The organism is Kitasatospora sp. NPDC036934 (genome assembly GCF_055608425.1).
In genome coordinates this window covers 56,745-111,948 of record NZ_JBVJQR010000012.1, presented here as the reverse complement: position 1 = coordinate 111,948, position 55,204 = coordinate 56,745, and the positions used below count along the sequence as shown (strand labels likewise).

Genomic DNA, 55,204 nt, shown 5'->3' with positions numbered 1-55,204 from the left:
GCATGCAGAGCGTCGCGAAGATCTCGTCGCTGCGCCGTTCGTGCTCCAGCACGTGCTGGAGGGTGGTGAGCAGGGCCTCGCCGGTGAGGCCGGCGAAGACCAGGGTGCGCCACGCTATCCGGAGGGCGACCCCGAGCGCGGCCTCGTCCGGGCCGTGGCCGCAGACGTCGCCGATCACGACGTGGACGGTGCCGTCGTCGGTGCGCACGGCGTCGTAGAAGTCGCCGCCGAGCAGGGCGCGGCGGCGGCCCGGCCGGTAGCGCCGGGTGAAGGAGAGGCCGGCGCCGTCCAGCAGCGGGGTGGGGAGCAGGTGGCGCTGTAGCCGGGCGTTCTCCTGGCCGCGCAACTCGGCCTCGACCAGGCGGCGTTGGGATTCGTCGGCGCGCTTGCGTTCGACGGCGTAGCGCAGGGCGCGGGCCAGCAGCGGGCCGTCCGTCTCGTGCTTGAGCAGGAAGTCCTGGGCGCCCGCGGCGACGGCGGCGGCGCCGAGTTCGGCCCCGGCGGCGTCGGTGAGCACCACCACCGGCAGGTGCGGGGCGCGGCGGAGCAGTTCGTGCAGGCCTTCCAGACCGTCCGAGGCCCCGCCGGCCCGGGCGGCGGGGGAGGCGAGGTCGAGCAGCACGCAGCCGAACTCGCCGCCGCGGTTGCGTCCGCGCCGGGCGGCGGGGGAGGACTGGGCGAGTAGTTGGGTGGCCTGTGCGAGGCCGCGGGCCCAGTGGATCTCGATCGAGGTGCCGCTGTCGGCGACCGCTGCCTTGATCAGTTGGGCGTCCGAGGCGTCGTCCTCGATGACCAGTAGCCGCAGTGGCGCGGCGCTGCCGTCGACGGGACCGTCCGGGGCCGCCGGGGTGGGCGCCGTCCCGGCGGGGCGGGAGGGGTGGCGGGTGCCGTGCGCGGTCCGGAGCGGCTGCGAGCGGGGGTGGGGTATCGGGGGAGTGGCCGTGGCCGGACCGGTGGTCGCCTGGCGGGTACGGGCATGGCCGACGGGGGCGCCGTCGTGGGCGCCCGGCAGGTCCGCGGCACCAGGTGCCCGCCCGTCTCCCGTTGCGGGCATCGGTAGTTCCTCCCTTTCCCCGACTGCGTAACGGTCGGCGTCCGTTCGCAGTGCCCGCCTGGCACCGCGCCTCGGGGAACTTCTCGCGACCATAACGTGATCTCCGGGGATTTCTCTGGCCGACCGGCGCCGTTGTGGCTATTGCCACGCCGGTAGCGGCGTGATGATCGGATTCGGACAATGGCTCGGATCCCGGTCCGGCGGCTGTCGGGCGGGCCCGGGGAAGGGGGCAGGTGATGGTGACGCGGATCACCCTGGTCGAGGGTGACATCACGGAACAGCGGGTGGACGCGGTGGTGAACGCCGCCAACTCGTCCCTGCTGGGCGGTGGCGGGGTGGACGGCGCGATCCACCGCAAGGGCGGGCCGCAGATCCTGGAGGAGTGCCGCCGGCTGCGGGCGTCGCACTGGGGCAAGGGGCTGCCCACCGGGCGGGCGGTGGCGACCACGGCGGGCCGGCTGCCGGCCCGCTGGGTGGTGCACACCGTCGGGCCGGTGTACCTGGCGGAGGAGTACGAGGAGCGGGCTGGGCTGCTGGCCTCCTGCTATCGCGAGTCGCTGTGCACGGCGGCCGGGTTGGGCGCGCGCACGGTGGCCTTCCCGGCGGTGTCGGCCGGGATCTTCGGCTGGCCGCCGGCGGACGCGGCCCGGATCGCGCTGGGCGCCGTCGCCGAGGTGCTGGGCGGCGGTGACGCGCTGGCGGGTGCGGAGCTGGCGGAGGTGCGGTTCGTGCTGTTCGGGGCGGAGATGTACGGGGTGTTCGAACGGGCCCGGGAGGAGCTGCTCGGGCCGGAGGGTTGATGCCCGGCCGTGGGGCCGGGCAGGGTGAGCGCCGGGCGGCGTGTGGTGTCGCCGCCCGGTGGGTCCATCGTGGCGTGACGAGGCGTCAACGCGCCAGAGATATTCGATAACTCGTTCGAGTGAAAGTCGAAGGGAAGGCCCGCGCCGCCCGTCCGACCGGACGACGTGCGGTCCTACGGGACCGCGACCCAGCCCGGGAGGTTCGGGATCACGGCCTCGGCGACCCGCTGCACGACCGCGTCCTCGACCTGCTTGCCGTCCGGGCGGAAGGCCGTGACCTCGATGGCCCGGCCGCCCGGGTCCTTGGGGTCCTCGGCGATGACGAGCTTCCGCGAGGTCGGGCTGTCCTGGTTGCTCCTCCGGTTCGGGTCGAACAGCGTGATCGTCTGACCCTTGCTGGTCGCCGCAGGGTGGCCGAGGACGGTGACCGGGGTGGCGCCGGGCCACGTCCCGTCACGCATCGACCAGGCCGAGACGGGGCTCTCCGCGAGGCTGACGACGGTGTCCTGGAGGCGCACCTCCGCCCTGGCCTGCTTCCCCTCCTCCCTGAAGAGGCCCGGTCCGGCGGTCGAGACCCGGTCGTCCGGAGTGCCGAGCAGCGTCGGCAGGTCAGGGCGGTTGAGCGCGGCGCAGAACGCCGCGTAGTCCTTCGGGTCGTCCGTTCCGGCGGGCGAGCACGTGGCGTTCACCCGATCGGGCGTGAAGGCGCCCAGTGCCACCATCCCGGCCATGGCGCCACAGGCCAACACGATCGTGGCCCCCACCGCGATGATCGCCTTGTTGTTCCGCCCGCCCGTCGTCATCCCTGGACCCCCACGCACACAGCCGGTCCTCGACCATTCGAGCACCCCCCGAGCGGAGATGATCTTACGGTGCTCCGCCGCTCCGGCCAGGGCCGATGTCCCGGTCGACCCGGTCCGCTACGGCGGTGCGGCGGCGCGTCCGCTCACCCGGGCCGCAGCCGCTCGACGGCCCGGCCCTGGGCCGCCCCGCCACGGCCCTGGGCCGCCCGCCACGGCCCTGGGCCAGCCGCTACGGCCCGGCCCTGAGTCGCCCGCTACGGCGCGAGCGCCGTCCAGGGCAGGGTGACCTCGCCCTGCCACCACCGCCCGCGCGCGTCCACCAGCGGCCAGCTGCCCGCCAGCGCGGTGCAGGCCGCCACCCAGCGCTGTCGCGCCCCGAACGCCCCGTACGGCGCGGCCGCCGCCCAGGCCCGGTCGAAGTCGGTCAGGAAGGCGTGCACCGGACGCCCCGGCACGTTGTGGTGGATCAGTGCCTTCGGTAGCCGTTCGGCCAGGTCGGAGGGCTGGACCAGGCCGCCCAGCCGGGCCGCGAAGGTCACCGTCCGGGGCCCCTCCGGCCCCAGCGCGACCCAGACGTGCCGCCGCCCGATCTCGTCGCAGGTGCCCTCGACCAGCAGCCCGTCCGGCGCGAGCCGGGCGCACAGCCGCTCCCACACCCCGGCCACCGCCGACTCGTCGTACTGCCGCAGCACGTTGGCCGCCCGGATCAGCTGGGCCGGCCCGCCGCCGTCCAGCGGCACCTCGAAGCCGCCGCGCCGGAAGGTGAGCAGCGGCGGCTCGGCGTAGGGCAGCGCGGCCGTGACCCGCTCCGGCTCGATCTCGATCCCGACCACCCGGACGTCGGGCCGCACCGTGCGCAGCCGTCCGGCCAGTTCCACCGCCGTCCACGGCGCCGCGCCGTAGCCGAGGTCGACCGCCACCGGCGGCCGCTCGGCGGCACGCAGCGTCCGGCCCATGGTGTGGGCGATCCAGCGGTCCATCCGGCGCAGCCGGTTGGTGTTGGTGGTGCCCCGGGTGACCGTCCCGACCGGCCGTCCGGTCCGTCCGCGGGCGGGCGCGGCGGTCGCGGGGTCGAAGGAGGCAGCCATGCCCAGAAGGGTAGTCGGCGCCCGCAGGGCCGGTCGGCCACCGCGCTGACCTGCGCGGATGCCGCCCCGGCCGACCAGTCGCCGGGACCGGGAATGCCGGACGACCGCGAGGTGGTTGGCACACTGGTGGTGATGTGTGCCCGGGACGGGGCAGCGCACACCGGACATGCGGTGGCCCGTTCGCGCGGACCGCCGAGACGGGCCGCACACGAGGAGGCTTCAGCCAGGTGATCCAGCACCCCGTCCGTTCGGTACGCCGTGCCCAGTCCGCCGCGCCCGCGCGCGGCCGGCTGCAGTCGCTGGTCCCGGGCCGTCGGCGCCCGCGCCGGATAGCCATGCTCAGCGTGCACACCTCGCCGCTGCACCAGCCCGGTACCGGGGACGCCGGCGGGATGAACGTCTACATCGTCGAGCTGGCGAAGCGCCTGGCCGAGCTCAACATCGAGGTCGAGGTGTTCACCCGGGCGATCTGCTCGGACGACGCGCCGACCGTCGAGCTGGCCCCGGGCGTGCTGGTCCGGCACGTCACCGCCGGGCCGTACGAGGGTCTGATCAAGGAGGACCTGCCGGCCCAGCTGTGCGCCTTCACCCACGGGGTGCTGCGGACGGAGGCGGGTCACCGCCCCGGCCACTACGACCTGGTGCACTCGCACTACTGGCTCTCCGGGCAGGTCGGCTGGCTGGCCGCGCAGCGCTGGGGGGTGCCGCTGGTGCACACCATGCACACCATGGCGAAGGTCAAGAACGCCGCGCTGGCCGAGGGCGACACGCCCGAGCCCGCGGCCCGGGTGATCGGCGAGACCCAGGTGGTCGAGGCGGCCGACCGGCTGATCGCCAACACCACCGAGGAGGCCGCCGAGCTGGCGCTGCACTACTCCGCCCGGCCGGACCAGCTGGCCGTCGTCCACCCCGGGGTCAACCTGGACGTCTTCCGCCCCGGCGGCCCGCGGGCCGGGGCCGACGCCCGGGCCCGGCTGGGCCTGCCGCAGGACGCCGCAGTGCTGCTGTTCGCCGGACGGATCCAGCCGCTGAAGGCGCCGGACGTGCTGCTGCGGGCGGTCGCCGCGCTGCTGGGGCGCCGTCCGGAGCTGCGCGAGCGGCTGGTTGTGCCGGTGGTCGGCGGGCCGTCGGGCACCGGGCTGGCCCGCCCGGAGAGCCTGCACAAGCTGGCCGCCCAGCTGGGCATCGGCGATGTGGTGCGCTTCCACCCCCCGGTCGGCCAGGCCCGGCTGGCGGACTGGTACCGCGCGGCGACGGCCCTGGTGATGCCCTCGTACAGCGAGTCCTTCGGCCTGGTCGCGCTGGAGGCCCAGGCCTGCGGCACCCCGGTGGTGGCGGCCGCGGTCGGTGGCCTGCCGGTCGCCGTGCGGGACGGCGAGTCCGGCACCCTGGTGCACGGCCACGACCCGATGGCGTGGGCGCACGCGCTGGAGCCGTACGTCACCGACCCGGCGCTGGTGGCCCGGCGCGGCGCGGCGGCGGCCCGGCACGCGGCGGCCTTCGGCTGGGACACCGCCGCGGCGACCACCGCCGAGGTGTACGCCGGCAGCCTGGCCCGCCCGGCCGGCCGGCTGGCGGTGGCCCGCCGCCGGGCCTGAGCGGCCCCGGCGGGTCCTCCCGGGCTGCCGGAGAGAGGTACCGCCGAGTAACGTCACCCCCATGGCAATCCGCACCAAGGACGAGGCCCTGACCCTCCTGCGCACCGCCCTGGACGACGCCGGGGTGGCCTGGGAGCCGGCCGCCGCCGACCCGTACACCCTGGTGGCGACCCTCCCGGGCACCCGCAAGCTGAGCACCGCCTGCGCGTTGCGGGTCGGCGACCACACCTTGTCGGTGAACGCCTTCGTGATCCGACGCCCGGACGAGAACCACGAGGCCGTCTACCGCTGGCTGCTGGAGCGCAACACCCGCCTCTACGGCGTCGCCTATGCGATGGACGCGCTCGGCGACGTCTATCTGGCCGGTCGGCTGCCGCTGGAGGTGCTCACCCCGGACGCCGTCGACCGGCTGCTCGGCACGGTGCTGGAGAACGCCGACGAGCCCTTCAACACCCTGCTGGAGCTGGGCTTCGCCTCGGCGATCCGGCGCGAGTGGGAGTGGCGCACCAAGCGCGGGGAGTCCACCCGCAACCTGGCCGCCTTCGCCCACCTGGCCGCCCCGACCGCCGACTGACCGGTCTCCGGCTGACCGACTCCCGCCCGCCGACCGGACTCACTCCGACTCACTCCGACCGCCCCCGGCCGGGCCGCTCAGGCGCCCGCCGGAGCCTTCTCGGCCGCCGTGTCGGGCGCCGTCTCGGTCGTGGTCTCGGCCTCCGCCACCGCGACGGCCGCCACGCCTCCGGTCCCGGTCGCCCTGGCCGGGGCTCCGGACCGCTTCCCCAGCACCGCGTATCCGACCGCGGCGACCGTGCCGCACACCCCGCACGCGCCCCACAGCACCCCGCCACCGGCGTCGTCCAGCACCACACCGCCGACGGCCGGGCCGAGGAACAGGGCGAGCGACCAGGCGAGCGAGTAGACGCCCTGGTAGCGGCCGCGCGCGTGGGTCGGGGACAGCTCGGCGACCAGACCCATCAGCGTCGGCGTGTAGCCGATCTCCCCGATCGTCCAGACCGCCACGGTGACGGCGTAGAACCACGCCGACGTCCCGGCCAGGGCCGTCATCCCGAAGCCCCAGCCGATCAGCAGCGAGGCCGCCGCCAGCATCGCCGTTCGACTGCGGCCTTCGACCCACCGGGTGAGCGGGATCTGCAGCAGCACGATCAGCAGCCCGTTCAGGCCGATGACCATGCCGTACTGGGAGGAGGTGATCCCCCGCTCGCCCATGGCCACCGGGAGCGTGGTGGAGGACTGCTGCATCACCAGGGCGAGCAGCAGGGTGAGCCCGACCACCGCCATGAAGCGGCTGTCGCGGATCACCGTGCCGAGGCCGACCGCCGGTTCGTCCGCCTGCGCCGCCGGGGTGTCGGGCTTGGTCTCCGGGATCCTGACGAAGATCACCACCGCGCAGAGCAGCGTGGAGACCGCGTCCAACAGGAACAGCGTGAGGTAGCCGTAGGTGGCGATCAGGCCGGCGACGGCCGAGGAGAGGCCGAAGCCCAGGTTGATCGCCCAGAAGTTCAGCGAGTAGGCACGGACCCGGTCGGCGGCCGGGACGATGTCCGCGATGATCGCCGAGATGGCCGGCCGGGTGGCGTTGTTGCAGAAGCCGACCAGGAAGGCCACCACGGCGATCGCCACCTGGCCGTCCGTGAAGCCGAGCACGGCGGTGCACAGGGCGGTGCCGAGCTGGGCGGCGACCAGGGTCGGCCGACGGCCGATCCGGTCGGCCAGGATGCCGGCGACGATCGACGAGATCGCCGCGCCTAGCCCGAACAGGGAGGCGACCAGGCCCGCGTAGGAAGCCGAGTACCCCCGGTCGCTGGTGAGGTAGAGCGACAGGAAGGTGACCACGAACGCGCCGAGCCGGTTGACCAGCGTCGAGACCCAGAGCCACCAGAACGCCCGCGGCAACCCGCCCGCCGTCTCGCGGAGCATTCTTCGGAACCGGGTGTCCGCGGCTGGGGCGACGAGCATGTGGGGGCTCCCGAGGGCAGGCGTCCGCTGAGCGGCGCGGGCAGGCCCGGTCAGCCGACGGGTGTAAGTGGCAGATAGCCGCGGCACAGATTACACAGCCGTCCAAGGTCCCCACCAGGGGTTTTCGGGCCCTCCACTAAGCTGGGGGCCATGGCTGACACGACGTACCGACTCATCCTGCTCCGTCACGGCGAGAGCCAGTGGAACCAGAAGAACCTGTTCACCGGTTGGGTCGACGTCGACCTCAACGAGAAGGGCGAGAAGGAGGCCGCCCGCGGTGGCGAGCTCCTGGCCGCCGAGGGCCTGTTCCCCGACGTGGTGCACACCTCGCTGCTGCGCCGCGCCATCCGGACCTCGCAGATCGCCCTGGACAAGGCCGACCGGCACTGGATCCCGGTCAGCCGCAGCTGGCGCCTGAACGAGCGCCACTACGGTGCGCTGCAGGGCAAGGACAAGGCCCAGACCCTGGCCGAGTTCGGCGAGGAGCAGTTCCAGCTGTGGCGCCGCTCCTACGACACCCCGCCGCCGGTGCTGGCCGACGACGCCGAGTACTCGCAGGCCGGTGACGCCCGCTACGCCGACATCCCGAGCGAGCTGCGTCCGCGCACCGAGTGCCTGAAGGACGTCGTCGAGCGGATGCTCCCGTACTGGTACGACGCCATCGTCCCGGACCTCGCCGCCGGCAAGACCGTCCTGGTCACCGCCCACGGCAACAGCCTGCGCGCGCTGGTCAAGCACCTCGACGGCATCTCCGACGCCGACATCGCGGGCCTGAACATCCCGACCGGCATCCCGCTGGTCTACGAGCTGGACGCCGACTTCAAGCCGGTCGCCAAGGGCGGCCGCTACCTCGACGCGGACGCCGCCGCGGCCGCCATCGAGGCGGTCAAGAACCAGGGCAAGAAGTAAGCCACTTGCCGAGAAGGCCCCGCTCCCGGCTTCGCCGGGGGCGGGGCCTTCGTCGCCCAACCGGCTTGTGCCGGGCGGCAGTTGGGGTCGGATCCAAATGGTTCAGACCATTGACGGGCGCCCGCGCCGGCTCCTACCGTGGGGGCACCGGGCTGGCGCAGGCATGCCAAGGGTTCCTCCATGTCCCGGCCGCCGCACCCCCAACGCGCGCGCGTCTGCGCCCCGGTGCACTCTCCATCCACCCCCACGGAGGAGCACCATGCGCACACGTCATCTGGTCGGGGCGGCCGTCGCCGCGCTGGCGATCCCGCTCGCCCTGGCCTTCCCGGCCCAGTCCCACGGCTACATCACCGGCCCGCCCAGCCGGGCCGCGCTCTGCGACGCGGACGCGAGCGCCGTCCCGTGGGACTGCGGCGACATCCAGTGGGAGCCGCAGAGCGTCGAGGGCCCGAAGGGCTTCCCGGCGGCCGGGCCCTCGGACGGCACCATCTGCGCCGGCGGCAACTCCCGCTTCGCCGAACTGGACGACCCGCACGGCGGCGCCTGGCCGACCACACCGGTGACGGCAGGCCAACAGCTCACCTTCACCTGGAAGTTCACCGCCCGGCACGCGACCACCGACTTCGAGTACTACCTCACCAAGCCCGGCTACGACGCCTCCCAGCCGATCACCCGGGACAGCCTCGACCTGACGCCCTTCCTGACCGTCCCGTACGGCGGGCAGCAGGTGCCGAGCACCCTCAGCCACACCGCGACCGTCCCCGGCGGGCGCACCGGGCACCAGGTGGTCGTGGCGGTCTGGACCATCGCCGACACGGGCAACGCCTTCTACTCCTGCACCGACGTCCTGTTCTGACGATCCGGGCGGCCAGGAGACGAGGCGTCCCGGGGTGCACGGGCGTGCACCCCGGGACGCCTCCGGGGTCCTTCGCGGCGGGCTGCCTCAGTGGCCGCCGCAGCAGCCGCCGTCGGCGCCGCCGCACTGGCAGGGCGCTCCGGACTGGCAGCCGCAGCCGCAGCCCGGGCCGCAGCCACAGCCCGCCGCGAGGACGGGCAACAGCTTCGGGGCGGGCGGCTCGACGGTGGTGTGGGCGGGTGCCGGTCGGGTCGGGTTGGCCTTCATCGAGCTCTTCCCTCCTAGTGACGGGCACACTCCGGTGCCCCACCGTCGAGTGAAGCCGCCGTTCGGAGGGAGCGTCAACAGGCGCGCAGTGGTGGGGCGCCCGGAAAACCGTGCACCCGCACCACCCTCGCCATAGGTTTACTCACCCCCGGGGTGAGCGGGACTCACTCCGCCTCGGTGGCGGCCTCGGCGGCGGCCACGAACTCGGCCACGTGCTCGCCGGTGACCAGGTAGACGACGCGCTTGGCGATCGACACCGCGTGGTCCGCGAAGCGCTCGTAGTAGCGACCGACCAGGGTGATGTCGACGGCGGTCTCGATGCCGTGGTGCCAGCGCTCGTCGATCAGGTGCGACAGCAGCTCGCGGTGCAGGGCGTCGATCCGGTCGTCGTCCTGCTCCATCTCCAGGGCCTTGTCGACGTCCTTGGTCGCGATCACCAGGCCCGCCTTGGCCACCAGGCGCTGGGCGAGCTGGCCCATCTCCAGGACGGTGGAGTGCAGGTCGGCCGGTACCGCCGACTCGGGGTAGCGCATCCGCGCGACCTTGGCGACGTGCCGGGCGAGGTCCCCGCAGCGCTCCAGGTCAGCGCTCATCCGCAGCGAGGTGACCACGATGCGCAGGTCGGTGGCGACGGGCTGCTGCCGGGCGAGCAGGTCGATGGCGCGGTTCTCGAGGTCGTGGTGGAGATCGTTGATCTTCTCGTCGGCGGCGATCACGCCCTCCGCCAGCGCCAGGTCCGCGTCGAGGAGTGCGGTGGTGGCCCGGCCCAGGGCGGAGCCGACCAGCCGGGCCATCTCGACCAGGCCGTCGCCGATCGCATCGAGTTCCTCGTGGTACGCGTCGCGCATGTTCTCTCCTCAGTAGCTGTGTCGGTGGCGGTGCCGACCGGTCAGCCCGTCCGACCGTCGTTCCGGGGTCCGGGCGACCGCTGCTGGTGGCGCGAATGGTACGCGCACACCCGAGACCGTGGCCGCTGTTCGGCGCAGCGATCTCTCCCACACGGGCTGCCTGGCCAACTCTGTGCCGTTCGGGCGACGACGCACGGCCGGTGCGGTGAATCGGCAGCTACGTGAAGGTGAATTCTCAGCAACGCATGGCCGATGCCTTGACTCAGCCCTTGGGGAGTGGCCAGGCCGTGCGCTTACGCTGACCACATGGACGTGAATGTGGCCGCTGCCGCCGCCTGTGCCATAGCCGGGCTCGGCGTCGGCCTCACCGCCTCCATCGCCTTCCGCTGGAGCGAGCGCGAGCAGGCCAAGGGCAAGCACACGGGCGGAAAGCACTACGGCCGGTACCAGGCACTGGGCACCGGCACCCCGGAGCCCCCGCTGCCGCCGGGGGTGGACACCGTGCTCTCGGTGCTCCGCTCCTGCGCGATCGTGCTGGGCGAGGGGGACGAGGTGGTCAAGGCCAGCTCGGCGGCGTACGCGATGGGCCTGGTGCGCGGCGGTGCCGTCGCCGTGGACCCGATGCTCGCGCTGGCCCGCGCCACCCGCCGGGACGGCGAGATCCGGCAGGTCGAGCTGGAGGTGCCCCGCCCGGGCGCGGCCCGCGCGGCGGAGCCGCTCGCGGTCTCCGTCCGGGTCGCCCCGCTGGGCTCCCGGCTGGTGCTGGTGCTGGTCGAGGACCAGACCGAGCGCCGCCGGGTGGAGGCCGTCCGCCGGGACTTCGTGGCCAACGTCAGCCATGAGCTGAAGACCCCGGTCGGCGCCCTGTCGCTGCTGTCCGAGGCGGTCGTCGACGCGTCCGACGACCCGGAGGCGGTGCAGCGCTTCGCCGGCCGGATGCAGGTCGAGGCGGCCCGCCTGGCCAGCCTGGTGCAGGAGATCATCGACCTCTCCCGGGTCCAGGACGACCGGCTGATGGTCGACCCGGAGCCGGTCGCGGTGGACGAGCTGATCGCCGAGGCGATCGACCGCTGCCGCCAGCAGGCCGCCGCCAAGCAGATCCTGATCGCGGCCGGCGGCATCGCCGGGCTCTACCTGCACGGCAACCGCGGCCAGCTCGCCGCGGCGCTCGGCAACCTGGTGGAGAACGCCGTCAACTACAGCCCGCCCCGCACCCGGGTGGCCATCGCCACCCGCCGGATCTCCAGCGCCGCCGCGCTCGGCGAGGCGGACGGCGAGCTGATCGAGATCTCGGTGACCGACCAGGGCATCGGCATCTCAGAGAAGGACCGCGAGCGGGTCTTCGAGCGGTTCTACCGGGTCGATCCGGCCCGCTCCCGGCAGACCGGCGGCACCGGCCTCGGCCTGTCCATCGTCAAGCACGTGGCCGCCTCGCACGGCGGCACCGTCTCGGTGTGGAGCGTGGAGGGGCAGGGCTCGACCTTCACCGTCCGGCTGCCCGCCGGCCAGGCCCCCACCGACGACGGCGACGACGACCTCGACGGCAGCGACGACTTCGAGGACTACGGCGACCTCGGTGACGTCGACGACGACCTCGACGACGGCCCCGCCCCGGACCTCGACGGCGCCGGGTCCACCACCGACGAACCCCGCGACGGACCCACCGACCAACCCCGCGACGAACCCGGTGCCGACACCGCCGGGCCCGCCACGGCACCCCGGACCCTCACCGCGGACCGCACCCACCGTGCGGCCCGTTCGCTCCCCGCCGGGGAGCGGGAACAACCCCTGACAAAGACAACCCAGCTTGCCCCGGAGGCCTGATCGTGACCCGAGTACTGGTGGTCGAGGACGAGGAGTCGTTCAGCGACGCCCTCTCGTACATGCTCCGCAAGGAGGGCTTCGAGGTGGCCGTCGCCGCGACCGGCCCGGACGCCCTGGAGCAGTTCGAACGCAACGGCGCCGACCTCGTCCTGCTCGACCTGATGCTGCCGGGCCTGCCGGGCACCGAGGTCTGCCGCCAGCTCCGGGTGCGTTCCAACGTCCCGGTGATCATGGTGACCGCCAAGGACAGCGAGATCGACAAGGTCGTCGGCCTGGAGATAGGCGCTGACGACTACGTCACCAAGCCCTACTCCACCCGTGAGCTGGTCGCCCGGATCCGCGCGGTGCTGCGCCGCCGCGGCGAGGACGGCGGCGCGGGCGAGAACGGCGGCGGCCCGGGCGCCCTGGAGGCGGGCCCGGTCCGGATGGACGTGGACCGGCACGTGGTGACGGTCGACGGCGCCAAGGTCGACCTGCCGCTCAAGGAGTTCGACCTGCTGGAGATGCTGCTGCGCAACGCGGGCCGGGTGCTCACCCGGATGCAGCTGATCGACCGGGTCTGGGGCGCGGACTACGTCGGCGACACCAAGACCCTGGACGTCCACGTGAAGCGCCTGCGGGCGAAGATCGAGCCCGACCCGGGCGCGCCGCGCTACCTGGTCACCGTCCGCGGCCTGGGCTACAAGTTCGAGCCGTAAACCGCGGGCCCGCGAAGACGCGGAAGGCCCCCGCCGACAGTCGGCGGGGGCCTTCGCGTTGTGCGGCACCGGCCGCGACCGGCGGAGCGGTCACCGGGACGCACGAAGCCCCGCGCCGACCCGGGAGGGGCCGGCGGGAGGCGGGGTGCGCAGCGTCAGTGGGCGGCCGGAGCGGTGGTGCCGGAGACCGGCGCGACCGGGGCACCCGTGGTGGCCGGCGTGGTGGCACCGGTCGCCGGGGTGGCCGGAGCGCCCGGGGTGGTGGCACCGGCGGTCGGCGTGGCCGGTGCGGTGGCGGCCGGGGAGGCGCTCTTGGTGGGCGCGGCCGACGGGGTCGGCCCGTAGCCCTGGTACAGGCCCTTGTCGGAGTCCGGGCTGACGCCGGCCTGGGCCTCGACCTTCTGGCCGTCCTTGAAGGCGAAGGTGGTGGGGGCGAAGCCGCCGACGTGGACGGAGGCCGAGCCGAGGGTGGCGGACGGGTTGCCCTGGCCGCCGATCGCCACCGAGCCACCGGCCGGGATCACGATGGTGGGCTGCGGGGCGCCTGCGGCGTCCGCGAAGGTGGCGCTGGCGCTGCCGACGGTGATCGACTGCAGCTCGGCCGGGGTGGTGGCCGTGTTGGAGATGTTCACGACCACGTTGGCGGGGCCCGTGTAGTCACCCGAGGTGCCGACCCCGGTGACGACCACGATGTTGTTCAGTCGAAGGTTGGTCCCAAGGGTCGCCGCCGCGTTGTCCGGCTTGATCTGCAGGGTGTCCGGCGTGTTGTTCGCGGCACAGGAGGACAGCGAGGCGATGGCGATGGCGGCGATGGCGGCGATGCTGCCGCGTCGAAGGCTGCGGCTCACGGCGGCGGCAACTCCTAGGTCAAGTGTCGACAGGTCAGGTCTCAGATTATCGACCTCACTTATGCCGTCCTCACGGGGTGGTCCCCGTGTCGCACTCCGGGGGCCGCGCGGGGGCCGGACGGCGGTATCCATGGCATGAACCGGTCACCAGCAGGACAAGCTTCGACCAAGATCGAATAACGATCTGATCACGACCCGGAAAGGGGCGAAAGCTCAAGATCCAACCATGGTTGCGGGGGTGTTGCGCAAGGGTTTCGCCGGACCTCGGAACCGCCTCCGACCTGCGGGAAGCCCCTCTCGAACATCGGTCGCAGCACGTCATGGGGGTCCTTGTCAAGCCCCGAGACCGGCCCTGACCTGCGAAAACGTCCTTCGGGTGCGCCGCAAAGCGTGTTATTCTGGAAAGCCACGGAAGGGGTCCTGTCACATGACGTTCAAGGTTGGCGACACGGTGGTCTACCCCCATCACGGGGCCGCGCTGATCGAGGCCATCGAAATTCGCCAGATCAAAGGTGTGGACAAGACCTACCTGGTGCTCAAGGTGCAGCAGGGAGACCTGACGCTCCGCGTGCCCGCCGAGAACGCGGAGTTCGTCGGCGTGCGCGATGTGGTCGGCCAGGAGGGTCTGGACCGGGTCTTCGAGGTGCTCCGCGCACCGTACACCGAAGAGCCGACCAACTGGTCCCGTCGCTACAAGGCGAACCTGGAGAAGCTCGCCTCGGGCGACGTTATCAAGGTCGCCGAGGTCGTGCGCGACCTCTGGCGTCGCGAGCGCGAGCGCGGCCTCTCGGCCGGCGAGAAGCGGATGCTCGCGAAGGCGCGCCAGATCCTCGTCAGCGAGCTCGCGCTGGCGGAGAACACCAACGAGGACAAGGCGGAGACGCTGCTCGACGAGGTGCTCGCCTCGTAGTGCGGTCGGGCTGCCGCCCACGCCCACAGCGCCCGGTGCCGGCGTGCCGCTCCCAGGACGAACCGTCCAGGAGTGGTGCAGTGGCACTCCGGGCGCTGAGGTGTGTCCGGACGACGCCCCCCACCCGAGCCGGTCCAGGCCTGCAAGACCGTTTCTGCGCAGTTGTGCGGCGGGCAGTGGACCAGTGGTTCTTCGGAAGGGGCCCCGCGCCCGCCGGGCACGCCATGGCCATACCCACTTCGCCGAAGGAGTGAAACCTGAACGCGTCAGCAGCAGTCGCAGCAGCAGTGGTGCCCGCCGCCGGCCGCGGTGAGCGGCTGGGGCCCGGCGCCCCGAAGGCCCTGCGGGAACTGGGCGGCGTGCCGCTCCTGGTGCACGCCGTACGGGCCCTCGCCCGCAGCCGGGCGGTCGGCCTGGTCGTGGTCGCCGCGCCCGCCGACGGGGTGGGCGAGGTGGTCGCCCTGCTGGACAGCCACGGACTGGACGGCAAGGACATCCGGGTGGTGGCCGGCGGCGCGACCCGCCAGGAGTCGGTCCGGCTGGGCCTGGCCGCGATCCCCGAGGACGTCGGGATCGTCCTGGTGCACGACGCGGCCCGCCCGCTCGTCCCGGTCGAGGTGGTGGACGCCGTCGCGGCCGCCGTCCGGGCCGGGGCCCCGGCGGTGGTGCCAGCGGTGCCGCTGGCCGACACCGTGAAGCGGGTCGAGCCGAACCCGGGCCACCCCGAGCCGGTGCTCGACACGCCCGAGCGCGCCACCCTGCGCGCGGTGCAGACTCCGCAGGGCTTCGACCGGGCCGCCCTGGTCGAGGTGCACGCCAAGGCGCTGGCCGAGGAGTCCGTCGGCGGCGCCGACGCCCCGCCGGTCACCGACGACGCCGGACTGGTGGAGCGCTACGGCGGCACGGTCGTCGTGGTGCCCGGCCACGAGGAGGCGTTCAAGGTCACCCGTCCGTTGGACCTCGTGCTCGCCGAGGCCGTACTCGCCCGCCGGAGGGCCTCCGATGCCTACTGAGCCGATGCCTGCTGAGCCCCTGATCCCCCGGGTGGGGATCGGCACCGACGTGCACGCCTTCGAGGCCGGCCGCCCGCTCTGGGTGGCCGGACTGGAGTGGCCGGACGCCGAGTTCGGGCTCGCCGGGCACTCGGACGCCGATGTCGCCGCGCACGCCTCCTGCGACGCGCTGTTCTCGGCCGCCGGAATCGGCGACCTGGGTGCCCACTTCGGCACCGACCGCCCCGAGTGGGCCGGTGCCTCCGGGGTGAAGCTGCTCGCCGAGGCGGCCCGGCTGGTGCGCGAGGCCGGCTTCGAGATCGGCAACGTTTCGGTCCAGGTGATCGGGGTGCGGCCGAAGATCGGCAAGCGGCGGGCCGAGGCGCAGGCGGCGCTGTCCGGCGCGGTCGGCGCACCGGTCTCGGTCTCCGGCACCACCACCGACGGCCTGGGGCTGACCGGCCGGGCCGAGGGGCTGGCCGCGATCGCCACCGCCCTGGTGTACGAACGGCGTTGAGTCCGCAGCCGGCCGATCGACCGGCTGATCGACCGGCCGGTCGATCAGCCGGAAATAGGCAGGTGTTGACGGGTGTTCACCGGATGTCGCAGGGGTCCGAATCGGTAGGGTTCGGTCCGGGCCCGTGCGGAGCTCACCCTCGGGTCCGGTACCGCCGCCGACGAGAAGAGGATTTCGATGAGTGCCCAACTCTCCGACCGTGCCAAGGCGTTGATCGACGGCAAGAGTTTCGCCGTGATCACCACGATCCAGCCGGACGGCAGCCCCCAGTCCTCGGTGGTCTGGGTCAAGCGCGACGGCAACGACATCCTGTTCTCGACCGTCGAGGGCCGCCGCAAGCACCTCAACCTGGTGAAGGACCCGCGCGTCTCGCTGCTGATCAACCCGCCGGAGAACCCGTACGAGTACCTGGAGGTCCGCGGCTCGGTGGAGCTGACCACCGAGGGCGGCCGGGAGCTGATCGACGAGCTGGGCCTCAAGTACCGCGGTGAGGAGAAGTACGGGTACGACGGTCCGGACGACGTCCGGGTGGTCGTCCGGCTCTCGCCGCGCAAGGTGGTCGGCGGCATCTGACCGGTCCGGACGGGCCGCGATTCCCCGGGGCGGTCCCGCCGTTCCCCGGGGAACGCCCGGTCCGTTCCCGGTTAATGTCGCGGGGCACCCCCCGCCGCCCACTACGCTTGACGCTGTGAGCATTCGTCTGTACGACACCAGCACCCGCCAGGTACGCGACTTCGTCCCGCTTGTACCGGGTTGTGTCTCGATCTACCTGTGCGGCGCTACCGTTCAGTCGGCGCCACACATCGGGCACATCCGGTCCGGGCTCAACTTCGACATCATGCAGCGGTGGTTCGCCTACCGCGGCTACCAGGTGACCTTCGCCCGCAACGTCACCGACATCGACGACAAGATCATCGCCAAGGAGCGCGAGCTCGGCACGCCGTGGTGGCAGATCGCCTACGAGAACGAGCGCGCCTTCAACGACGGTTACAGCGCGCTTGGCTGCCTGCCGCCGACCGTCGAGCCGCGGGCCACCGGGCACGTCCCCGAGATGATCGAGATGATGCAGGGGCTCATCGAGAAGGGCCACGCCTACGCGGTCGACGGCAACGTCTACTTCGACGTGAAGTCGTACCCCGACTACCTCGCGCTCTCCAACCAGAAGCTCGACGACCTGCGCCAGCCCGAGAGCGAGGGCGAGACCGGCAAGCGCGACCAGCGCGACTTCGCGATGTGGAAGGCCGCCAAGCCGGGCGAGCCGAACTGGGAGACCCCGTGGGGCCGCGGCCGTCCGGGCTGGCACCTGGAGTGCTCGGCGATGGTGCACAAGTACCTGGGCCCGGCCTTCGACATCCACGGCGGCGGGCTGGACCTGGTCTTCCCGCACCACGAGAACGAGATCGCCCAGTCCAAGGCCTACGGCGACGACTTCGCCGCCTTCTGGGTGCACAACGCCTGGGTCACCATGGCCGGCGAGAAGATGAGCAAGTCGCTCGGCAACTCGGTGCTGGTCTCCGAGATGGTCCAGCGCTGGCGCCCGATCGTGCTCCGCTACTACCTGGGCGCCGCGCACTACCGCTCGATGATCGAGTACAGCGAGGACGCGCTGCGCGAGGCCGAGGCCGGTTTCGGCCGGATCGAGGGCTTCGTCCAGCGGGCCGTCGAGCGCTGCGGCAAGGTCGACGCGGCGCCCGAGGTGCCGCCGGCCTTCGCCGAGGCGATGGACGACGACTTCGGCGTCCCGCAGGCGCTGGCCGTCGTGCACACCGCCGTCCGCCAGGGCAACAGCGCCCTGAACGCGGACGACAAGGAGAGCGTGGTGGCGCGACTGGCCGAGGTCCGTGCGATGCTCGGTGTACTGGGCCTCGACCCGCTCGACCCGCAGTGGGCCGGGGCGGAGCGCGGTGAGGACCTCCACGGAGTGGTCGACTCGCTGGTCCGTCTGGTCCTGGACCAGCGGCAGGCGGCGCGACAGCGCAAGGACTTCGCCACCGCGGACGCCATCCGCGACCAGCTCGGCCTGGCCGGGCTGGTGATCGAGGACACCCCGTCCGGCCCGCGCTGGACGATCAACAGCCAGTAACCCCATCTGACGATCGGGGTGATGGGTGGGCCGTACCGGACCGGTGCGGCCCTCCCGCATGACGTAGCGCATGCCGTAGGCCGCCACCGCACCGAGCGGGACGGCCGGGCATGCCGGACAGACAGGAAGTACAGCCATGGCCGGCAACAGTGCACGCAGGAACCGCCGCAACCCCGGATCCAAGAAGGGTGCGTCTGTCGGTACCGGCGGGCACAGCCGGAAGGCGCTCCAGGGCAAGGGCCCGACCCCGCCCGGTGAGGAGCGCAAGGGCCACCCCAAGCAGCGGGCCGCCAACGCCGCGCTGAAGCGCGAGCGGGACGCCAAGGCCCGGGCCGGCATGCGCCGGGCCGGCGCCGGCGGCCGCGGTGGCCGAGGCGGCGCGGGCAGCGCCGAGCTGGTCTTCGGCCGCAACTCGGTGGTCGAGGCCCTGCAGGGCGACGTCCCGGCCAACGCGCTGTACGTCCAGCAGTTCATCGACACCGATGACCGGGTCCGGGACGCCTTCCAGGCCGCCAACGAGCGCGGCATCCCGCTGATGGAGGCCCCGCGGCCCCAGCTGGACCAGATGACCGGCGGGATGAACCACCAGGGCCTGGTGCTGCAGGTCCCGCCGTACGAGTACGCCCACCCCGAGGACCTGCTCGTCGAGGCCGCCGACGCCGGCCAGGACGCGCTGATCATCGCGCTCGACGGCGTCACCGACTCGCGCAACCTGGGCGCCGTGGTCCGCTCCGCCGCCGCCTTCGGCGCGCACGGCGTGGTCATCCCCGAGCGCCGCGCGGCCGGCATGACCGCCGGTGCCTGGAAGACCTCCTCCGGCGCCGCGGCCCGGCTGCCCGTCGCCCGTGCCACCAACATGACCCGCGCCCTGGAGGCCTACCAGAAGGCCGGCCTCATGGTGGTCGGCCTGGCCGCCGACGGCGAGGCCGAGCTGGGCGACCTGGAGCTGCTGACCGGCCCGGTCGTGATCGTCGCGGGCAGCGAGGGCAAGGGCCTGTCCCGACTGGTCTCGGAGACCTGCGACATGCGGGTGCGGATCCCGATGAGCGGTCTGACCGAGTCGCTGAACGCCGGTGTCGCGGCGGGCATCGTGCTCTACGAGGCCGCCCGACTGCGCGCCAAGCGCTGAGCACGGCGGGCACCGCGCCCGCAGGAGATCTTCTGAATTCTCCGCGATCCGAGTGAAAAGCGATCGGGCCCGACCGGGTCCGATCGCTTTTCTCATGATCACTTCAAGTATGCGCCGGACATCCACCCGAGAGAGTGTCCTAAGCGGCCGTCACCCGGTTAGACGGGCGTGGACGTGGACACCAGAACACCTCGGCGCCCCCTGTTCGGCGGCGGCAGCACCGGGATAGACGCGGGCCCCGGGCTCGACACCGTCAAGGTGTCGTCGGACCCCGCGCGGCTCAGCAACACCCAGGCGAGCTTCCGGCTCCGGCTCGGCACCCCGGTGGCGCCGCTGATCGAGGCCCCGGCCGGACTGCTGTCCACCGGCGCCGCGTTCGGCGACCCGTACGCCAACCAGGGCCTGATCCGCCGTCCGCTGGTCACCCCGCAGGTCGTCGTGCCGGCCTCCGCCGTCCCGGCGCTGGCCGGGGCCGGCGGCGGTGCACCGCGCCGCAAGGGCAGGGTCACCGCCGTCACCTGGACCGGCCAGGCCGCCCCCGGGGACCTCGCCGCCACCCGGCTGCTGGAGGCGGTACGGACCAGCGGCGCCCCGGCCGGCGCCGACCTGGACGAGGACACCCAGGTGCTGCCCGCCTACGCCGGCGCCCGGACCGTCCCCCGCCAGCCGCGCGAGGGCAGCGGCACCGCCACCGACGCCGGCGTCGGCCCGGTCGGCGAACCGCACGGCTGGACCCCGAGCGGCGAACTGCCCGAGGTCTCCGCCACCGCCGCCGACGGCAAGCAGCCCTGGTACCCCGGCCGCCGGGTCGACCTCGGGCTGGTCCTGCTGCCGCTGCGCGCGGTGCTCGGCTCGCTCTCCGTCTACGCCGGGTTCAGCAAGCTGTGCGACCCGGTGTACTTCGACGGCGGCGAGCGCGGCTCGATGATGCGCTGGCTCTCCTCGCTGCACCCGTGGAAGGTCGCCGAGCCGCTGCTGGCCTTCGCGATGGCCCACCCCGTCGGCTCCGGCCTGGTGGTGTCGTTCACCGAGATCGTGGTCGGCGTGCTGACCCTCCTCGGCCTGTGGCAGCGGCTCGCCGCCGGGGCGGCGATGCTGCTCTCCGCCGCGCTGCTGTTCACCGTCAGCTGGCGGGCCGTCCCGGTGTACGACACCCCCGACCTGATCTTCCTCGCGGCCTGGAGCCCACTGCTGATCGCCGGGGCGCCGTTCGCCTCGCTCGACGGGCGGCTCAACCTGGAGGCCTGGCGCCGGATCGGCGCGGGCGCGCCGGGCGCCCTGCGCCGCCGGGTGCTGCGGCGCGGCGCGGTGGTCACCACCGTCGTGGTCGGCCTGACCCTGCTGCTCGGCTCGATGCTCGGCGCGGCCGTCCGCACCGGCGCCCGGCCGCACCAGGCGCCCGGCCGCCCGGCCGGCGAGTACGGCACCCCGGTCTGGCCGTCCGGCGGCCCCTCCGGCGCCCCCGGCGGCCAGGGCACGTCCACCTCGCCCGCGCCCGCCGCCCCGCGCCCGGCCACCCCGACGCCGAGCGCCACGGCGCCCTCCAGCGCCCCCGCCAAGTCGGCCGGTGCCACGCCCAGCGGCAAGCACTCCGGCAAGGCCGAGGCCGGCGGCTCCTCCCCGGCGCCCGCCGCCCCGCCGGCCGGCTCCGGCTCCGCGCCCGCCCAGCGCACCCCGGCCCCCGGCGGCTCGGGCACCGCGCCCAAGCCCAGCCCGAGCAACGGCTCCGGGCTGCTCGGCGGGGTGCTGGGCAGCGGTCCGGTGCTGGGCAGCGGCCCGCTGTCCGACCTGTCCGGCGGGCAGCCCTCCCGTCCGGGGACGCCGACCGCCACCTGAGGCGGCCGGACGCGCTACGGCCGGGTGCTCCGTGGGGGAGCGCCCGGCCGTAGCGCTGTGGCGTGCCCGCCGGGCGTCAGCGGGAGCTCTCGCGGTAGGCGGCCAGCTCCTTCGCCGCCTCGGTGAGGTCCTTCGCGGTGTCGATCGCGCGCCAGTACACGCCCTGCGGCAGCTGGTAGCCCGCGAGTCGCTTGCTGCGGGCGAGTTGGGGGAAGGTGGTGCGCTCGTGGTCGCCCACGTCCGGCAGCAGCTCGGCGAACTCCGGGCTGAACACGTACAGGCCGGCGTTGATCAGGAAGGGCGAGGGCGGGGCCTCGATGAAGTCCAGCACATTGCCGAACTGGTCGGTCTCCACGGCCCCCCAGGGGATCCGCGGCCGGGCCAGCGCGAGCGTCGCCACGGCGTCCCGCTCGTGGTGGAAGGCGGCCATGTCGCGCAGGCTGAAGCGGGTCCAGATGTCGCCGTTGGTGGCGTACCAGGGCTCGTCCGGGCGGGGCAGCGCCTTCGCCGCGTACTTCAGGCCGCCGCCGCGCCCGAGCGGCTCGGCCTCGACCACCGTGCGCACCCGCAGCGGCAGTTCCGCCCGGTCGAGCCACTCCTCCAGCACGTCGGCGAGGTGGCCGCAGGACACCACGACGTCGGTGACGCCTTCGGCGGCCAGCCAGGCCAGCTGGTGGCCCAGGATCGGCGTGCCCGTCCCCGGGATCTCGACCAGCGGCTTGGGGCGGTCGTCCGTGTAGGGGCGCAGCCGGGAGCCCTGGCCGCCGGCCAGGATCACGGCCTGGGTGACGGGCGTCGTGGTCGGCCGGGGCTGGGCCTGCTGGGACGCGAGGTCGGCGGCGGGGCCGGAGTCAGCGGTCATGGCTGAACAATAGGGCGCCGGCGGGGGTGACGCGGTCCGGCGGTCGGTCTGGACCCGTCGTGAAGTGCCGACCGCCGGCTGCGGTCAGCCGGCTGCGGTCAGCCGACGACGCCGGCCGCGAAGGAGCCGTCGCAGACCGGGCGGGCGAAGGACCGGGCCCGCTGCACGTCGCCCTGGTACTTGCGCACCGCAGCCTTGCCCAACTCGGTGGCCAGCGAGGTGCAGTACGGCGTCAGGGCCGGCTGCTCGCGCATCGAGCGCTCCAGCAGGTCCAGCGCGGCGGACGGGTTCTTGGCACGCAACTCGTCCAGCAGCGCCACCCGCAGCGACTCCTGCGGGGCGAGGCCGTCCGTCTTGGTGGCGGCGGTGGCGGAGCGCCCGATGCCGGCGCCGTCGCCGCTGGACGCCGCCACGACCTGCTGATCGAGCCCGGTCGGTGGGGCCCAGGGGACCCGGGTCACGGCGAGGGTGCCGGTGGTCACCAGGACGACCGGCAGGGTCAGGGCGACGGTCTGGCCGATACGGCGCACAAGCTGCTTCACCCTCAGGAGAGTAGCGGTGGGTGCGGGCCGGATCGCCCTCCGTCACGCCATCGAGTGACACAGTGTCCGGGTTCGTCCCTGCACCGTGTTGACGCGGGGGTGTACGGACGGAGCCCGCCGGACCGGGGACGGTCCGACGGGCTCCGCGCGAGAGGGGCCTGCGCGCCGGGGATCAGCGGCCGAGGCGGGCCCCGGTGCCGGTGGAGAAGACGTGGGTCTCCTCGGCGGTCGGCACGACGTGGATCGTCTCGCCGCGGGCCGGGATCTGGCGGCCGGGCACCCGGACGACCAGGTCCTTGTCCACGCCGCCGATCTGGGTGGTGCCGTAGACGAAGCCGTCCGAGCCGAGCTCCTCGACCACGTTCACGGTCACCGCGACACCCTCGATGCCGCCCGCCGGGACGATCTGGAAGTGCTCGGGGCGGATGCCGACGGTCACCGTCTTGTCGGTGAGGGCGCCGGCCAGGTCCTCGCGGGAGATGTTGACCACCGAGCCGCCGAACTTCACCCCGCCGTCCACCAGCGGCACCTCGACCAGGTTCATGGCCGGCGAGCCGATGAAGCCGGCCACGAACAGGTTGGCGGGCTTGTCGTACATGTTGCGCGGGGTGTCGACCTGCTGCAGCAGACCGTCCTTGAGCACCGCGACCCGGTCGCCCATGGTGAGCGCCTCGGTCTGGTCGTGGGTGACGTACACGGTGGTGATGCCCAGGCGGCGCTGCAGGCCCGCGATCTGGGTACGCGTCGACACCCGGAGCTTGGCGTCCAGGTTGGACAGCGGCTCGTCCATCAGGAAGACCTGTGGCTGGCGGACGATCGCCCGGCCCATCGCGACGCGCTGGCGCTGGCCGCCGGAGAGCGCCTTCGGCTTGCGGTCCAGGTACTCGGTGAGGTCGAGGATCTTCGCGGCCTCCTCGACCTTGGTGCGGATGTCCGCCTTGTTCACGCCGGCGATCTTGAGCGCGAAGCCCATGTTCTCCGCGACGGTCATGTGCGGGTACAGCGCGTAGTTCTGGAACACCATCGCGATGTCCCGGTCCTTCGGCGGCAGGTGGGTGACGTCCCGGTCGCCGATCCGGATCGCGCCGCTGTTGACGTCCTCCAGGCCGGCCAGCATGCGCAGGCTGGTCGACTTGCCGCAGCCCGACGGGCCGACCAGCACGAGGAATTCGCCGTCCGCGATCTCCAGGTCCAGCGCGTCCACCGAGGGCTTGGTCGCCCCCGGGTAGGTGCGGGTCGCCTGGTCGTACGTGACAGAAGCCATGGTCGTTCTCTCCTTCACCGGCAGGAACGTGCCGGACGATCCGAGTAAAGGGGGTTCGTTCGTCTCCGTCGGCCCGTCAGTGGTCTGAACCACTACCGGACCGGCTCCCGGCGACGCTACCCGCGCTCCCGCCGCTTGTCAGCCCCCGTCCGCCCCGAATTAGGCATCGGTTCCATCACGCCCACCCGCCCCGCCAACCCCCGGATATCCCTCCACCCCACCACCCCGGCCCGGTAGACTGCCCCCGGTGCCGCCGTGATCCGTCGCGGACGGCCACCGTGCCTCCTTAGCTCAGCTGGCCAGAGCACCGCTCTTGTAAAGCGGGGGTCGTCGGTTCGAACCCGACAGGGGGCTCACAGTAGAAGGGCCAGCTCCTCCGGAATGATCCGGAGGAGCTGGCCCTTCGTCGTTGCCGCGGTCCTACCCGGGCTGTGCCACGGGCGTGCCAGAAGGGAGCCGGCGGATCGTCCCGGAGGTTGCTGCGCGGGGCTTGCCGCCACGGGGCCGACGAGCGTGCGCCCGTTCCGAGGCGAGACCGGGGGCAGAGCTGCTGGTCGCGGCCTTCGGTCGGCGCACGGATGAACGGCCGGGAATGGGACGGTTCTTCGGCCGGGCTCAGTGGCGTCGTCGCGGCACCCGGTGCGCGGTGCGCCGTCGCGACGGACGGAGGGGACGGGAGGATGCTGCGAGCTGACGCACCAGCTGGTGCAGACAGACGGCCGAGGTGATCGGCGGCAGGCCCGCGACGACGATGTCGAGAGGGTCGGGAGATGTCCGGTACACCTCGAAGGAGCACAACCCCGTCGCGATGGCGGAGAAGACGACCACCACGGCCCAGGCGTGCACCAGCCTGCGTGATTCCAGGGTGCTGCGCAGCGTCGAGAGACTCCCCACGAGCCACGGCCCGTAGATGATCACCGGCCACAGCTGGTCCATTCCGCGCGGCGCCCGGGGGCCGGCGAGGTCGCGCAGAGGGCTGTAGCAGAGCACCCAGTCCAGCACGCAGACGGCGGTGACCGTCACGGCGGTCAGCACCCCGAACAGCCTGCGGAAGAGCAGCGGCCACGGTGTCGAGCGCTGTTCACGGCGGTGCCGGACGGCATCCCTGGACTCCCTCGTCGCCTGGTGCGGCACGGTATCGAGCAGGGTGAGCTCACTCAGGGCCCCCCAGGGGTCGAAGGGACCGGACTGTCCGCTGTCCCAGTTGCCCCATCCCTCGGCGGTCGGAACGCCGAGCGCACTGGGCCCTGCCTCGCACCAGGGGGAGGCTTCCCCCATCGGCTCGTACATCGTCAACTCCCGGTTCCGTGCCGTCCGCTGCAGTGCTCGTCCGTCGCCGAGTCGCGCGAGTCAGCATCCGGCCGACGAGGTCGAGGAGGCGGCGTGTTCGGCGTAGCCCTCCTGGAGGTGGCGGATCGTGCGCAGGAAGTCGGCCAGCAGCCGGGAACAGTGCGACAGGACGACCCGCTCGCCGTTGCGCGACAGGTAGCCGCACTGCACATCTCCCGCGACATTGGAGCGATCGGGTACAAACAGCCAGCTCCCGACGCTGCACACGGGCTCCCGGTCTTTCGGGGACAAATTTTGCCGCTTACGAATTACACTCATGCCAGGATCAACGACGGGCCCGGCGCATCGATTGTCCGCAATCCGGGCGTCCTCTCATAGCTCATTTTCAGTGCGCTCGTAAAATTCCTCGGCCAATCTCAATGGGCTGACGGGCAAATCTTTCCCATGCGCTCCCTAAAATTCCCCACCATTGCGGCGGCGGTCATATGTTCACAACTTGCCGCGTGTGCTTGGTGATTCTCCCCAGGTGGCGCGGCGGGGTGGCGCATACGGAGGTCGTATCCTCCCCAGAAAACCTGCGCATCAAGGGGGGCCTCATCCGGTCCATTTCGCATTCGCCAGATGCTCCGGTAGGGTCTCTGGCTCGTCGGAAAATTCGCCATAAGCGTGCGTTCGGCGTGATTTTGAGGCGGTTTCATCAAGGGGGCCGTAATGCTCACCAGAGGGGACTATCTGGAGATGCGAGAGCTGCAGCTCCAAGGCTGGTCGATCTCGGCGATCGCCCGGCATCTGGGGCACGATCGCAAAACGGTGCGGTCCTATCTCAGCGGCGGCCGGGTCCCCGGCATGCGCAGTCCGACGCCGGATGTGTTCCAGGTCTACCTGCCGTACTGCCGACGACGGCTGGCCGACGATCCGCACCTCCTGGCGACCTGCCTGTTCGAGGAGGTCGTCGAGCTCGGCTACCCCGGTGCCTACTCCACCTTCACCAGGGCCCTGCGCCGGTATCTGGTGCGTCCAACCTGCGAATACTGCGAGCCAAGCGCCTGTCCGGGCAGGCCGGCGGACGTGCCGCGAGGCGACCGGGAGATCCGGTTCGACTGGCTCCCGTTGTCCGCCCCGCCGAGGCGGTGGGGGTGCGGCGCCCGTGCACAACTGCTGATCGGCACCCTCCTCGCCTCGGGCCACTGGCGCGGCGTGCTGAGTGACGGCGACGACCTCCCGCACCTGGTGGAGGCGATCGACCGGGTACTGCGGCGGTTCGGTGGTACGCCCAGGCGCTGGCGGCTCGGCCGTACGCCGACCGCGTGCACCGTCGAGACCGGTCGGCCGACGCCCGCGTTCGCACGGGTGGCCCGGTACTACGGCGCGGTGGTCTGGGGCGGTCCGGCCGACCGGACCGGCCCGCTTCACGAGGCCCGGAGCGCGGTGCTGCTCGACTGGTGGCACGGAGCCGCGGACGACACCTGGCTGGCCGACGCGCAGGACCAGCTCGACGAGCTCGCAGCGAGCCCGGACACCCCGGAGGACCATCAGCTGTCGGCCCTACCGGAAACCCCGTTCCCGGTGCGGTTGTGCACCCAACGGATCGTCGGCCCGCAGGGGTTGGTGCCGTACCGCGACAGCTTCTACGCGGTCCAACCCGACCTCGCCGACGCGCTGGTGAACGTCCACCGGCGGCTGGACGAGCCGTACCTGTCCATCGCCACACCCACGGGAGCGGTCATCGCCCGCTACCGGGTCGCGCCGCCCGGGTCGGCCCGTACCCTGGCGGACGGGGCCGACCCCAGCACACTGGTACGCCCCGCACGAGCGATGCGCCAGGTCCCCGCCTGTCGGAAGGGCAGGGGGCGCATGCCCCTCTCGCGGCAGGCGTTGGCCGAGGCGCAGGCACTGCGTGCACGTTCGGTGGTGAACACGTAGGGACGAAGGACGCCGGTCAGGAGCTCCGGCTGATGATCGGCCGCGGGTCCCAACCGGCTGGTGGTCGTCGGCCCGCGAGGCTCCCGCAGAGTCCCCCGGCCGCGTGGGACTGCGAGGTTGTCGCCCCGGGTGGTGGTCTGCAGGAGTTCGGTGATGACCACAAGTTCGGCGAACCGTCCTGCGGGCGTGTCGAGGATGTGCCCGAGCCGCCGCCGGATTTCGGCAGTGGTGTCGGGGACCAGGAGGCTGTAGGAGTACAGCGCGGCTTCACCGCGTGCGACCTTGAAGCTGCGGCCGAGCGTCTGGGCGAGGAAGTCATCCCCGCCCAGACGCTCGACCACCGAGAAGTGCTCGGCGGTCATCGTGATGCAGCCGTCAGTCGTTGGTGTCGGTTCGGCCGGTGGAGCCGCCGTCCGACGGCTGCTCGCCACGCGAGCGGGCCGCGGCGACCTTCGCGCGGGCGACCAGCAGGCCGTCGCGCTCCAGCTCGGTGCTGGTCGTCAGGTCGAGAATGTCAGAGAAGCCTGCTCTCGACCCGCACTCACGAACTCTCCGGAGCTGCCCCAGTGACGAGCAACACCGCACAGCAGGACGCCGCAGTCGCCGACAAGGCGATCCTCGCGAACAGCGCCTACGCCGACGGACGCCACCTGGCCGCCCGACAGTCGATCTACCGGTGGCAGCAGCCGCAGTACGACCTGCCCGGGATCGTCGTTGAGGAGCTGGCCGACACCAGCGGTACGGTCCTCGACATCGGCTGCGGTAACGGCAAGTTCGTCAGCCGCCTGCACAAGGACCGCCCGGACCTTCAGGTCGTCGGGATGGACATCTCGGCGGGCATCCTCTCCGACGTCGAGAAGCCGGTGCTGGTGGCCGACGCCCAGGCCCTGCCCTTCGCGGACGACAGCGCCGACGCAGTCCTCGCCCTGCACATGCTGTACCACGTCAGCGATATCGAGGCCACGATCAAAGAGCTGGCCCGCGTCCTCCGGCCTGGCAGCGTGCTTATCGCCTCAACCAACCGCGACACCGACAAACAAGAGCTGGACCAGCTCTGGGCGAGGGCCGCGGGCGACGTCCTCGGCATTCCAGAGGGGCCAGCACGGGTGTCCCTCAGCTCCCGCTTCTCCCTGGAGAAGGCCCCCGGCTACCTAAGGACGGCGTTCAAGGACATCTGGGTGCGGGAACTGCCCGGCACCATCGAGATCACCGACCCAGCGCCGATCGTCGCCCACCTTGCCTCCTACGAAGCGTGGGCTGACCAATGCGGCGTCCCTTTTCGAGAGACAGTCAGTCGGGCGGCAGAGATCGCCGCCGCCGCCATCAAGACAGAAGGCTCATTCAAGATTACGTGCCGCGGTGGCATTCTGACTTGTAGGCGGTAAGGCAGCCGAGCCTGGACATGGATCACGCAGCCGACCGCGTGGCGCTGAACTGCAGGTTCGGCGCCACGCGGCATCAGGTGTCACGCTCCGTCATGATCAGTGCGGGGCTTGTGAAGCGGGGTCGTCGGTTCGAACCCGACAGGGGGCTCCGTGGTGGGAAGGGCCGGCTCGATCACGATCGGGCCGGCCCTTCGGCGTTGGTGGGGGAGTCGGGGTCAGTCCGGGGGGAGGGTGAGGGTGGCGAGGGCGCCGCCGGCGGGGTGGTTGGTGAAGGTGAGGGTGGCGCCGATGACGCGGGTGTGGCCGGTGGCGATGGTGAGGCCGAGGCCGTGGCCGCGGCCGCGTTCGGGGGCGTTGGTGCGGAAGCGCTGGGGGCCGTGGTGGAGGAGGTCGTCGGGGTAGCCGGGGCCGTGGTCGCGGACGGTGATGCGGCGGCCGTCGACGTGGAGTTCGACCGGGTCGGCGCCGTGGCGGTGGGCGTTGACCAGCAGGTTGCCGAGGATGCGGTCCAGGCGGCGCAGGTCGGTGCGGACCTCCTGGCCGGTGGTGATCCGGACCGAGACGTCGAGGCCGGTGAGGGTGACGGTGCGGCGGACCGCGCGTTCCAACGGGACCGCGGCGAGGTCGGGGGACTCCACGTCGGCGTCCAAGCGGGAGACCTCCAGGAGGTCCTCGACCAGGGCGCGCAGCGCCTGGACCCGGTTCTGCACCAGCTGGGTGGGGCGGCCGGGCGGCAGCAGTTCGGCTGCGGTGACCAGGCCGGTGAGCGGGGTGCGCAGTTCGTGGGCGACGTCGGCGGTGAAGCGCTGTTCGTCGGCCAGTCGGCGGTGCAGGGTGCGGGACATCAGGTCGACGGCGGCGGCGAGGTCGGCGACCTCGTCCTTCCCGTCGACGAGTTCGCCGATCCGGGTGTCGGTGCCGCCGGCCGCGATGCCCCGGGCGGCGGTGGCGGCGGTGCGCAGCCGGCGGCTGATCCGGTCGGCGACCAGGACGCCGGCCAGCACGGTGGTGAAGACCGCGGCGACGACGGTGATCAGGATGATCCGGTCCAGGTCGGCGATCGCCCGGCGGTCCTGGGTGAAGTCCACCCGGACGGAGAGCACCCCGTCCTGGACGGGGCCCGCCGCCCACATCGACTCGCCCTGCCGGTCGGCGGCCAGCAGCGAGCCCTGCCGGCCCCCGGCGGCGAGGTCGTGCAGCCGGGTGGGCAGCGCCGGGTCGTCCAGGGCTGCGCCGGGGGCGCCGATGCCGCGGCCGTAGTCGGTCAGGGCCGAGCCGAGGGCGGTGAGGGCCGCGCTGCGGGCCTGGTCGACGTGCTGACGGATCATCGCCTGGTGGACCAGCAGGCCTACGGCCACCGCGACCAGCACGGAGATGGCGGCGACGGCGGCGGCGATCTGGCGGCGCAGGGTCATCCGGCGCAGGATCATGCCGGGCGCCGCAGCTTGTAGCCGAAGCCGCGGACGGTCTCGATCCGGCCGGAGCCGATCTTGGCCCGCAGCCGCTGCACATGGACGTCCACCACCCGGGTGTCGGCGCCCCACTCGTAGTCCCAGACCCGCTCCAGCAGGCCGGAACGTTCCAGCACGATGCCGGGCGCGGCGGTGAACTCCAGCAGCAGGCGCAGCTCGGTGGGGGTGAGCGGGACGAGCCGGCCGTCCACCCGCACCTCCATGCTGTCGGTGTCCACCTGCAGGCCCTCGAAGTGGCGGACGGCGCGGGCGGCTTCGCCGGTCGGGGCGGCGTCGGAGCCGGCCGGGGCGGCTTGGGCGGGCTGTGCGGCTTGGGCGGCCGGGGCGGATTCGGCCGGGGCGGGTTCGGCCGGCGGGGCGACCCGGATGCGGCGCAGCACCGTACGGATCCGGGCGACCAGCACGGCGCTCTCGAACGGCTTGACCACGTAGTCGTCCGCGCCCGCCTCCAGCCCGGACACCACGTCCACCGGGTCGGTGCGGGCCGACATCATCAGGATCGGCAGCTGGCTCTCCTCCCGGATCCGGCGGCAGAGGCCGACGCCGTCGAGCAGCGGCAGCATGACGTCCAGCAGGAGCAGGTCGGGGCGGACGGCGTGGAAGGCCTCCAGCCCCTCCAGGCCGTCGGCCGCGGTGGTGACCGGGAAGCCGTAGCGCTCCAGGGCCATCCGGGTGGCCTCCCGGATCACCTCGTCGTCCTCGACGAGCAGGATGTGCGGCTGGGCGGGGACGGCTGCGCTGGTCATCGCTTCGCTTCCGGGAGGACGGGGGCGCCGGACGGCTGGGGAGTGGCCCGCGGGGAGTACGGGGACGGCACGCCGGTGGGGGTGGGCTGCCTCGCGCCGCCGCCGGCGGGGCGGGCCGGGGCGGGCGCGCGGTCGGGGCCGGTGACGGTCGGGGGTTCGGTGCCCTGGTCGGCGGGCGGCAGCAGGCCGACGCCCTCCACCCGCCGTTCGACCAGGGCGAGCCGGTGCCCGTCCCAGTGGTAGTGGCTGCTGGTGCGGGTGGTGTAGGTGGTCGGCTCGTACAGCCACAGGTCGGAGTCGATGGTCGCGGCGCTGAACCCCTGCTGGACCTGGACCCGCAGGATCGGCAGGACCCGGTCGTCGGCGAGCGTGTAGACGTGCAGCACGAGCGAACCGGGGGTGGTGACGGCGGTGATCAGCTCGGGCCGGCCGTCGCCGGTGAGGTCGCGGAATTCGGGGGCCCGCACCTCGCACTCGGTGCAGGACTGGAGCGCGCGCCGCTCTTCGGCGGTCACCGCCGGGTCCTTGGTGAGGAGGGTGCGCACGTCGACCGCGGTGAGGTCGCGCCCCGGGACGGTCAGGTCGGGGACGGGCTGCGGCGGGGCCTGGGTGGCCGAGTCGGCCGGGGAGGTGGCCGGCGGCGGCGCGGTGGCCAGACCGGGCCAGAGCGGCTTGGCCACCGCGGACGGGCTCGGCGGGGCGACGGCCGCGCGCGGGCCGTCGTCCCGCAGGCCGCCGGGGGCGGGTCGGCCGAAGGCCAGCACACCGAGGGCGGTCAGGGCGGCGAGGACGGCGAGGGCGGCCGCGGGCACGGCGCCGCGGCGGCGGGGCGGGGTCGGTGGTGCCACGGTCGCTGCTCCCCCTCGTGCTCGGGCGGTCGTGCCCGCGGTTCTGCCGTGCCTGCGGTTCGGTTCTGTCTTCGCTGTGGTTCTGCCGTCCTGCAGTTCTACCCGGTCCGGCCGGGCGGCCGTTCCGGTGGGGCCGGGGCAGCGGGCCCGGCCAGGTCCGTCCTGTCCCGCCCGGCCTGCCCCGACCCGTCCTGGTCAGGAAAGGCCCGGTCAGGCCGTGCCGGTCACGAAAGGCCCGGTCAGGCCGGGTCCGCGAGGACGATGATGTTGTCCGTCCAGTGGCCGTCCGGGCCGATCCGCCCGCCGCAGGTGATCAGTCGGAGCGCGGGGCCGGGGGTGTCGCCGTAGACCGTGTCGGTGGGGAAGTTGTCCTTGGCGGCCTGGAGCAGGCTGCGGACCGTGAAGTCCACGGTGCGCCCGTCCGCTCGCCGGATCCCGATCCGGTCGCCCGGGTGGAGTTCCGGCAGGCGTTGGAAGACCGCCGGGCCGTGCTTGGTGTCGAGGTGCCCGATCAGGACGGCGGGACCGGCCTCGCCCGGGGCGGGCCCGTTGCGGTACCAGCCGACCTGATCGGCGTGGTCGGCCGAGGGCACCTGGACCGTGCCGTCGGCGTTCAGGCCGAGGTCGGTCACCGGGGCGTCCACGTCGATGGCGGGGATCAGCAGCCGGTCGGGCGGTGAGGCGGCGAGGGCCGTGGGCGCTCCGGCGGGGGTGGTGGTCGTGCCGGCTGTGTTCGCCGGGGGCGCGGTGGCCGCCGGGTCGTGGCCGGAGGTCTCGATCTGCACCACCGGGGTGTCCCGGCCGGACAGTGCGAGGGTGCTGCCGAGGGCGAGGCAGAGCAGGCCGGCCGTACCGAAGACACTTCGCTGCAGGAGGCTCGGGCCGGGGCGCTGGGCGCGCCGCCGCCCGCGACCGCCCCGCTGGTCGGTCCCCGCCGCCGGGGGCGCCCCGGCGCCGCTTCCCCGCCCGGCCGGGTGCGGGGGAAGGACGCCGGGGTGCCCGGCGGACTCGGGACGGGTGTCAGCCACGCGCGCCGGAACGGCGGCGCAGGAGGGCGAAGCCCAGCGCACCGGCACCGACGGCCGCGACGGCGCCGCCGCCGGCCAGCATCAGGCCGTTGCCGTCGGTCGCGGTCGAGCCGTCACCGGCCTGGGCGGCACCCTTGGGCACCTCGCGGACCTGCGGCTGGGAGCCGGCCGGGGCGTGCGCGGGCGACGGGGTGCCGGTGGCGACCGCCGGGGCCGGCTGGCCGGTCCGGCCGGAGGAGGGGGTGGCGGTGGGGGTCGTGCGCTCCCCGACGACCGCCGCACCCGCCGGTGCCGCGGGTGCGGCGGACGGCTTGGCGGGGGCCGCCGGGGTCCCGTCGGCCCAGGCCTGTCCGCCGGTGACGACGGTCATCAGCGCGGCGCCGGTCAGTGCGCAGACCGCCAGCAGACGGCGGGCGGGCGAACGGTCGGTGCGGGTCCTGCTCATCGGGGGTGCTCCTTCATGGCTCTGGTGAACGCGTCGGTGGCGAGACCGCGGTTCTCGCCGACGCCTGCGGCCGGTACGGTCCGCGGTGCTCGTACGGCCGGTGCGGCCGGTGCGGCCCGTGGTGCTCGTCGGCCGATGCGTCGTCAGTGACGGTAGGAGGGCCGTGTCGCGGTCCCCGCCCGGCCGTGTCACGGTCGCCCATCGGCTGCGTAACGGTCTCCGAACCGGCCGGAACGGCCTCGTGACCCACCCGGCACCGAGGCCGTGACCCACCCGGCCCCGCACCCGCACCCAGGCCCGCCCCCGCGCCCGAACCGCACCCCGGTCCGAGCCGAAGCCCCCGCCCCCGCGCCCGAACCGCACCCCGGCCCGAGCCCAAAGCGCCCGAGCCGAAGCCCCCGCGCCGAAGCGGCGACCACCGACCGCGCCCCGCGCTGAGCACCCCTGCCCGCCCGTCCGTACTCCTCGGTGGGGACGCAAGCGAGAGAAAGGTGGCAGTGATGAGCATCCTCGCCAACCTCCTGCCGGCGATGCGGGAGCCCCGCCGGGATCGCGGGAACGAGCGGGAGGAGCGGAACACCAACAACACGACCGGTCACGGTCGTCGTCGGCACGGCCGCAAGAACAAGCACGGCCGGCGTTGACGGCTGACGGACACGGTCTCCGGGCTAGGACGAGCGGGTGTGGTCGCCGCGGCGGTCGACGGCTGCCGGCACCGGCACACCCGGCACCGGCACCGGCGACGGCCGGGCGGACCCGGTCGTCGCTCCGGCGCCGCCCGTGTCGCTGCGGCGGACGTTCCGGAGGTTCTGGCCCTACACCCGAGCGGGACGGCGCTGGCTGGCCCTGCTGGTGGTGCTCGTCCTGCTCGGTCCGGTGGTCGACGCCGCCATGGTCTGGCTGTTCAAGGTGGTCGTCGACGACGTCCTGGTGCCGCGCAGACTCGGGCTGTTCCTGCCGGTCGCGCTGGGTTACGCCGGGCTGACCCTGCTGGCAGGTGCCCTGGACTTCGCGGACGAGACGCTCTCCACCTGGGTCAGCGAGCGCTTCCTGCTGGCCCTGCGTGCGGATGTGTTCCGCCACCTGCAGGGCCTGCCGCTGGGCTTCTTCGAGCGGCGGCGGCTCGGCGACGTACTGTCACGGCTGACCGCGGACGTCGAGGCGGTCGAGACCTTCCTGCTCTCGGGCGTCCTGGACGCGGTCGCGTACGTCGCCGAGCTGGCCGTCTTCCTGGGCGTGCTGTTCTACCTGCGCTGGGACCTCGCGCTGACCGCGCTGGTGGTCGCCCCGCTGTTCTGGCTCACCGCCCGGCGGTTCTCCACCAGGGTGCGGGCGGCGTCCCGGGAGCGGAGGCGCCGCAGCGGTTCGGTCAGCGCCCTCGCCGAGGAGACGCTGGGCAACATCGCGCTGGTGCAGGCGTACAACCGGCAGGACTGGGAGCAGGACCGCTTCCTGCGGGAGAACCGGGCGCGGTTCCGGGCGACCATGGCGGCCACCCGGCTGCGCGCGCTGTTCGCACCGATCGTGGAGCTGCTGGAGCTGGTCGGCGCGCTGATCGTCCTCGGGCTGGGCGCCTGGGAGTTGGTCCGCGGCCGGCTCACCCTGGGTGAACTCCTCGTCTTCGTCGCCTTGTTGAGTCGGCTCTACAGTCCGATCCAGGGGATCGGGCGGCTCAGCAACGGCTTCTTCTCGGCCTCGGCTGCCGCCGAGCGGATCATCGAACTGCTCGACCAGCAACCGCAGGTGGCCACTCCGCCGCGACCGCTGCGCCCGGCCCGGGTGCGCGGCGCGGTGGCCCTCGACGGGGTGTGGTTCCGCTACCCGGGCGCGGCCCGCCCGGCGCTGTGCGACGTCTCCCTGCACGCCGAACCGGGCGAGACGGTGGCGCTGGTGGGGGAGAGCGGGGCGGGCAAGTCGACGGTCGCCAAGCTGCTGCTGCGCTTCTACGACCCGGAGCGCGGCGCCGTCCGGCTGGACGGCATCGACCTGCGCGAACTGGCGTTGACCGACCTGCGCGAGCACCTCGCGGTGCTGCTGCAGGAGATCCTGGTCATCCACGGCACCGTCCGGGAGAACATCGCCTACGGCCGCCCCGGCGCCACCGACGCGCAGATCACCGCCGCCGCCCGGGCCGCCGATGCCCACGAGTTCGTCAGCCGGCTGCCGGACGGCTACGACACGGTGGTGGGCCAGCGCGGGCGGCTGCTGTCCGGCGGCCAGCGCCAGCGGATCGCGATCGCCCGGGCGATGATCCGGGACGCACCCGTGCTGCTGCTCGACGAACCGACCACCGGGCTCGACCCGGAGTCGGGACGGCGGATCCTGGAGCCGCTGGGACGGCTGATGAACGGCCGGACGACGATCATCATCTCGCACAACCTGCTGACCGTAGGGAACGCCGACCGGGTCGTCCTGCTGCGCGAGGGCCGGGTCGCCGCCTGCGGCAACCATCGCCAACTGCTCGCCCACGACGACGGCTACGCCCGGCTCGCCAGGGCCGCGACCCCGACGGGGGCCGCCCGATGACCGTCACCCGGCCTCTGCCCGGCGGGGCTTCGATCGCCCCCGGCTACCAGGTGCTCGCCCACCTCTGCCGCACCGGCTGGCTGGACGTCTACGACGCCTGGAGCGAGGAGCGGGACTGCCGCTGCGTGGTCAAGGTGCTCCGGCCGGACCGCCGCCGCGACCGCGAACTGCGCGAACGGCTGCTCCGGGAGGGCCGCTGGCTGACCGAGTTCACCCACCCCCACCTGGTGCGCGGCTACGGCACCGGCGAACGCCCCCAGCCGTACGCGGTGTCGGAGACCCTCGGCGGCGAGACCCTGGCCCACCTGCTCGCCCGGCGGCCGCGCCGCCCGGCGGCCACCGACCTGGCCCTGCTCGGACTGCAACTCATCTCCGCCGTACGGTACTTGCACGGCAAGAAGCTGCTGCACCTCGACCTCAAGCCCGCCAACATCGTCATCGACTGCCGCCGCGCCAAGCTGCTCGACCTCAGCATCGCCCGCCCACCGGGCCCGGCCCGCCCGGGCCTCGGCACCAAGGGCTACCTCGCCCCCGAACAGGCCGTCGGCGGCCGGCTCACCGCCGCCACCGACGTCTGGGGTCTCGGCGCCACCCTCTATCGGGCCGCCACCGGCGAACTTCCCTTCGACGGAACGCCGTTGAACCCGGCCGACCCGGTGTCCCGGCGTCGCCGCCTGCCCGGCCCGCTCGCCGGGGCGATCGACGCCAGCCTCCACCTCGACCCGGCCGACCGGCCGAGCCTCACCCAACTGGCCGACACCCTGGACGACTTGCTCCTCCTCGGCCGCCGGGCGGTGCCCCCACCTCCGCCGCACGACGCACCCGCTCCCTGACGGCGCGGGAGCCACCGGACCGGTCCGTGCGCCGCCGCCCCGTCCGCAGCTTCCGGAGCGTCCACCCCTGCCCGACTGCCCGGGTGCGGGCGGCGAACAGCTCGGCGGCGCGGCGGTAGGAGAGCCGGGCGCGGCCGGTCCGGGGGCAGCGGTCGGCGGCGGGGGTGCCGGCCGGGGCGCCGCTGCCCTGGCTGGTGGCCGGCGCGTTGCTGGCCGGGATCGGTTCGGCGGTCTGCGGGACGGTGTACGGCGCCACGATGCAGCGATGGGCCCCGGCCGAGCTGCTGGGTCGGCTGACCTCCTCCGGGGCGCTGGGGGCCTTCGTCCTCATCCCGCTCGGGTTGGCGGCGGCCGGTCCGTTGGCGGACCGGTTCGGCACCGGCGGGGTGCTGTTGTTCGGGGCGGTCTGGCAAGTGGTGGCCGGGGCCGTAGTGTTGGGCGTACCGGCCGTACGGAATCGTCGCTGGGAGGAGGGCCCGAGCACCTGACTCACCCCTCGGACGGCTCCGGGGCGCACCCCCGGCCACCATCGGTGCGGCCCACCGCGCACCGTGCCCGGCCGGCTCCGGAGTGCCGCCGGTCGCTCCGCCCACGCGTGTGTGCCTCCGCGGCGGGCGGGGTGGCCGGGTCGGTCGTACGGTGGACGGTGGGGGTCAGAGGAGGTTTGACCATGCCCGGTTCGCTCACCATCAGCCACCACCAGGCCGCGGCCACCCTGGATCACACGGACGCGGAGCGGCTGGCCACCGTGCTGGCCGAGCTGGCGTACCTGCTGGAGATCCCGGGGCCGAACCGGATCAACGAGGCGCAGCTCGCCGTGCTCTGCGAGGGCCGCACCCCGGACCGCGCCGAACTGTCGCACTGGGCGAGGGCGCTGTCCACCGAACTGAAGGGGCGGCACTGAGGGGGCATCGCCGACCGACCCGCCGGAGGCCCGCCCCGTCCGCCGTACGATGGCGAACGGGGCGGACCGGCCGGTGCCGCACCCCGGTCGCCGGACCGGCCGGCGGCCGGCCTGGTGGAGGGTGGGGGCCCGAACGTGTCGCAGTCCTGGTCGTTGTCCTGGCTGACCGTGCCGACCCCGCTGCCCAGCGGCCCGATGCACATCGCGGTGACGCCGCTGGGCGTGGCGGCGGCCGGCTACGGCGGACGGGACGGCGAGGCGCCGCCGTGCACCGACCCGGCGAAGATCGCCGCCGTCACCGAGCGGCTCGGCGCCTACCTGGCGGGCCGCACCCGCGAGTTGGGCCTGCCGATCGACTGGAGCCTCAGCTCCGGGCCGCACCGCACCGTGTTGCGCACGCTCTGGGAGCAGGTGCCGTACGGCCGGACCATCACCTACGGCGAACTGGCCGCCCGCAGCGGGGTGTTCGAGGACGTCACCGAACCCGGCCTGGCCGCCCGCACGGTCGGGCAGATGATGGCGGCCAACCCGGTCGCCCTGCTGGTGCCCTGCCACCGGGTGGTGGCGGCGGACGGGATCGGCGGCTTCGGCGGCGGCCGGGTCGGGATCGACGTCAAGCGCTGGCTGCTCACCCTGGAGGGAGTGCTGGAGCCGACGCTGGACTGGAACGGGCCGCTCTAGCCGTTCCTGGGTCCGATCGGCGCCCGCCGGGGTCGCCGATGGGGGAAGATGGGGGCCGGTATTCCGGTAGTTTCGAATAGATAATCGAACAAATATCGATCAGGTGATCTAGTCGTACTATTTGTTCGGTTATTCGGAACCACTCGAATGAGTGATTGCGGGACGCCCCCGAACGGGCCCACCATGAAGCCGTAAGCCGTAACACGATTGTGCAAGGCGACACTTCATCGGGCATGCGAAGGGCTCCCCCTATGTCGACCGAAACCAATGCCGGAATTCCTGCGCCGGGCGCGCAGCCGGAGATCCGGCAGCAGCAGTCCCTGAGCACGGCGGGTGCGCGGAACCTCGCCACGACCACCAAGTCCGCGCCCCAGATGCAGGGCATCAGCCCGCGCTGGCTGCTCAGGATGCTGCCCTGGGTGGAGGTCTCCGGCGGTACCTACCGGGTCAACCGCCGCCTGCGCCACAAGGTCGGCCGCGGCCGGGTGAGTTTCGTCAAGACCGGCTCCGAGGTGCGGGTCGTCCCGCAGACCCTGGCCGAGGTGCCGGTGCTGCGCGGCTACCAGGACGAGGCGGTGCTGGAGGAGCTGGCCGGCCGCTTCGTACAGCGGCAGTTCGACGCGGGCGAGGTCCTGGTCACCGCCGGCACGCCGATCAGCGAGGTCTTCCTCATCGCGCACGGCAAGCTCGACCGGCTCGGTACCGGCAAGTACGGCGAGGAGACGGTGGTCGGCACCCTCGCCGACGGTGACCACCTGGGCGACGAGGCGCTCCAGGAGGAGGACGGCTCGTGGCCGTACACCGTCCGCGCCGCCACCTCCGGCACCGTGATGGCGCTCTCCTGGCCCTCCTTCCAGGAGCTGCACGACCGCTCCGAGTCGCTGCAGCTGCAGATCATGGAGTACCTGAACGGCTTCCAGCAGGCGCAGAACAAGCACGGCGAGGCCGTGATCGACCTCTCCGCCGGGCACCAGGGCGAGTACGACCTGCCCGGTGCCTTCGTGGACTACGAGCTCAAGCCGCGCGAGTACGAGCTGAGCGTCGCCCAGACCATCCTCAAGGTGCACAGTCGCGTCGCCGACCTCTACAACCAGCCGATGAACCAGACCGAGCACCAGCTCCGGCTGACCATCGAGGCCCTGCGCGAGCGCCAGGAGCACGAGCTCATCAACAACCCCGAGTTCGGGCTGCTGGAGAACGCCGAGTACGACCAGCGGATCCAGACCCACTCCGGCCCGCCCACCCCGGACGACATGGACGAGCTGCTCAGCCGCCGCCGCAGCACCAAGATGTTCCTGGCCCACCCCAAGGCCATCGCCGCCTTCGGTCGGGAGTGCAACAAGCGCGGCCTCAACCCCGGCACCGTCGAGGTCGAGGGCAAGCACGTCAACGCCTGGCGCGGAGTGCCGATCTTCCCGTGCAACAAGATCCCGATCATCGGCGGGCACACCAGCTCGATCATCGCGATGCGCGTCGGCGATCACAACCAGGGCGTCGTCGGGCTGCACCAGACCGGAATTCCGGATGAATACCAGCCGGGCCTTTCGGTGCGTTTCATGGGAATCGACGAGAAGGCCATCATTTCCTACCTGGTGAGCGCCTACTACTCGGCCGCGATCCTGGTACCGGACGCCATCGGCGTACTGGAGAACGTGGACGTCGCCCAGCGCTGACGACGGGCACCGGGCTCGGGCTCCGAGCCCGGAACCGCGCCGCCCGGCCGAGGCACCGTCCCCGGCCGGGCGGCGCGCCGCGGTGCGTACGGCCACCGGCCCGCCGCCCCGGCACCATCCGGCCGCCCGACGGGTCGGCCGTCCCACGCGCCCCAGGACACGCCCTACAGGGGGAGGAACCCATGACGAGCTCCACACTGGAGCGGGACCACAAAGAGGGCCACGAGGCGGCGGACATCCTCGCCCGCGCCCGCGGACTGGTCGACCCGGTGCTGCGGGCCGCCGTCGACTCGCTGCCCGGCACGATGCGCAAGGTGGCCGGCTACCACTTCGGCTGGTGGGAGGCGGACGGCACGCCCTCCGAATCCTCCTCCGGCAAGGCGATCCGCCCCGCCCTGGTCCTCGCCGCCACCCAGGCCCTCGGCGGCGCCCCCGGTACGGCCGTCGCCGCGGCCGCTGCGGTGGAGCTGGTCCACAACTTCACCCTGCTCCACGACGACGTCATCGACCGGGACGACACCCGGCGCCACCGGCCCACCGCCTGGCGGGTGTTCGGCACCACCGAGGCCATCCTGGCCGGCGACGCGATGCACTCCCTCGCGCTGCGCCTGGTCGCCGAGGACTCCCACCCGGCCGCCCGGGGCTCGATCCGCCGGCTCGCCGACTGCGTGGTCGAGCTCTGCGAGGGCCAGCAGATCGACTGCGCCTTCGAACAGCGCAACGACGTCTCGCTCACCGAGTGCCTGGCGATGGCCGAGGCCAAGACCGGTGCGCTGCTCGGAGCCGCCTGCGCGATGGGTGCGCTGTACGGCGGGGGCTCGGAGGAGGCGGCGCGGGCGATGGACGGCTTCGGCCGCGAGATCGGCCTGGCCTTCCAGCTGATCGACGACCTGATCGGCATCTGGGGGGATTCGGCGGTCACCGGCAAGCCGGTCGGCGCGGATCTGGTGGCCCGGAAGAAGTCGCTGCCGGTGGTCAAGGCACTCGGCTCGGGGACCCCCGAGGGCGCCCGGCTCGCCGACCTCTATTCGCTCGAACGGGCCCTCACCCCCGGTGAGTTGGACCAGTGCGCGGCCGCGGTCGAGGCGGCGGGCGGGCGTGGCTGGGCGCAGGGCGAGTCCTGCGAGCGGATGGCCGCGGCGATGGCGCAGCTGGCGGTGGCCGTCCCGGAGCCGTCCGCGGCGGACGAACTGCTGGCGCTGGCCGAGCTGGTGACCCGCCGCACTCACTGAGGGCGTCGCAGCGGAGCGGGAAGTCGGCCCGGTCGACTTCCCGCTCCGCTGCGTCTCCCGCTGCGTCTCCCGCTGCGTCTCCCGCTGCGTCTCCCGCCGCTTCACCTGAGGCGCTTCACCTGAGGCGCTTCACCCGGGGCGCTACCCCGGGCACCTCACCCGTGCGCGGCCAACAGCCTTTGCTCCTTGGCCGGGTCGATGCCCTGCTTGAACGGCGCCCCCGGTACCAGCTTCCGCCCCTCGGTGTCGGTGTCCTCGGCCGGCCCCCGGGCGCGCAGCCATTCCCAGGTGTCCCGCGCGGTCTCCGCGAACGGCCGGCAGCGCAGCCCGGCCGCCTCGGCGCGGCCGCTGTCGACCTGCCAGATGTACTTCCACTCCGGCAGGTCCGGTGCCCAGAAGGGGAGTTCGAGCCAGGGCTCGACCTGGTCCGGCCCCTCGGCCAGCAGCGCGGCGTCGTCGACCCGGACCAGCTCGGTGCCGGCCGCGCCCGCGAGCTCCCGGCAGGTCTCCAGCCACTGCCCGAAAGTGAGCCGCCCGGGTGGCGCCGTGGTGATGAAGCGCCCCGCCGTCCCGGCCGTCAGTCGGTCGAGCCCGAAGGCGGCGAAGTCCCGGACGTCGATCACCTGGATGGCCCGCTCCGGATCGCCGGGCGCGAGCACCCGGCCGCCGCGGGCCATCCGCTCCAGCCACCAGGGCAGCCGACCGCCCAGCTCGTACGGTCCGATCAGCAGTCCGCTGCTGAGCACGAGGGTGCGGTTGGCGCCGAAGCCCGCCAGCACCGCGCGCTCGGCGCCCGCCTTCAGCTCGCGGCCGAAGGGCTGGTCGGGCGGGGTGTCGGCGGGGCACGGGAGGAGCGGGGAGTCCTCGGTGATCACCTGGGTGGCCCAGTCGGCGTAGGCGTGCACCGAGGAGACGAACGTGTAGTGGTCGGCCCGTTCGCGCAGCAGTCGCGCGGAGAGCGCGGCCTGGGCGGGCTGGCGGGCGGAGGTGTCGACGACGGCGTCCCAGTGACGGCCCTCGACCAGCCGGGCGAGGTCCTCGGCGCTGTCGCGGTCGCCCCGGACGGTCTCGACCCCGGGCAGGTCGGGGGCGCTGCGGCCGCGGTTGAAGGTGGTGACCTGGTGGCCGCGGGCGAGCGCTTCGGTGGCGTAGGCCCGTCCGAGAAAGGACGAGCCCCCGAGCAGAAGGATCTTCATGCCGGTCAGCCTGTCCGTGCCGTTCCACCCGTACGCCCGGATTCGCGCTGAGCAGAGCGCGAACCGAGCGCCCGCCCGACAGGCGCCCCGGCCGAAGGACTGAGCCGAGCGCCCCGGCCGAACGCCTGAGCCGAGCGCCCCGGCCGAACGCCTGAGCCGAGCGCCCCAGCCGAGCGCGAGCCGAGCCGCAGCCACCCCCGGTGGGAGCGCCCGCCCGACATGCCACCCCCACCCACCCCCCTTAGCATCCCAGATGTACCGATCTGCCCTGATCCGGCCTGGGAGAGCGACAGCATGGTCAACCCGGCACTCGTCGATCCGGCCACCCTCCGCGCGACCGCGGCCGAGGCCTGGATCCGCGCCCATCCCGTCCTACGGAACTACCGCACCCTCTACGCCCAGGCCCTGGACGACGCGGACCCCGGCTACGTCGGCGGCTTCGGCGTCTTCCACCACACTTCGCGGCCGGCCACCCCCGCCGACACCGACGCCGTCACCCCCGACAACGACACCCTCCCTTCCCGCGCCTGGCTCGACCTGCGTGCCGGGCCGTGGGTGCTCTCGGTCCCCTCCGACGCCGACTACCGCGTCCTCGCGGTGCACGAACTCGACACCCTGCTGGCGGGGTTGATCGGCTCCCGGACCACCGGCCAGGAGGCCGGGGACTTCCTGGTGGCCGGCCCGGACTGGGTGGGCGAGACCCCGCCCGGCGTCGCGGGCGTGATCCGTACCGCCACCCGGCTGGTCGGCGTCCTCGCCCACACCCGGCTCACCGGGAACAGTCCCGCCGAGCTTGCCGAGCTGAAGGCCGTCCAGGAGCAGTACCGGCTGTGCCCGCTGCACGAGTACACCGGCACCCCGGCCCCCGACCCCGCCCCCGAACCGGTTTGGCCGGTCTGGCGCGACGAGGTCCTGGACGGCGTCGAGTTCCTCACCTTCCTCGACTTCCTGCTCGGCTTCTTCCCGCTGACCGGCGAACTCCCGCCCGCCGAGACCGAGTTGCGCGGCCGCCTGGCCGACCTCGGCATCGACGGCCGGGGCGAGTTCGAACCCGCCACCCTCCCGCTGGAGGCCCGCGCCGAACTCGACCGCGGAATCGCCGACGGCCGCGCCCGGCTGACCCGCGCCGTCGCCGAACTCCGCGACTCCACAGGTCTGTTCGGCACCCGCGCACAGCTCGGCGGGGACTTCCTCCGACAGGCCGTCGCCGCCGAACTCGGCCCGTACGGACTGCCCACCGAGGAGGTCTGGTACGGCCGTTGGGCGGCCGACAGCGAGGGCCACCGACCGCCGAACGCCGCCGACCGCGACCACCTGATCCGCTTCGCGCCGGACGCCCTGCCGCCGGCCCGCTTCTTCTGGTCCGCGACGGCGTACGCGCTCCCCGGCCACCGGCTGGTCGACAACGCCCTGGACCGCTACTCGATCGGTGGCCACACCCCCGGCCTGATCCGCGACCGGGACGGCGGCCTCACCCTCTACGTCCAGCACAAGCGCCCCGCCGACGCCGAGCACTCCGCCAACTGGCTGCCCGCCCCGGACGGCCCGTTCGCGGTCGTGCTCCGGATCCGCGGCCCGGAGGCCTCCGTCCTGGACGGCCGATGGCAGCCCCCGCCGCTCACCCCGCGCTGACCCGCCGCCCGGCACCTGGAACTCGTCAACGGCCCCGCCGCCGATACCGCCGCCGATACCGCCGCCGATACCGCCCGCCGACTCCGACGAAGGACCCCCGATGAACCTGCCCGAGCTGGAGGCCCTGGCCGCCGACGCCTACGTCTACGGCTATCCGCTCGTCGCCGGCCTCACCATGGTCGAGCGCTTCGCCAACGGCGGCCTGGGCACCCTCCCGGCGGCGCCGTTCAACCACTTCAGCCACGCCACCCGGCTGGCCGGCCCGGCCGACCGCTTCGTCTCGGTCAACAACGACACCATCTACTCGATCGCCCAGCTGGACCTCTCCGAAGGCCCGCAGGTGCTGCACGTCCCGGACACCGCCGGCGCCTACTACGTGCTGCAGTTCATCGGCGCCTGGACGGACAACGTCGCCTACCTGGGCAGCCGGGCCTCCGGCACCGAGGCCCAGACCTGGCTGGTCGTCCCGCCCGACTGGCACGGCAGCGCGCCGGACCGCGACCGGGTGATCGAACTGCCCACCACCGTCGGCACCATCGTCGGCCGCTTCGCCTGCAACGGCCCGGACGACCTGCCCCGGGTCCGGGCGCTGCAGGCCGGGCTCGTCCTGGAGCCGCTGGAGCCGGGCGGCCTGGTCGCCGGACTGCCCGAGCCCGACCCGGACGTCCCCGAGCGGTTGGCCTTCTTCGAACGCCTCCGGGTGTGGATGCAGGCCTTCCCGCCGGCCACCCCCGACATCGAGTACCAGCGCCGCTTCGCCCCGCTCGGCCTGCTGGACGACGGCGCCTCGCCGTACCGCGCGGCCGCCGCGGAGTGGACCCTGGCGCTCGCCAAGGGTCTGGCGGCCGGGCGCGAACGGGTCGAGGACGCCACCCGGCCGCCCGAGGAGCACCCGCTCGGCGAGTGGCGCTCCGCGCTCCACCTCTTCGACTACAACCTCGACCACCTGGGCCCCGGCACCCTGGACGACCCGGAGTGGCGCATCCCCGACCGCCGCGCCGCCTACCTCAGCCGCGCCGCCGCCGCCCGGGCCGGCCTCTGGGGCAACCACGCCTACGAGACCTCGTACGCGATGACCTACGACGACTCCGACGGCCGCCCGCTCACCGGCGCCAACAGCTACACCCTCCGCTTCGAGCAGCCCCCGCCGGCCGAGGCCTTCTGGTCCGTCACGATGTACTCGGTGCCGGACTACTACCTGGTGGAGAACCCGATCGACCGCTACTCGATCGGCGACCGCACCCCCGGCCTGGTGTACGGCGCCGACGGCTCGCTGACCGTGACCCTCCAGCACGAGCCGCCGGAGGACCCGACGGCCGCCGCCAACTGGCTCCCCGCCCCGCTCGGCGAGTTCCGCCCGATCATCCGGCTCTACCGGCCGAAGCCCGTCGTCCTCGACGGCAGCTACCAGGTCCCCCCGATCCACCGCTGCCCTCCTGCGGAGACCCCGCCCCCGGACGCTCCCTAACGCCCCGTCGCCGTACCCGTCGGGTGCGGGGAGGCGCTGCCGGTCGTCGGCGCCGACGGGCTCGGCCCACCGGTCGGCGATCCGGAGGGCGACGGCGACCCCGTCCGGCTCGGCGTTGCCGTGGGCGTGCCAGTGCCCGTGGCCGACGGCCCGCCGCCCGGTGTCGGTGAGGAGGTCGGCGCCGGCGTCGAGGAGGACGCCGACGCGGACGCCGACGCGGGCACCGAGGGCCCCTCCGAGGAGGAGGGGCCGCCCCGGTTCTCCGGCCCGCCCTCCAGGGTGACCACCGCCTGGGAGGGCGGCAGCGCGATCCGGGCCGTCCAGTGGGTGGTGGGCGCGAGGTCCTCGTCCACCGTGACGATCACGGTGATCCGCTGCCCGGGGGCGAGCGTCCCCGAGTCGCGGCTGAGCCGGAGCCAGCCGGCGTCCGTCACGGCATGCCAACGGATCTCCGTGGTACCGGAGTTGGTGAGGGTGAGCACCGTCCGGCTGCCGTACTCCCCGGCCTCGACGGTGAGCAGCCCGGCCGGGGCCGGGGCGCCCGCGCCCGGCGCTGAGGCCTGTTCGGCCGCGGGGGCCGGGGCGGCGACCAGCGTGGGGCTGCCGAGCGGGGTCGCGCCCCGGGCGGGCACCGGGACCAGCGGCCCCTGGAAGGTGAGCCGCGGAAATCCGGGAAGCAACGTTTCTGCACCGTTTGCTCCGCCACCGCCGGCCGCACCGCCCCCGCCCGCACCCGCCAGCTCCAGCCCCGGCATCCCCGCGCCCACCGCCGCCCCCGCGGCGACCCCCGCCGCCCACGGCGCCGGCCGCTGCCCGGTCTCCCGCCCGGCCTCCTCCACCCGCACCGCCGAGACCGAGGCCGCCGACCCGGCCCCGCCACCGCCCCGGTGCCCGGCCCACAGCGCCACCACGGGCGCCGCCAGTACGGCCGCCAGCACCCCGGTGGTCACCACCCGCCGACGGACCGCCAGCCCCCGGCCTGCGTCCGGAGCCCGGTGCCGGGGGAAGCCGCCGTGGTCGAACCGCAGCCCCGGCTCGGCCGCCGCCCCCCGCTGCCCGACCGCTCCCACCGGGGCGGGCCGCGCCGACCCACCCGCCGGGGGCGGTGCCGCCAGCAACGGCAGCCCCGACAGCCCGGCCGTCCCCTCGGCCGCCTCCCCGGCGGCCACCCGCTCCGCCGTTCCCCGGCAGGTAGGGCAGTCGAGCACGTGCTGCACCAGCTCCCGCCGCAGCGCCGGGCCGAGCACCCAGTCCCGCCAGGACTCCGCCCCGGCCCCGCCCAGCCGGTCCAGCTCGGGGCAGCTGCCCACGCCGAGCACCAGCAGCGCCGCCCTGGTCCGGGCCACCTCGGCCTCGGCGGTGGCGAGCAGCCCGCGGGTGCGTTCGAACGGCAGGCCCAGGACGGCCGCCACCTCCAGCGGGGTCAGCCGGTGCCGGACGGACAGCTCCAGAGCCTCGCGCTGCTCCGGGTCCGTACCGGCCGCCTCGGGCCAGGCGAGCGAGGCCAGCTCACGCCGCCGCCGGGTCGCCTCGGCCTCGGGCACCTGGTCGGGCCGGACGCCCGCCCCCGGCCCGGTCCCGTCCGCCAGCCGCCGCAGGCAGCAGTACCGGGCCAGCGAGAACAGCCAGGCCCGCACCAGTCCGGGCTCCGCCAGCCGTCCGCCGTGCCGCCGGGCCAGCTCGTGGACCTCCCGCAGGGCGTCGGCGGCCGCGTCGTGTTCGCACAGCACCGAGAGGCAGTAGGTGAACAGGCCGTCCACCTGCCGGTCGTACGCCGCGAGCACGGCGTCCGGTGCCCCGACGGGTCCAACAGTTCGCGTTGTCACCCGTCCGACGGTAGGGACACCGGGCGGCCGGTCCCCGCCATTCCCCGCGTATGTACTTCTTTCGGGTAACAACATCGCCCATCTGTGTGGGCGCCCCGCGCGCCCGGGGCCCGGAGCACCGGCGGAGCACGACTGTCACACCCAGCCGCTACCGTGGGCCGCATGCCTCCGCGTTCCAAGACCACCGCCAAGCCGCGCCCGGCCTACCGCTGCACCGAGTGCGGCAACCAGCTGCCCAAGTGGGTCGGCCGCTGCCCGGAGTGCAACGCCTGGGGCACGGTCGAGGAGTACGGCGCGGTGCCGATCCGCACCACCGCGGCCGGCCCGGTCAGCGCGCCGGCCCGCCCGATCGCCCAGGTGGACGGCCAGGTCGCGACGGCCCGCTCGACGGGCGTGCCGGAGCTGGACCGGGTGCTCGGCGGCGGTCTGGTCCCCGGCGCTGTGGTGCTGCTGGCCGGCGAGCCCGGCGTCGGCAAGTCGACCCTGCTGCTGGACGTCGCCGCCAAGGCGGCCACCGACCGGCACCGCACGCTCTACGTCACCGGCGAGGAGTCGGCCGGCCAGGTGCGGCTGCGCGCCGACCGGATCAACGCCCTCTCCGAGCACCTCTACCTCGCCGCCGAGCAGGACCTCGGCGCGGTGCTCGGGCACATCGAGGCGGTCAGCCCCGGCCTGCTGATCCTGGACTCGGTGCAGACCATCGCCTCCGCCGAGCTGGACGGCGCCCCCGGCGGCCCGGCCCAGGTCCGCGAGGTGGCGGGCGCGCTGATCCGGGCCTCCAAGGAGCGCGGCATGGCCACCCTGCTGGTCGGCCACGTCACCAAGGACGGCCAGATCGCCGGCCCGCGCCTGCTGGAGCACCTGGTGGACGTGGTGCTGAGCTTCGAGGGCGACCGGCACGCCCGGCTGCGCCTCATCCGCGGGGTCAAGAACCGCTACGGCGCCACCGACGAGGTGGGCTGCTTCGAGCTGCACGACGAGGGCATCGTCGGCCTGGCCGACCCGTCCGGCCTCTTCCTGACCAGGCGTGACAAGCCCGTGCCCGGCACCTGCCTCACCGTCACCCTGGAGGGCAAGCGCCCGCTGGTGGCCGAGGTGCAGGCGCTGATGGTGGATTCGCAGATCCCCTCCCCGCGGCGCACCACCTCGGGCCTGGAATCGCCCCGGATCGCGATGATCCTGGCCGTGGTCGAGCGGCACGGCGGGGTGAAGCTCGGCAAGCAGGACATCTACACCGCGACGGTCGGCGGGGTGAAGCTGACCGAGCCCTCCGCGGACCTCGCGGTCGCGCTCGCGGTGGCCAGCTCCTCCACCGACACCCCGCTGCCCAGCAACCTGGTGGCGATCGGCGAGGTCGGCCTGGCGGGCGAGGTGCGGCGGGTGACGGGTGTGCAGCGCCGGCTGGCCGAGGCGCACCGGCTGGGCTTCACCCACGCCCTGGTCCCGCCGGACCCGGGCAAGGTGCCGCCGGGCATGAAGGTGGTCGAGGTGGCCGACATCGGCGAGGCGCTGCGGGCGATCCCGGGCCGCCGCCGGGCCGCCGCCAAGCCGCGCGCCGAGGCCCGTACCGAGGTGCGTGGTGAGGCTCCGTCGGCCCCGCCGGCGCCCCGAGCGGCCCGGGTCCCGGCGTACCCGGAGGAGCTGATGGACGGCTGGGAGCCGCTCGACTCCGACGAACTCCGCTGACCCAAGCCCTGCCGAAGCCGCACGCAGTTAGACTTCCCCCAGTCTCATTGGCCAGAAGGCAGTACCGAAGCGGTACTGAGCGACAGAGCAACAGACCGCGGACCGGCGCACGGCACGAGGCGCGCGGCACGGGGTCGACCGGAGGAGTCACGTGGCAGCCAGCGACCGGGGGGCGGACAAGGCCTCCCGTGAGGAGGCCCTGCTGCGGGCCTCCCTCACCGCCATCGCGCCCGGTACCGCGCTTCGTGACGGCCTGGAACGGGTCCTGCGGGCCAACACCGGCGGCCTGATCGTGCTGGGCTTCGACAAGACCGTCGAGTCCCTGTGCACCGGCGGCTTCGTGCTGGACGTCGAGTTCAGCGCGACCCGGCTGCGCGAGCTGTGCAAGCTCGACGGCGCGGTGGTGCTGGACAAGGACATCACCAAGATCGTCCGGGCCGGCGTCCACCTGATGCCGGACTCCACCATCCCCACCGACGAGACCGGCACCCGCCACCGCACCGCCGAGCGGGTCAACCGCCAGACCGGCTACCCGGTGGTCGCGGTCTCGCACTCGATGCGGCTGATCGCCATGTACGTCAACGGCACCCGCCGGGTGCTGGAGGACTCCACCACCGTCCTGTCCCGCGCCAACCAGGCGCTGGCCACCCTGGAGCGCTACAAGCTGCGCCTGGACGAGGTGGCCGGCACCCTCTCCGCCCTGGAGATCGAGGACCTGGTGACGGTCCGGGACGTCACGGCCGTGGCCCAGCGCCTGGAGATGGTCCGGCTGATCGCCACCGAGATCGCCGGCTACGTGCTGGAGCTCGGCATCGACGGCCGGCTGCTCTCGCTCCAGCTGGACGAGCTGATCGCCGGCGTGGAGCCGGAGCGCGAACTGGTCGCCCGGGACTACTTCCCGGAGCGCGCCGCCAAGAAGGGCCGCACGGTCACCGAGGTGCTGGCCGACCTGGAGGCGCTCACCCACGCCGAGCTGCTGGACCTCCAGACGGTCGCCAAGGCGCTCGGCTACTCCGGTTCACCGGAGTCCCTGGACTCCGCCGTCTCCCCGCGCGGCTACCGCCTGCTGGCGAAGATCCCGCGGCTGCCCAACACGGTGATAGAGCGCCTGGTCGAGCACTTCGGCGGCCTGCAGAAGCTGCTCGCCGCCAGCATCGACGATCTGCAGACGGTCGAGGGCGTCGGCGAGACCCGGGCCCGCTCGGTCCGCGAGGGCCTGTCCCGGCTTGCCGAATCGTCCATCCTGGAGCGCTACGTCTGACCTGACGCGCGACGAAGCTCGGACGGCCCCCGGAGAAACGCTTCCCCCGGGGGTCGTCCCGCGTCTCGGGCCGCCGTCCCCACAGCGCCGGAGCCCCGTACCGCCGGCGCCCCCACAATGCCGAAGCCCCCGACCGCGCTGCGGTCCGGGGGCCCGGTGCGAAGGTGACGGCCGCTCAGTTGTCCAGTCGGATCGAGGTCCGGGCCGACACCTTGTCCCCGGAGAGCCCGGTGAGTTCGGCGAGCACCACGTACGTCCCGTTCGCCGGCGGCGCCTGGTCGGCGGTCGCGCACTGCGGCTTGCTGCGGCTGCGGTCCCAGGTGAAGGTCTCGGTCTGGCTGCCGTTCGCCGGGATCTGCACCCAGATGTTGCCCTTGTCGGGCGGGCAGTCACCGGAGGACCAGACCCGGTCGTTGTTGCTGCCGCTGCTGACGGTGATCACCGATGCGGTACGGCCCAGGTCCACCCGGCAGTTGGCGCCGGAGGAGTTCTTGACCGTCAGCGCCAGCTTCGGCTTGTCCTTGGGCTGGTAGGAGTTCTGGCTGCCGGCCAGCTCCAGGGCGACCTGCGAGGAAGAGCAGACCGGAAGCGCCATCACCTCGGGGGTGTTCACCGCCGGGGCGCCACCGCCGGAGCCACCGGTCGAGCTGCCCGTACCACCCGGCGCCGGGTTGCCGCCGGCGCCACCCGAGCCGCCGGCGCCACCCGAGCCACCGGAGCCGCCGGCCCCGCCGGTTCCACCACCGGTTCCGCCGCCGCTGAGTCCGACCTCGCTGCCGCCGCCGCTGGCCACCGGCCCACCGCCGCCGCCACCGGCGGGGTGCGCCGCGGGGCCGCTCGGCGAGGCGCCCGGCGTGATCGCCTGGGCGGGCGTCTGGCTCTGGGACGGTACGGCCTGCGCGGCCTTGCTCGGTGAGCCGTCGTCACCGCCCTGATCCGACATCAGCCAGGCGATCAGCGCGACGACCGCCGCGACGGCGACGAGCACGACGACGCGCCGACGCCAGTAGATCGAGGCGGGCAGCGGTCCCACGGGTTGACGCAAAGAGGGCACGATCAAACTCTATGGGACTGTGTGTGGCGATTGACTCACCAACACCGCACAGTCGCCCCTTCTTTCACATGATCCGCCATTTGATCCGTTCGAGGGAGTCCCCGAACCCGGAGAACCGGGCGGAAACCGGCCGATCCGGACCCTCTGCCTCCACTTCGGCCGGGTCCACGGCCGTGGGAGGATCGAAGGGCCATGACTGCCATCACCGCCGCCGAAGCCGCCACCGCGCCGCCACTGCCCCTGCCGCTGCTGCACTCGACCGTCATCGACTGGTACGAGGCCAGCAAGCGCGACCTGCCCTGGCGGACCCCCGACGCGTCCCCCTGGGCCGTCATGGTGAGCGAGTTCATGCTCCAGCAGACCCCGGTGAAGCGGGTGCTGCCCGCCTGGCAGGCCTGGATGACCCGCTGGCCCACCCCCGCCGACCTCGCCGCCGACGCGCCCGGCGAGGCGGTCCGGATGTGGGGCCGGCTGGGCTACCCGCGCCGCGCGCTGCGGCTGCACGCGGCCGCCGTGGCGATCACCGAGCAGCACGGCGGCGAGGTCCCGGACGACCACGCCACGCTGCTCTCGCTGCCCGGGGTGGGGGAGTACACCGCCGCCGCGGTCGCCTCCTTCGCCTTCCGCCAGCGGCACGTGGTGCTGGACACCAACGTCCGCCGGGTGTTCGCCCGCGCGGTGACCGGCGTCGAGTACCCGGCCACCGCCACCACCGCCGCCGAGCGCCGCACCGCGACCGCCCTGCTGCCCGACGACGCCCCGACGGCCGCCACCTGGGCGGTCGGCGTGATGGAGCTGGGCGCGCTGGTCTGCACCGCCCGCGGCCCGGAGTGCGGGGACTGCCCGCTGTTCACCGTCTGCGCCTGGCAGCGGGCCGGCCGCCCGCCGTACGAGGGCCCGGCCCGGCGCGGCCAGTCCTACGAGGGGACGGACCGCCAGGTGCGCGGCAAGCTGCTCGCGGTGCTGCGCGAGGCACACGGCACGGTGCCCCAGGCCCGGCTGGACGCGGTCTGGCCGGACGCGGTGCAGCGCGCCCGGGCCCTGGACGGCCTGGTCGCCGACGGTCTGGTCGAACCGGTCGAGCAGGGCGTCTACCGCCTGCCCCAGTAGGACTCCGGTGAGACCCCGGCAGGACCCGGCTCGAACGACGGCGCCCCCGGAAGGAACTCCTTCCGGGGGCGCCGTCGCGCAGCCGTGCGTCGGCGGGGGCGGCCGTCAGATGGCCGCCGCCTCCAGCGAGGCCTCGGCCGGCTCCTCGCCCTTGGCGGTGCCGCGCAGCGGCACCTCGCGCAGGAACACCGCGGCGGCGATGGCGATCACGGCCACCCCGGCGCCCCACAGGAAGACGGTGTGCATGCCGTTGGACACCGCGTGGTGGTAGGCGTCCTGGACGACCTCGGGCAGCTTGCGCAGCTCGGCCGGGCTCATCTGGCCCGGGTCCTTCGCCCCGCCGCCGGCCGAGGCCTGCTCACCCAGCCGCGAGGTCATGGTGTCCTTCACCCGGTTGTTGAACAGGGCGCCGAACAGCGCGACACCGAAGGAACCGCCGATGGTGCGGAACAGGGTGGCGGTGGAGCTGGCCACGCCCATGTCCTTGAGCTCGACGCTGTTCTGGGCGACCAACATGGTGATCTGCATCAGGAAGCCCATGCCCGCACCGAGCACGACCATCCAGCAGGCCGAGGTGAAGCGGCTGGTCTCGGTGCCCATGGTGGAGAGCAGGACCAGGCCGCCGGCCATCACGACGGTGCCGATGATCGGGAAGATCCGGTACTTGCCGGTCTTGGTGACGGCCTGGCCGACCACCAGCGAGACCACCAGCATGCCGAACATCATCGGCATCAGCAGCAGGCCGGAGTTGGTCGCCGAGGCGCCCTGGACTATCTGCTGGTAGAGCGGCAGGAAGACGGTCGAACCGAACATCACGAAGCCGACCACGAAGCCGATGACCGAGACCAAGGTGAAGTTCAGGTTGCGGAACAGGCTCAGCGGCAGCATCGGCTCCTGGGCCCGCTGCTCCACGTAGCAGAAGGCGATCAGCGAGGCGACGGCGAGCGCGGCCAGGCCGAGGATCTCCTTGGAGCCCCAGGCGTACTGCTGGCCGCCCCAGGTGGTGATCAGCACGAGCGAGGTGATGCCGGTGGTGAGCAGGACCGCGCCCGGGTAGTCGATCCGGGCGCTGCTGCGGACCTTCGGCAGCTTCAGGGTCACGATGACCACGGCGAGCGCGACGATGCCGAGCGGCAGGTTGATGTAGAAGGTCCAGTGCCAGCTCAGGTGGTCGGTGATGAAGCCGCCGACCAGCGGTCCGCCGATGGTGGCGAGGGCCATCACGGCGGCGAACATGCCCTGGTACTTGCCGCGGTCACGCGGCGCGACGAGCGCGCCCATGATCGACATGACGCCGACCATCAGACCGCCGGCGCCCAGGCCCTGCACGGCACGGAAGCCGATCAGCTCGTTCATGTTCTGGGACAGGCCGGACAGCGCCGAGCCCACCAGGAAGATCACGATCGAGGTCAGGAAGGTGCCCTTGCGGCCGTACATGTCGCCGAGCTTGCCCCAGATCGGGGTGGAGGCGGCGGTGGCCAGGGTGTACGCGGTGACGACCCAGGACAGGTGCTCGGCACCGCCGAGGTCGCCGACGATGGTCGGCATCGCGGTGCCGACGATCAGGTTGTCGAGCATGGCCAGCAGCATCGTGACGACCAAGCCGACCATCACGAGGCGGATCTCGCGGGGTGACCGCGGCTGCTCCTCCTCGGCCGTCTTGTCCTCCGGTACCGGGCCGGCGGTCTTGGACTGTGACATGGGGTGGGGTCTCCCGGAGGGGTGTTTCGGACGGGCGGCGGGCCTTGCGACGGGTCACTTACTTGACGCCCGGCTAGTTTATCGATCGTCGGCACGGTAGGTTGTTTCCTAGCCGGTCGTCAAGCCAGTTTTAAGACCGGACGCCTGGGCAGGGAGAATGAGCCCGGGGCGGACACCACCCCGGAGTCCGCAGCAGTAGTCACCGACGCAGTCATGAGGCAGGCCATGGGCACTCCGCACAGCCCCCGCAGCGACACCCGGGCTCGCATCATCGAGGTGTCGTTGGAGCTCTTCTCGGAGCAGGGCTACGAGCAGACCTCGCTGCGCGAGATCGCCGACCGCCTGGGCGTCACCAAGGCCGCGCTGTACTACCACTTCAAGACCAAGGACGACATCGTCCTGGGCATCGTCGAGCGGATGGCCGCGCCGATCGACGAGATCATCGCGTGGGGCCGGGAGCAGACCTGGAGCCCGGAGATGCGTGACGAGCTGATCCGGCGCTACGCGGACGGGATGACCGAGCGGGCCCCGCTACTGCGCTTCTTCCACGAGAACCAGCCCGCGCTGCGCGACTCCCCGGCCGGGCTGGCCTTCCGGGACCGCGTGATCACCATGGTGCAGCTGGTGCACGGGCCGGAGGCGGGGTTCCAGGACCGCCTGCGGGCCACGATGGCGCTGTTCACCGCCCACTCGGCTTTCTTCCTGCTCAAGCACGACAGCGCGGACTTCGGCCACGCCGAGAACGTGTGGGGCGAGAAGCTGCCGTCCGCCGACCTGGACGAGGCGCTCGAAGCGGCCCGGGAGGTCGCGCTGGAGATCAGCGACCGGATCGGCCACCACACCCGCGCCACCGGCTGAGCCGCCCGACCCGGCTTGGAGCCGGACCCGACGAGGCGGACTCTAGAACGCCGTGACGCCGTGCTCGGAGAGGTAGGCGATCGGGTTCACCACCGCGCCGTAGCGGTTGCTGGTGCGGATCTCGAAGTGCAGGTGCGGCCCGGTGGAGTTGCCGGTGTTCCCGGACAGCCCGACCCGCTCGCCGGCCGCCACGTGGTCGCCCGGCGAGACCGAGAGTGCGGACAGGTGCGCGTACTGGGCGAAGTGCCCGTCGGCGAGCCGCAGGACGACCTCCTTGCCGTACGCGCCGTCCCAGGCCGCCGACACCACGGTCGCGTCGCCGACCGCCAGCACCGGCGTGCCCGGGGCCACCGCGAAGTCCACCCCGGTGTGGTACCCGGCGGCATACCCGGAGTCGGCGACCCCGTACGGATTGCTGGTCGGCGCGTCCGGCGCCGGCGCGGACCAGTCCGGCGCGGCCGCGGGGGCCGGTGCGGCCTCCGGCCGCGCGGGGGGAGCGTCGGCGGGAGCGGGCTCGGCGACCGGAGGTTCGAGCGGCTGCAGGTTGGGCGCCACCGCCACGAAAGCCTGCGCCGAGGCGGCGTCGTCCGGCAGCTTGTACGGGCTCGGCCCGGCCACCTGCACCAGGCCCGGGCTGGGCACCTCCGCCCGCGGCGCGGTGAAGGCCGAGCTGCCCGGGGTGGTCGGCCGTACGGTCTGCGCCGCGGCGCTGCCGGGT

Annotated in this window: 52 protein-coding genes and 1 tRNA gene (2 of these 53 only partly in view); 31 read left to right on the top strand and 22 right to left on the bottom strand. The window is 73.4% G+C overall.

The annotated features are described in order from the left end of the window. Positions 1 to 1,054: the 5' portion of a PP2C family protein-serine/threonine phosphatase gene (locus ACZ7BZ_RS19905; RefSeq protein ID WP_470359396.1), read on the bottom strand. Its footprint begins 512 nt before the window's first position; the window shows 1,054 of its 1,566 coding nt (coding positions 1–1,054); it begins with the start codon at positions 1,052 to 1,054; its stop codon lies off the left edge, out of view. A gap of 236 nt (positions 1,055 to 1,290) precedes the next feature. Here ACZ7BZ_RS19905 and ACZ7BZ_RS19900 point away from each other — a divergent pair, with 236 nt between their 5' ends. Beyond that, complete coding sequence (locus tag ACZ7BZ_RS19900; protein WP_380462443.1) at positions 1,291 to 1,854, top strand: O-acetyl-ADP-ribose deacetylase; 564 nt, start codon at positions 1,291 to 1,293, stop codon at positions 1,852 to 1,854. 173 nt (positions 1,855 to 2,027) lie between these two features. Here the strand turns inward: ACZ7BZ_RS19900 and ACZ7BZ_RS19895 are convergent, their stop codons facing one another. Together ACZ7BZ_RS19895 and ACZ7BZ_RS19890 are read right to left on the bottom strand one after the other, a co-directional pair. Further along, a complete protein-coding gene (locus tag ACZ7BZ_RS19895; RefSeq protein ID WP_470359395.1) occupies positions 2,028 to 2,657 on the bottom strand; it encodes a DUF6215 domain-containing protein in 630 nt (209 codons plus the stop codon). Between the two features lie 254 nt (positions 2,658 to 2,911). Next, positions 2,912 to 3,745, bottom strand: a complete 834-nt coding sequence (locus ACZ7BZ_RS19890; protein ID WP_470359394.1) for a methyltransferase domain-containing protein — start codon at positions 3,743 to 3,745, stop codon at positions 2,912 to 2,914. Positions 3,746 to 3,972: 227 nt separating this feature from the next. Here ACZ7BZ_RS19890 and mshA point away from each other — a divergent pair, with 227 nt between their 5' ends. Continuing rightward, positions 3,973 to 5,343 (top strand): D-inositol-3-phosphate glycosyltransferase, encoded by a 1,371-nt coding sequence (mshA, locus tag ACZ7BZ_RS19885; RefSeq protein ID WP_380462446.1) that lies wholly within the window; start codon positions 3,973 to 3,975, stop codon positions 5,341 to 5,343. A gap of 61 nt (positions 5,344 to 5,404) precedes the next feature. Beyond that, positions 5,405 to 5,917: a type III secretion system chaperone family protein gene (locus ACZ7BZ_RS19880; protein WP_470359393.1), complete on the top strand. Its 513-nt coding sequence runs from the start codon at positions 5,405 to 5,407 to the stop codon at positions 5,915 to 5,917. Positions 5,918 to 5,994: 77 nt separating this feature from the next. Here ACZ7BZ_RS19880 and ACZ7BZ_RS19875 read toward each other — a convergent pair whose 3' ends face one another. Then, positions 5,995 to 7,323: an MDR family MFS transporter gene (locus ACZ7BZ_RS19875; protein WP_470359392.1), complete on the bottom strand. Its 1,329-nt coding sequence runs from the start codon at positions 7,321 to 7,323 to the stop codon at positions 5,995 to 5,997. A 150-nt stretch (positions 7,324 to 7,473) separates the two neighbouring features. Here ACZ7BZ_RS19875 and ACZ7BZ_RS19870 point away from each other — a divergent pair, with 150 nt between their 5' ends. Together ACZ7BZ_RS19870 and ACZ7BZ_RS19865 are read left to right on the top strand one after the other, a co-directional pair. After that, positions 7,474 to 8,232 carry a phosphoglyceromutase gene (locus tag ACZ7BZ_RS19870; protein ID WP_470359391.1) on the top strand — a complete coding sequence of 253 codons (759 nt, stop codon included), beginning with the start codon at positions 7,474 to 7,476 and terminating at the stop codon, positions 8,230 to 8,232. A 259-nt stretch (positions 8,233 to 8,491) separates the two neighbouring features. Next, complete coding sequence (locus ACZ7BZ_RS19865; RefSeq protein WP_470359390.1) at positions 8,492 to 9,088, top strand: lytic polysaccharide monooxygenase; 597 nt, start codon at positions 8,492 to 8,494, stop codon at positions 9,086 to 9,088. Between the two features lie 87 nt (positions 9,089 to 9,175). Here the strand turns inward: ACZ7BZ_RS19865 and ACZ7BZ_RS19860 are convergent, their stop codons facing one another. Continuing rightward, positions 9,176 to 9,355 (bottom strand): hypothetical protein, encoded by a 180-nt coding sequence (locus ACZ7BZ_RS19860; RefSeq protein ID WP_380461258.1) that lies wholly within the window; start codon positions 9,353 to 9,355, stop codon positions 9,176 to 9,178. 164 nt (positions 9,356 to 9,519) lie between these two features. Continuing rightward, entirely contained in the window at positions 9,520 to 10,203 is a 684-nt protein-coding gene (gene phoU, locus ACZ7BZ_RS19855) for a phosphate signaling complex protein PhoU (protein WP_470359389.1), read from the bottom strand. A gap of 306 nt (positions 10,204 to 10,509) precedes the next feature. On the opposite strand from phoU, the gene ACZ7BZ_RS19850 reads away from it, so the two are divergent. Together ACZ7BZ_RS19850 and phoP are read left to right on the top strand one after the other, a co-directional pair. After that, positions 10,510 to 12,027, top strand: coding sequence for a sensor histidine kinase (locus ACZ7BZ_RS19850; protein ID WP_470359388.1), 1,518 nt, complete (start codon positions 10,510 to 10,512; stop codon positions 12,025 to 12,027). Positions 12,028 to 12,029: 2 nt separating this feature from the next. Next, the gene (gene phoP / locus ACZ7BZ_RS19845; protein WP_030061050.1) at positions 12,030 to 12,725 is read left to right on the top strand and encodes a two-component system response regulator PhoP; all 696 of its coding nucleotides are present in this window, start codon (positions 12,030 to 12,032) and stop codon (positions 12,723 to 12,725) included. Positions 12,726 to 12,880: 155 nt separating this feature from the next. On the opposite strand, the gene ACZ7BZ_RS19840 is transcribed toward phoP, so the two are convergent. Next, the gene (locus tag ACZ7BZ_RS19840) at positions 12,881 to 13,573 is read right to left on the bottom strand and encodes a DUF461 domain-containing protein (protein ID WP_470359387.1); all 693 of its coding nucleotides are present in this window, start codon (positions 13,571 to 13,573) and stop codon (positions 12,881 to 12,883) included. A 427-nt stretch (positions 13,574 to 14,000) separates the two neighbouring features. On the opposite strand from ACZ7BZ_RS19840, the gene ACZ7BZ_RS19835 reads away from it, so the two are divergent. From ACZ7BZ_RS19835 to ACZ7BZ_RS19805, 7 genes are all read left to right on the top strand, one after another. After that, on the top strand, positions 14,001 to 14,483 hold the full coding sequence (locus tag ACZ7BZ_RS19835) for a CarD family transcriptional regulator (protein WP_030244332.1): 483 nt from the start codon (positions 14,001 to 14,003) through the stop codon (positions 14,481 to 14,483). A gap of 257 nt (positions 14,484 to 14,740) precedes the next feature. Further along, positions 14,741 to 15,496 carry a 2-C-methyl-D-erythritol 4-phosphate cytidylyltransferase gene (ispD, locus tag ACZ7BZ_RS19830; RefSeq protein ID WP_470359512.1) on the top strand — a complete coding sequence of 252 codons (756 nt, stop codon included), beginning with the start codon at positions 14,741 to 14,743 and terminating at the stop codon, positions 15,494 to 15,496. 4 nt (positions 15,497 to 15,500) lie between these two features. Beyond that, a complete protein-coding gene (gene ispF, locus ACZ7BZ_RS19825; protein ID WP_380461262.1) occupies positions 15,501 to 15,992 on the top strand; it encodes a 2-C-methyl-D-erythritol 2,4-cyclodiphosphate synthase in 492 nt (163 codons plus the stop codon). 177 nt (positions 15,993 to 16,169) lie between these two features. Continuing rightward, a complete protein-coding gene (locus ACZ7BZ_RS19820; RefSeq protein WP_380461263.1) occupies positions 16,170 to 16,565 on the top strand; it encodes a PPOX class F420-dependent oxidoreductase in 396 nt (131 codons plus the stop codon). A gap of 115 nt (positions 16,566 to 16,680) precedes the next feature. Next, on the top strand, positions 16,681 to 18,075 hold the full coding sequence (cysS, locus tag ACZ7BZ_RS19815) for a cysteine--tRNA ligase (RefSeq protein WP_470359386.1): 1,395 nt from the start codon (positions 16,681 to 16,683) through the stop codon (positions 18,073 to 18,075). A 136-nt stretch (positions 18,076 to 18,211) separates the two neighbouring features. Then, positions 18,212 to 19,204, top strand: coding sequence for a 23S rRNA (guanosine(2251)-2'-O)-methyltransferase RlmB (gene rlmB / locus ACZ7BZ_RS19810; protein WP_470359385.1), 993 nt, complete (start codon positions 18,212 to 18,214; stop codon positions 19,202 to 19,204). A 174-nt stretch (positions 19,205 to 19,378) separates the two neighbouring features. Further along, positions 19,379 to 21,040 (top strand): DoxX family membrane protein, encoded by a 1,662-nt coding sequence (locus ACZ7BZ_RS19805; RefSeq protein WP_470359384.1) that lies wholly within the window; start codon positions 19,379 to 19,381, stop codon positions 21,038 to 21,040. A gap of 76 nt (positions 21,041 to 21,116) precedes the next feature. Here ACZ7BZ_RS19805 and ACZ7BZ_RS19800 read toward each other — a convergent pair whose 3' ends face one another. From ACZ7BZ_RS19800 to ACZ7BZ_RS19790, 3 genes are all read right to left on the bottom strand, one after another. Then, entirely contained in the window at positions 21,117 to 21,902 is a 786-nt protein-coding gene (locus ACZ7BZ_RS19800) for a nucleotidyltransferase family protein (protein WP_470359383.1), read from the bottom strand. A gap of 98 nt (positions 21,903 to 22,000) precedes the next feature. Further along, a complete protein-coding gene (locus ACZ7BZ_RS19795; protein ID WP_270146161.1) occupies positions 22,001 to 22,444 on the bottom strand; it encodes a hypothetical protein in 444 nt (147 codons plus the stop codon). A 172-nt stretch (positions 22,445 to 22,616) separates the two neighbouring features. Then, positions 22,617 to 23,708: an ABC transporter ATP-binding protein gene (locus ACZ7BZ_RS19790; RefSeq protein ID WP_380461268.1), complete on the bottom strand. Its 1,092-nt coding sequence runs from the start codon at positions 23,706 to 23,708 to the stop codon at positions 22,617 to 22,619. Positions 23,709 to 23,988: 280 nt separating this feature from the next. Between ACZ7BZ_RS19790 and ACZ7BZ_RS19785 the strand changes: the two genes are divergently transcribed. Further along, positions 23,989 to 24,062 (top strand) — tRNA-Thr (locus ACZ7BZ_RS19785). A 261-nt stretch (positions 24,063 to 24,323) separates the two neighbouring features. Here the strand turns inward: ACZ7BZ_RS19785 and ACZ7BZ_RS19780 are convergent. Together ACZ7BZ_RS19780 and ACZ7BZ_RS19775 are read right to left on the bottom strand one after the other, a co-directional pair. Then, on the bottom strand, positions 24,324 to 24,998 hold the full coding sequence (locus ACZ7BZ_RS19780; RefSeq protein ID WP_470359382.1) for a DUF2637 domain-containing protein: 675 nt from the start codon (positions 24,996 to 24,998) through the stop codon (positions 24,324 to 24,326). 60 nt (positions 24,999 to 25,058) lie between these two features. Then, complete coding sequence (locus ACZ7BZ_RS19775; RefSeq protein ID WP_470359381.1) at positions 25,059 to 25,208, bottom strand: hypothetical protein; 150 nt, start codon at positions 25,206 to 25,208, stop codon at positions 25,059 to 25,061. 528 nt (positions 25,209 to 25,736) lie between these two features. On the opposite strand from ACZ7BZ_RS19775, the gene ACZ7BZ_RS19770 reads away from it, so the two are divergent. Together ACZ7BZ_RS19770 and ACZ7BZ_RS19765 are read left to right on the top strand one after the other, a co-directional pair. After that, a complete protein-coding gene (locus ACZ7BZ_RS19770; protein WP_470359380.1) occupies positions 25,737 to 26,921 on the top strand; it encodes a terminase gpP N-terminus-related DNA-binding protein in 1,185 nt (394 codons plus the stop codon). A gap of 566 nt (positions 26,922 to 27,487) precedes the next feature. Then, positions 27,488 to 28,306 carry a class I SAM-dependent methyltransferase gene (locus tag ACZ7BZ_RS19765; protein WP_470359379.1) on the top strand — a complete coding sequence of 273 codons (819 nt, stop codon included), beginning with the start codon at positions 27,488 to 27,490 and terminating at the stop codon, positions 28,304 to 28,306. 215 nt (positions 28,307 to 28,521) lie between these two features. Here ACZ7BZ_RS19765 and ACZ7BZ_RS19760 read toward each other — a convergent pair whose 3' ends face one another. The 5 genes from ACZ7BZ_RS19760 to ACZ7BZ_RS19740 form a co-directional block, all read right to left on the bottom strand. Continuing rightward, positions 28,522 to 29,721, bottom strand: a complete 1,200-nt coding sequence (locus ACZ7BZ_RS19760) for a sensor histidine kinase (RefSeq protein ID WP_470359378.1) — start codon at positions 29,719 to 29,721, stop codon at positions 28,522 to 28,524. 11 nt (positions 29,722 to 29,732) lie between these two features. Further along, entirely contained in the window at positions 29,733 to 30,524 is a 792-nt protein-coding gene (gene cseB / locus ACZ7BZ_RS19755; protein ID WP_470359377.1) for a two-component system response regulator CseB, read from the bottom strand. Then, on the bottom strand, positions 30,521 to 31,372 hold the full coding sequence (locus tag ACZ7BZ_RS19750) for a hypothetical protein (RefSeq protein ID WP_470359376.1): 852 nt from the start codon (positions 31,370 to 31,372) through the stop codon (positions 30,521 to 30,523). The genes cseB and ACZ7BZ_RS19750 overlap by 4 nt, the downstream gene beginning before the upstream one ends. A 239-nt stretch (positions 31,373 to 31,611) precedes the next feature. Next, the gene (locus ACZ7BZ_RS19745) at positions 31,612 to 32,400 is read right to left on the bottom strand and encodes a class F sortase (protein ID WP_470359375.1); all 789 of its coding nucleotides are present in this window, start codon (positions 32,398 to 32,400) and stop codon (positions 31,612 to 31,614) included. After that, complete coding sequence (locus tag ACZ7BZ_RS19740) at positions 32,393 to 32,845, bottom strand: sortase-dependent protein (RefSeq protein ID WP_470359374.1); 453 nt, start codon at positions 32,843 to 32,845, stop codon at positions 32,393 to 32,395. Before ACZ7BZ_RS19740 ends, ACZ7BZ_RS19745 begins: the two co-directional genes overlap by 8 nt. Before the next feature lie 500 nt (positions 32,846 to 33,345). Between ACZ7BZ_RS19740 and ACZ7BZ_RS19735 the strand changes: the two genes are divergently transcribed. The 8 genes from ACZ7BZ_RS19735 to ACZ7BZ_RS19700 all read left to right on the top strand — a co-directional run bounded on the left by ACZ7BZ_RS19735 (position 33,346) and on the right by ACZ7BZ_RS19700 (position 40,694). Continuing rightward, complete coding sequence (locus tag ACZ7BZ_RS19735; RefSeq protein WP_470359373.1) at positions 33,346 to 33,489, top strand: hypothetical protein; 144 nt, start codon at positions 33,346 to 33,348, stop codon at positions 33,487 to 33,489. 37 nt (positions 33,490 to 33,526) lie between these two features. Next, positions 33,527 to 35,371 (top strand): ABC transporter ATP-binding protein, encoded by a 1,845-nt coding sequence (locus tag ACZ7BZ_RS19730; protein ID WP_470359372.1) that lies wholly within the window; start codon positions 33,527 to 33,529, stop codon positions 35,369 to 35,371. Continuing rightward, positions 35,368 to 36,204, top strand: coding sequence for a serine/threonine-protein kinase (locus ACZ7BZ_RS19725; protein ID WP_470359371.1), 837 nt, complete (start codon positions 35,368 to 35,370; stop codon positions 36,202 to 36,204). Before ACZ7BZ_RS19730 ends, ACZ7BZ_RS19725 begins: the two co-directional genes overlap by 4 nt. 164 nt (positions 36,205 to 36,368) lie before the next feature. Continuing rightward, entirely contained in the window at positions 36,369 to 36,692 is a 324-nt protein-coding gene (locus tag ACZ7BZ_RS19720) for a hypothetical protein (RefSeq protein WP_470359370.1), read from the top strand. Positions 36,693 to 36,874: 182 nt separating this feature from the next. Beyond that, positions 36,875 to 37,108 (top strand): hypothetical protein, encoded by a 234-nt coding sequence (locus ACZ7BZ_RS19715; protein ID WP_470359369.1) that lies wholly within the window; start codon positions 36,875 to 36,877, stop codon positions 37,106 to 37,108. A gap of 135 nt (positions 37,109 to 37,243) precedes the next feature. Further along, on the top strand, positions 37,244 to 37,789 hold the full coding sequence (locus ACZ7BZ_RS19710; protein ID WP_380461285.1) for a methylated-DNA--[protein]-cysteine S-methyltransferase: 546 nt from the start codon (positions 37,244 to 37,246) through the stop codon (positions 37,787 to 37,789). 251 nt (positions 37,790 to 38,040) lie between these two features. Next, a complete protein-coding gene (locus tag ACZ7BZ_RS19705; RefSeq protein WP_470359368.1) occupies positions 38,041 to 39,462 on the top strand; it encodes a family 2B encapsulin nanocompartment shell protein in 1,422 nt (473 codons plus the stop codon). A gap of 182 nt (positions 39,463 to 39,644) precedes the next feature. Beyond that, positions 39,645 to 40,694, top strand: a complete 1,050-nt coding sequence (locus ACZ7BZ_RS19700) for a family 2 encapsulin nanocompartment cargo protein polyprenyl transferase (protein ID WP_470359367.1) — start codon at positions 39,645 to 39,647, stop codon at positions 40,692 to 40,694. Positions 40,695 to 40,849: 155 nt separating this feature from the next. Here the strand turns inward: ACZ7BZ_RS19700 and ACZ7BZ_RS19695 are convergent, their stop codons facing one another. After that, entirely contained in the window at positions 40,850 to 41,890 is a 1,041-nt protein-coding gene (locus ACZ7BZ_RS19695) for an NAD-dependent epimerase/dehydratase family protein (RefSeq protein ID WP_470359366.1), read from the bottom strand. A gap of 294 nt (positions 41,891 to 42,184) precedes the next feature. Between ACZ7BZ_RS19695 and ACZ7BZ_RS19690 the strand changes: the two genes are divergently transcribed. Both ACZ7BZ_RS19690 and ACZ7BZ_RS19685 read left to right on the top strand, forming a co-directional pair. After that, positions 42,185 to 43,522 (top strand): DUF1254 domain-containing protein, encoded by a 1,338-nt coding sequence (locus ACZ7BZ_RS19690; RefSeq protein ID WP_470359365.1) that lies wholly within the window; start codon positions 42,185 to 42,187, stop codon positions 43,520 to 43,522. 100 nt (positions 43,523 to 43,622) lie between these two features. Further along, positions 43,623 to 44,990, top strand: coding sequence for a DUF1254 domain-containing protein (locus ACZ7BZ_RS19685; protein WP_470359364.1), 1,368 nt, complete (start codon positions 43,623 to 43,625; stop codon positions 44,988 to 44,990). Here the strand turns inward: ACZ7BZ_RS19685 and ACZ7BZ_RS19680 are convergent. Further along, positions 44,987 to 46,816 carry a BACON domain-containing protein gene (locus ACZ7BZ_RS19680; RefSeq protein WP_470359363.1) on the bottom strand — a complete coding sequence of 610 codons (1,830 nt, stop codon included), beginning with the start codon at positions 46,814 to 46,816 and terminating at the stop codon, positions 44,987 to 44,989. The two genes, ACZ7BZ_RS19685 and ACZ7BZ_RS19680, sit on opposite strands and share 4 nt — an antisense overlap. A 162-nt stretch (positions 46,817 to 46,978) precedes the next feature. On the opposite strand from ACZ7BZ_RS19680, the gene radA reads away from it, so the two are divergent. Together radA and disA are read left to right on the top strand one after the other, a co-directional pair. Next, positions 46,979 to 48,502: a DNA repair protein RadA gene (gene radA / locus ACZ7BZ_RS19675; RefSeq protein WP_380456183.1), complete on the top strand. Its 1,524-nt coding sequence runs from the start codon at positions 46,979 to 46,981 to the stop codon at positions 48,500 to 48,502. A gap of 202 nt (positions 48,503 to 48,704) precedes the next feature. Next, positions 48,705 to 49,763 carry a DNA integrity scanning diadenylate cyclase DisA gene (gene disA / locus ACZ7BZ_RS19670; protein ID WP_188306273.1) on the top strand — a complete coding sequence of 353 codons (1,059 nt, stop codon included), beginning with the start codon at positions 48,705 to 48,707 and terminating at the stop codon, positions 49,761 to 49,763. A 175-nt stretch (positions 49,764 to 49,938) separates the two neighbouring features. On the opposite strand, the gene ACZ7BZ_RS19665 is transcribed toward disA, so the two are convergent. Further along, on the bottom strand, positions 49,939 to 50,808 hold the full coding sequence (locus tag ACZ7BZ_RS19665; protein ID WP_470359362.1) for a hypothetical protein: 870 nt from the start codon (positions 50,806 to 50,808) through the stop codon (positions 49,939 to 49,941). A gap of 201 nt (positions 50,809 to 51,009) precedes the next feature. Here ACZ7BZ_RS19665 and ACZ7BZ_RS19660 point away from each other — a divergent pair, with 201 nt between their 5' ends. Next, positions 51,010 to 51,927, top strand: coding sequence for an HhH-GPD family protein (locus ACZ7BZ_RS19660; RefSeq protein WP_470359361.1), 918 nt, complete (start codon positions 51,010 to 51,012; stop codon positions 51,925 to 51,927). Positions 51,928 to 52,032: 105 nt separating this feature from the next. Here ACZ7BZ_RS19660 and ACZ7BZ_RS19655 read toward each other — a convergent pair whose 3' ends face one another. Then, the gene (locus ACZ7BZ_RS19655; RefSeq protein ID WP_470359360.1) at positions 52,033 to 53,628 is read right to left on the bottom strand and encodes an MDR family MFS transporter; all 1,596 of its coding nucleotides are present in this window, start codon (positions 53,626 to 53,628) and stop codon (positions 52,033 to 52,035) included. A gap of 225 nt (positions 53,629 to 53,853) precedes the next feature. On the opposite strand from ACZ7BZ_RS19655, the gene ACZ7BZ_RS19650 reads away from it, so the two are divergent. Next, a complete protein-coding gene (locus tag ACZ7BZ_RS19650) occupies positions 53,854 to 54,486 on the top strand; it encodes a TetR/AcrR family transcriptional regulator (RefSeq protein ID WP_470359359.1) in 633 nt (210 codons plus the stop codon). A 42-nt stretch (positions 54,487 to 54,528) separates the two neighbouring features. Here the strand turns inward: ACZ7BZ_RS19650 and ACZ7BZ_RS19645 are convergent, their stop codons facing one another. Then, on the bottom strand, positions 54,529 to 55,204 hold the 3' portion of the coding sequence (locus tag ACZ7BZ_RS19645; protein ID WP_470359358.1) for a M23 family metallopeptidase. 248 nt of this gene lie beyond the right edge of the window; only the last 676 of its 924 coding nucleotides appear in the window; its start codon lies off the right edge, out of view — the gene reads right to left on this strand; its stop codon occupies positions 54,529 to 54,531.

Bases quoted from the DNA above. Each gene is read 5' to 3' on its own strand.
- ACZ7BZ_RS19900 (WP_380462443.1), top strand. From the start codon at position 1,291: ATGGTGACGCGGATCACCCTGGTCGAGGGTGACATCACGGAACAGCGG.
- ACZ7BZ_RS19895 (WP_470359395.1), bottom strand. From the start codon at position 2,657: ATGACGACGGGCGGGCGGAACAACAAGGCGATCATCGCGGTGGGGGCC.
- ACZ7BZ_RS19890 (WP_470359394.1), bottom strand. From the start codon at position 3,745: ATGGCTGCCTCCTTCGACCCCGCGACCGCCGCGCCCGCCCGCGGACGG.
- ACZ7BZ_RS19880 (WP_470359393.1), top strand. From the start codon at position 5,405: ATGGCAATCCGCACCAAGGACGAGGCCCTGACCCTCCTGCGCACCGCC.
- ACZ7BZ_RS19875 (WP_470359392.1), bottom strand. From the start codon at position 7,323: ATGCTCGTCGCCCCAGCCGCGGACACCCGGTTCCGAAGAATGCTCCGC.
- ACZ7BZ_RS19870 (WP_470359391.1), top strand. From the start codon at position 7,474: ATGGCTGACACGACGTACCGACTCATCCTGCTCCGTCACGGCGAGAGC.
- ACZ7BZ_RS19865 (WP_470359390.1), top strand. From the start codon at position 8,492: ATGCGCACACGTCATCTGGTCGGGGCGGCCGTCGCCGCGCTGGCGATC.
- ACZ7BZ_RS19860 (WP_380461258.1), bottom strand. From the start codon at position 9,355: ATGAAGGCCAACCCGACCCGACCGGCACCCGCCCACACCACCGTCGAG.
- phoU (WP_470359389.1), bottom strand. From the start codon at position 10,203: ATGCGCGACGCGTACCACGAGGAACTCGATGCGATCGGCGACGGCCTG.
- ACZ7BZ_RS19850 (WP_470359388.1), top strand. From the start codon at position 10,510: ATGGACGTGAATGTGGCCGCTGCCGCCGCCTGTGCCATAGCCGGGCTC.
- ACZ7BZ_RS19835 (WP_030244332.1), top strand. From the start codon at position 14,001: ATGACGTTCAAGGTTGGCGACACGGTGGTCTACCCCCATCACGGGGCC.
- ispF (WP_380461262.1), top strand. From the start codon at position 15,501: ATGCCTGCTGAGCCCCTGATCCCCCGGGTGGGGATCGGCACCGACGTG.
- ACZ7BZ_RS19820 (WP_380461263.1), top strand. From the start codon at position 16,170: ATGAGTGCCCAACTCTCCGACCGTGCCAAGGCGTTGATCGACGGCAAG.
- rlmB (WP_470359385.1), top strand. From the start codon at position 18,212: ATGGCCGGCAACAGTGCACGCAGGAACCGCCGCAACCCCGGATCCAAG.
- ACZ7BZ_RS19800 (WP_470359383.1), bottom strand. From the start codon at position 21,902: ATGACCGCTGACTCCGGCCCCGCCGCCGACCTCGCGTCCCAGCAGGCC.
- ACZ7BZ_RS19790 (WP_380461268.1), bottom strand. From the start codon at position 23,708: ATGGCTTCTGTCACGTACGACCAGGCGACCCGCACCTACCCGGGGGCG.
- ACZ7BZ_RS19780 (WP_470359382.1), bottom strand. From the start codon at position 24,998: ATGTACGAGCCGATGGGGGAAGCCTCCCCCTGGTGCGAGGCAGGGCCC.
- ACZ7BZ_RS19770 (WP_470359380.1), top strand. From the start codon at position 25,737: ATGCGAGAGCTGCAGCTCCAAGGCTGGTCGATCTCGGCGATCGCCCGG.
- ACZ7BZ_RS19760 (WP_470359378.1), bottom strand. From the start codon at position 29,721: ATGACCCTGCGCCGCCAGATCGCCGCCGCCGTCGCCGCCATCTCCGTG.
- cseB (WP_470359377.1), bottom strand. From the start codon at position 30,524: ATGACCAGCGCAGCCGTCCCCGCCCAGCCGCACATCCTGCTCGTCGAG.
- ACZ7BZ_RS19740 (WP_470359374.1), bottom strand. From the start codon at position 32,845: ATGAGCAGGACCCGCACCGACCGTTCGCCCGCCCGCCGTCTGCTGGCG.
- ACZ7BZ_RS19735 (WP_470359373.1), top strand. From the start codon at position 33,346: ATGAGCATCCTCGCCAACCTCCTGCCGGCGATGCGGGAGCCCCGCCGG.
- ACZ7BZ_RS19725 (WP_470359371.1), top strand. From the start codon at position 35,368: ATGACCGTCACCCGGCCTCTGCCCGGCGGGGCTTCGATCGCCCCCGGC.
- ACZ7BZ_RS19715 (WP_470359369.1), top strand. From the start codon at position 36,875: ATGCCCGGTTCGCTCACCATCAGCCACCACCAGGCCGCGGCCACCCTG.
- ACZ7BZ_RS19705 (WP_470359368.1), top strand. From the start codon at position 38,041: ATGTCGACCGAAACCAATGCCGGAATTCCTGCGCCGGGCGCGCAGCCG.
- ACZ7BZ_RS19700 (WP_470359367.1), top strand. From the start codon at position 39,645: ATGACGAGCTCCACACTGGAGCGGGACCACAAAGAGGGCCACGAGGCG.
- ACZ7BZ_RS19695 (WP_470359366.1), bottom strand. From the start codon at position 41,890: ATGAAGATCCTTCTGCTCGGGGGCTCGTCCTTTCTCGGACGGGCCTAC.
- ACZ7BZ_RS19690 (WP_470359365.1), top strand. From the start codon at position 42,185: ATGGTCAACCCGGCACTCGTCGATCCGGCCACCCTCCGCGCGACCGCG.
- ACZ7BZ_RS19685 (WP_470359364.1), top strand. From the start codon at position 43,623: ATGAACCTGCCCGAGCTGGAGGCCCTGGCCGCCGACGCCTACGTCTAC.
- radA (WP_380456183.1), top strand. From the start codon at position 46,979: ATGCCTCCGCGTTCCAAGACCACCGCCAAGCCGCGCCCGGCCTACCGC.
- ACZ7BZ_RS19660 (WP_470359361.1), top strand. From the start codon at position 51,010: ATGACTGCCATCACCGCCGCCGAAGCCGCCACCGCGCCGCCACTGCCC.
- ACZ7BZ_RS19655 (WP_470359360.1), bottom strand. From the start codon at position 53,628: ATGTCACAGTCCAAGACCGCCGGCCCGGTACCGGAGGACAAGACGGCC.
- ACZ7BZ_RS19650 (WP_470359359.1), top strand. From the start codon at position 53,854: ATGGGCACTCCGCACAGCCCCCGCAGCGACACCCGGGCTCGCATCATC.